Genomic DNA, 54,676 nt, shown 5'->3' with positions numbered 1-54,676 from the left:
GCGGGATCTCCTGTGGGGTCGGGGATGGCCTGCGGACGGGGAAGGGGGCTGCGGGCGCGGCAGGGGTGGGTCACGCCGCCTCGTACTCGGGTTCGGGCCGCCCGCCGGAGGCGGCATCGTCCGGCAGGAACCGTCCGATCAGCGCCTTGTACAGCCCGGCGCCGAGCACACCGCCGATCAGCGGGCCGATGATCGGCACCCAGAAGTAGAGGTCACCGTGCTGGTCCCGCCATGCGGAGCCGTAACCGGTGAGGAACGAGGCGAGGCGCGGCCCGAAGTCGCGCGCCGGGTTGATCGCGTAACCGGCGTCCGTTCCCCAGGCCATGCCGATCGCCACCACCAGCAGGCCGATGATGAACGGCGCCAGGTTGGCGAGCGGCGGCGCGTTGCGCGCGTCCGTGACAGCCTTGATCACGAACAGCAGGATGGCGGTGCCGATCACCTGGTCGCGGAACGCGCCCCACGTCCCGATCGGGAGTTCCCCGTTGCCCGGCAGGGTCGAGAAGACGCCCTGCGTCTTGATGGTGTGGCCGGGGTCGGCCTTGGCCAGGACCTCGCCGTAATTCCACCGAACGATCAGCGCGGCGACGAACGCCCCCACGGTCTGGGCGGCGATGTAGGGCGCCGCCTTGCGCCACGGGAACTCCCTGAAGACGGCGAGGGCGACGGTCACGGCCGGGTTCAGGTGCGCGCCGCTGATCCGCGCGGCGACGTAGACACCGAGCGTCACACCGATGCCCCAGGCCCAGGCGATGCTGTCGTGGTCGCCGATCCCGGCGGCCGCGACCTGCGCGACGACGCCGACACCGAACAGGATGAGGATCAGGGTGCCGGCGAACTCCGCGGCGAGCTCGCCGGCAAGCGTCGGAATCCTCGGTCGTTCCGCCATGTCTGCTCTCCTCGGCACACGGGGGTGGGGCGTGGTGGCCTGGACGGTAGGTCGCGACGGAGCGCCTGACAACAGAGGTCTGCCGACAATGTCGAACACTTTCGCCGCCGTTCGGCGGCGGTTACCCTCCACCTGTGCACAAGATCACCGAATTCGGGCAGCTCACGGGCACGCGACGGTGATGACGACGGCTGCCGACATTGTCGGCGTCCTGCCCGCGGGACCTAGCATCGGATCCATGCCCGGGCCAGTGCAGTCGATCGAACGGGCCGCCGCGATCTTGCGACTGCTGGCCGCGAGCTCGGGGCGGCTCGGGGTGGGGGAGATCGCCGGTTCCCTCGGCCTCGCCCGCGGCACCGCGCACGGCATCCTGCGCACGCTGGAGCGCGTCGGATTCGTCGAGCAGGACGGCGGCACAGGCAAGTACCGGCTCGGCGCCGCGCTGCTGCATCTCGGCACCAGCTATCTGGACGTCAACGAGCTGCGTTCGCGCGCGATCAACTGGGCCGACGCGCTCGCCTCGCGCAGCGGCGAGGCCGTCCGGATCGGGACGCTGCTGGAGGGGCGGGTCCTGGCCGTCCACCATGTGTTCCGGCCGGACGACACGCCCCAGGCGATGGACGTCGGGTCGCTGCTGCCGCTGCACGCGACGGCGCTCGGCAAGGCGCTGCCCGCGCACGACGCCAACGCGGCGGCCTCGGTTCGCGACACCATCCTGGAGTCGTACTGCCGCCGGACGATCACCGAGCCGCGCGACCTGGCCCGCGCCGCGACCCGCGTCCGCGAGAACGGATGGGCCGCCGAGGCGGAGGAGTCGTCCGCTGGCGACCTACTTCTCGGCGCCGCGCATCCGCTGGCTGCTCGACCACACGGCGGGCCTGCGCGGGCGCGCCGAGCGCGGCGAGGTGCTGTTCGGCACGATGGAAAGCTGGCTGATCTGGAACCTCAGCGGCGGTGTGGACGGCGGTGTCCACGTCACCGATGTGACGAACGCCAGCCGCACTCTGCTGATGGACCTGCACACCCTGTCCTGGGACGACGATCTGCTCGCGTTCTTCGGCGTCCCGGAGGTGATGCTGCCGCAGATCAAGTCGTCCACCGAGACGTACGGGACGGCGCGCAAGGTCTTCCCCGGCGTGCTCATCGGCGCGGCCCTCGGCGACCAGCAGGCCGCGCTGTGCGGGCCGACCTGCTTCGCGCCGGGTGAGACCAAGCGCACCTACGGGACCGGCGCGTTCCTGCTGATGAACACCGGGACGACGCCGGTGCGGGCGGGCAACGGGCTGCTCACCACCGTCGGCTACAAGATCGGCGACGAGCCCGCCGTGTACGCGCTGGAGGGCTCGATCGCCATCGGTCGGGCGACGGGGACCCGGCGGATCGGTAGCGCGCGCGGGGCACGCGGGGACGGCGAAACCGGGGCGGTGGCCATCTCCTCGCCTGGCGACCTCGGACGTGCGCGCGCGCACATCCGGCGCGCCGGCACGTGCTGGTCGCGCACCTGGACGCCCAGCGCTTCTGGGACGATCTGCCGGGTTGATGGGCGCCCTCCAGGCCTGCGAGCAGGCCCCTATATCGTACAAAAAATGTCCGGGAGGGCTCGCTTGATCACGGTGACCGGCCACGACGCCACCCGCGTGCTCACACTCGACCGCCCCGAGGTCCGCAACGCGATCGACGTCCCGACGCGCGAGCTCCTCCGGGACGAGCTCCGGCGCGCCGTGGACGACCCTGCCGTGCGCGCCGTCGTACTGACCGGCGCCGGTGGCACCTTCTCCGCGGGTGGGGACGTCCGCTCCATGGAGGGCGCGGGACCGGATGCGGTGCGGGCGCGGCTCGCGCCGCTGCACGAGACCGTCCGTCTGATCGCCACAGGCGGTACCCCCGTGATCGCCGCAATCGAGGGCGTCGCCGCCGGCCTCGGCGTCTCCCTCGCCGCGGTCTGCGACCACGTGGTCGCCGCCGAGGACGCGCGCTTCGTCGCGGCGTTCGGCAAGGTCGGCCTCGTCCCGGACGGCGGACTTCTCTGGACCCTCCCGCGGCGGGTCGGAATGGGCCGCGCCAGGGACATGCTCCTGTTCGGCACACCCGTGCCCGCGTCCCGCGCCTACGAGATCGGGCTCGCCGACTCACTGGCCCCGCCCGGCGCGGCGTTGGCCGCCGCGCTGGAACGCGCCGCCGGTGCCGCAGCGCTCGCCCCGCTCTCCGTCGCCGCCGCCAAGCGCCTGCTCGTAGGTGACGGCCTGGAGCGGCTCATGGAGGCCGAATGCCTGGAGCAGGCCGCCCTGTTCGGCACCGTCGACTTCGCCGAGGGACGCGCCGCGTTCGCCGAGCGCAGACCGCCCCGCTTCGAGGGGCGCTGACAGCACGCCGACCTGGGAGGCGACCGATGGTGAGCAGGCTCCAGCAGACGCACGGCCTGTCGGACGAGCAGAAGGAGATCATCGCGACCGTGCGCACGTTCGTCGACAGGGAGATCATCCCGGTCGCCACGGATCTGGAGCACGCCGACGAGTACCCGCGGACGATCGTGGAGGGCATGCGGGAGATGGGCCTGTTCGGCCTCACGATCGACGAGGAGTACGGCGGCCTCGGCGAGTCGCTGCTGACCTACGCCCTGGTCGTGGAGGAGCTGGCGCGCGGCTGGATGAGCGTCTCGGGCATCGTCAACACCCACTTCATCGTCGCCTGGATGATCGCGCACCACGGCACGGACGAGCAGCGGGCCCACTACCTGCCGGAGATGGCCACCGGCGAGGTCCGCGGCGCGTTCTCGATGACCGAGCCCGACTGTGGCTCGGACGTCTCGGCGATCAGGACCCGAGCCGTCCCCGACGGCGACCACCACGTCATCGACGGCCGGAAGATGTGGGTGACCAACGGCGCCTCCGCCCACCTCGTCGCCGTCCTGACCAAGACCGATCCCCAGGCCGGCCACCGGGGCATGACCGCCTTCCTGGTCGACAAGGCCCCCGGCTTCGGCGAGGTCGCGCCCGGTCTGACCGTTCCGGGCAAGATCGAGAAGATGGGCTACAAGGGCGTCGACACCACCGAGCTGCTCTTCGACGCGTTCCGCGTCCCCTCCGGCCAGATCCTCGGCGGCACGCCCGGCAAGGGCTTCTACCAGATGATGGACGGCGTGGAGGTCGGCCGCGTCAACGTCGCCGCCCGCGGCTGCGGCGTCGCCCGGCGCGCCTACGAGCTGGCACTCGACTACGCGCGGCGGCGTGAGACGTTCGGCCGGCCGATCGCCGAGCACCAGGCCGTCCTGTTCCGTCTCGCCGAGATGGCCACCAAGGTCGAGGCCGCCCACCAGATGACGGTGATGGCGGCGCGGCGTAAGGATTCCGGTGAGCGCAACGACCTGGAGGCCGGCATGGCCAAGTACCTCGCGAGCGAGTACTGCAAGGAGGTCGTGGAGGACGCGTTCCGCATCCACGGCGGCTACGCCTACTCCACCGAGTACGAGATCGAACGTCTTTACCGGGAGGCGCCGATGCTGCTGATCGGGGAGGGCACCGCCGACATCCAGAAAATGATCATCGGCCGCCGCCTGCTGGAGGACTGAACGGGTCCGCCTCCAGCAGGCCGGACGGTCTACGCGCCGTCCAAGCCGGGGGCCAGGCTCGCGACCGTGATGCCCCGCACGCCTCGCTGCGCAGCCGAGCCGGTCACCCTAGGACCCGTGTTCGCGACCCTGGCTCCGACCCACGATCAATGCCGGAGGCGGTGGATATCGTCGTCCGCGATGCCGAACAAAGGGGTTCGATGATGAGGAATCGGGATTTCGCGGGCACGCCGGTGGGTGCGGTAGGGCTGGGTTGCATGGGGATGAGCTGGGCCTATGCCGAGTCCGAACGTGACGATGAGGCGTCGGTCGCGCTGATCCGGGAGGCGCTCGACCTCGGAGTCACGTTCTTGGACACCGCCCAGCCCTACGGGAACGGCCACAACGAGAGTCTGGTCGGCCGCGCGCTCGCCGGGCGGCGGGACGAGGCGGTCCTGGCCACCAAGACCGGCTTAGTGGTGACGGACATGACGACCAGGAGCATCGCCCGGCGGGGCACTCCCGAGCACGTCGTCGCGTCCGCCGAGGACAGCCTGCGCCGCCTCGGCACCGACGTGATCGACCTGTACTACCTGCACCGGGTCGACCCGGATGTGCCGCTGGCCGACACCTGGGGCGCGATGGCGGAGTTGGTCGCCGCGGGCAAGGTCCGCCGCCTGGGGCTGTCGGAGGTAAGCGTCGCGCAGGCCGCCCAGGCGCACGCCGCCCATCCGGTCGCGGCCGTCCAGTCCGAGCTGTCGCTGTGGACGCGGGACGCGATGGGCGCGAGTAGCGCGAGCGCGGCCGGTGAGGGCGTCGGCTCCATCGCGGGCGAGGGGGAGGCGGGCGACGTCGTCGGCTGGTGTGCCGCCAACGGCGCGGCCTTCGTCCCGTTCTCACCGCTCGGCCGCGGCTTCCTCACCGGGACGGTCACCACCTCCGACTTCGAGGTCACCGACTTCCGGGGGTACAACCCGCGCTTCCAGGAGGAGGCGCTGAAGGCCAACCTGCGGATCGTGGACGTCGTCAGGGCGGTCGCGGACAGGCACGGCGCCACCCCGGCACAGGTCGCCATCGCCTGGACGCTCGCGCAGGGCGACCATGTCATCCCGATCCCCGGCACCAAGAAGCGGCGCTACCTGCGCGACAACGCCGGCGCCGCAGACCTGGAGCTGACCGGGACCGACCTCGCGGAGCTGGACGCCGTGCCCGCCGCGGTCGGTGGGCGCTACTGAGACCAGAACCAGACCAGAACCGGCCAGTAGCCCCTCCTAGCGGACCAGGAGGGACTGCTGGGCGGCGATGGCCTCGGCGGCTCCCGCCACGATCCCGCCGATCAGCTGGGCGCAGTCGGGCAGGTCGTCGATGACGCCGACGACCTGCCCGGAGGCCATCACGCCGAGATCGGGACGGCCGTCCACCATCGCCGCCTTCAGCAGCATCGGGGTGTTGGCGGCCATCAGCACCTGTGCCCAGGACAGATCCTTGCCGTGCTTCATCGCCCTCCCGTCGGCGATCATCTCGCGCCACGACATCCCGGACAGGTTCTTGAACCGGGCCCCGTTGCGCAGCGCCCGCATCAGTCCGCCGACCCGGCCCGAGCCCTCCAGGGCGTCGACCAGCCCACTGCGCAGGACCCGGTGCGGCATCCCGTCCACCCGGCGGGTCACGACGGTCTCGCCGGTCTCCAGGTAGACGCGCTTGACCGCGTCCGGCACCGAGCTGTCGGAGGTCAGCAGGAACCGGGTGCCCATCGCCACGCCCGCCGCGCCGTAGGCGAGGGCGGCGGCGAGACCGCGCCCGTCGAAGAAGCCGCCCGCGGCGATCACCGGAACGTCCACCGCGTCCACGACCTGCGGGAGCAGCAGCGTTGTGGCGACGGCACCAGTATGCCCGCCGCCCTCGCCGCCTTGCACGAGCACCGCGTCGGCGCCCCAGCCCACGACCTTCTCCGCGTGCCGCCGCGCGCCCACCGACGGGATCACCACGATCCCCGCGTCCTTCAGTCTGGAGATCAGCTCCCGCCTCGGCGCCAGCGCGAACGAGGCGACCCGGACGTCCTCCCTGATGAGCAGGTCGATGCGGTCGTCCGCGTCACCGGCGTCCGCCCGCAGGTTGACGCCGAACGGCGCGTCCGTGCGCTCCTTCACTGCGTGGACGGCCCGCCCGAGCTGGTCGAGCGTCATCGTCGCCGATGCCAGGAACCCGAGGCCGCCCGCGTTCGCGACGGCCGTGACGAGCCGCGGCCCGGCCACCCAGCCCATGCCCGTCTGGACGACGGGATGCCGGACGCCCGTGAGCCGAGTCAGCGGCGTGTCGAGTACCTGTCCGTCGGTGCTCGTGCCGGTCACGAGGGCACCTCGCGTTCCCGCAGGCCCTTCGGGTCGAGCTCCTCGCGCATGACGCGCAGCTCCACGGCGTCCGGCAGGCGCGTCTCCGGCAGCCGCTCGGGGATGGCGAGCTCGAGTCCGGTCGCCGCCACCACGTCCTCGACGGTCACACCCGGGTGCACCGAACGCAGCCGCATCCGCCGGTCGGGAGTGGCGAAATCGAGCACGGCCAGGTTGGTCACCACGGCGCGGATCTCGTGCGCGCCCCGGTCCCAGCCGACACCGCTGACGAAGTCCACCTTGTCGGTGAAGACCCGCGCCGAGTGCTTCGGTACCCAGTAGCTCGTCGGGTTGAGCAGCGTGTTGCCCGGCCCGCCGCGGGCGCCGAGGAGCTGCCGCTCGGGTCGCTCCCAGGCGCCGATGCAGGAGATGTTGCTGTTGCCGTACCGGTCGATTTGGGACGGGCCCATCACCACGTGCCGTCGTCCGTTCAGCACGAGCCACAGGTGGTCGCGGAACGGGAGCCATCCCTCGATCTCCTCCGCCTGCCGGCCGAGCGGAACCGGCTCGGCGCTCAGCGCCGGACCGCCGTCCGTGGTCAGCAGGCCGGGCTCGAAGGTCGCCCGCGCCAGCCGCGACCCCAGCATCGGCACGAAACCGGCGACCGCCGCCGCGACGATCTCCCCGTCCCCCCGGAACAGTTCCGCGCAGGCGACCGCGCAGATCTCGGCCCTCGTGACGTCGGCGCTCACTTCTCCTCCCGCCATCGTCGGACGGCGTCCTGGTAGGCGGACTCGTCGCCGGACAGGAACCGGTCGCGGAACTCCGCCCACTTCCGCGGGTCGGCGGCCTGGGCGTAGAGCCGCTGGAACGCCTCGTCCCGTCCGTGGTCGGGCGCGCAGTCGGTGAAGTGCGCCCCGTTGGGCGTCTCCACCACGCCCGCGACCTGCGAGCGGCTGATCAGCAGCGACTGCACGGGTCCCTCCTTGGCGAGGTCGGCGGTGGCGACCAGCCGCTCGCACGAGACGTAGGTCCGTCCGGCGGCCTTGGCGAACAGGTCGTCCATGTACGGGTCGGGTCCGAGGTACTGGGCGTTGCCCCTCGCGTCGGCACGGTTCATGTGCACCAGGGCCACGTCCATCGTCAACGCGGGGACGGCGACGAGTTCCCGCCCGTCCTCGTACGGCGATCGGACGGTCCGCAGATCCGGGTTGACCCTCATCACGTCCGAGCCGAGGCCCACGGGCGTGGGCAGGAAGGGGAGCCGGTGCGCCGCCGCGTACAGCCCGAACATGAACATGCCCTCGTCGTACTCGGTCAGCTCGATCGCGCCGGACTGGCGCGCCTGCCGGAAGTGGGGCTCCAGCGGGATCGAGTCCAGTGTCACGAACGCGGTGATGAGACGGCGGACCTTGCCCGCGGCGCACAGCAGCCCCACATCGGGCCCGCCGTAGGAGACCACGGTGAGGTCGGTGACGGCGGTTCGGCAGATCGCGCGGACGAGCGCCATCGGCTTGCGCCGGGACCCCCAGCCGCCGATCCCGACGGTCATGCCGCTCTCCAGCGAGTCCGCGACCTCCTCAGGTGACATGACCTTGCTCACTGCGCCACTCACTGAGCGCCCCCCGCCACGAAGGCGTCGCGGTGCTCGTCGCCCGCGCCGACGAGGTTCAGTTCGAAGGTGAAGCCCTGCTCGAAGCGGTAGCTGCGCTTGACGTCGACCGGGTCGATGCCGTTCAAGGATTCCTTGGCGCGGCGGATCACGTACCGGTCCTTCGCCGCGATTCCGGCGGCGACCTCCAGGGCCTTCGCGCGCAGCCCGTCCGCTGGAACGACCTCCAGCACCGAGCCGTGGTGGTGCAGTTCGGCGGCCGTGACGGTACGGCACGTGTAGACCATCGCCCGCATCAGGTGTTGCGGGACGAGTCTCGCCAGGTGGGTGGCGGCGCCGAGCGCGCCCCGGTCCACCTCGGGGAGGCCGAAGTAGGCGTCCTCGGACGCGACCACGATGTCGGCGTTGCCCGCCAGGCCAACCCCGCCGCCCAGGCAGAAGCCGTGGACGGCCGCGACGACCGGGACATCGCAGTCGTAGACGGCGGCGAAGGCCGCGGAGCAGCCCCGGTTGGCCCCCACCAGCGCGGTGTGGCCGTCCGTGCGTTGCATCTCCTTGAGGTCGACACCCGCGTTGAAGCCTCGACCCTCCGCCCGGAGCACGACCGCCCCGACCCGCGGGTCGCGACCCGCGGCGAAAACCGCGTCGGCCAGTTCGTACCAGCCCGTGACGGTCAGCGCGTTGACCGGCGGCGCGTCCACGACGATCTCGGCGACCCCGTCCAGGGTCGTGGTGGAGACTCCCATGCGCTACCTTTCCACCAAACATTTGTTAGAACAGACCGTAGCAGAGGGTCGCGGAGGAGAGGGGATGGCACCGAGATGGCTCTGACGCTCGACCTGGCGGGCAAGACCGCCGTGGTCACGGGGGGCGTGCGCGGTGTGGGCGGCGGGATCAGCCGAGCCCTTCTGGAAGCGGGGGCGGACGTCGTCGCGGTCGCGCGCCGTGCGCCGGACGCGCTCCCGCGGGCGGGCGGCCGGACGGCCCGGTTCGTCTCGCTGGACGTGCGCGATCCGGACGCCGCACAGGCGTTCGTCGACGGGCTCGACCGTGTCGACGTGCTGGTCAACAACGCGGGCGGTGCCCCGTTCCTGCCGGTCGCCGACGGCGGGCTGCGCACCCACATCAAGATCATCGAGTTGAACCTGACCTCGGCGCTGATCATGGCCCGGGCGGTGCACGCGAGGATGCGGGCGCTGGGGTCCGGTGGCTCGATCATCAACATCGGCAGCGTGAGCGGCGAGCGCCCCTCGCCGGGCACCGCCGCCTACGGTGCCGCCAAGGCGGGACTGCGCAACCTCACGCAGTCCCTGGCCGTCGAGTGGGCGCCGCACGTCCGGGTGAACTCGATCACGCTCGGCATGGTCCGCACCGAGTTGGCGCACCTGCACTACGGCGACGAGGACGGCGTCGCGGCGGTGGAGCGGACCGTCCCGCTGGGCCGTCTCGCCGACCCCTGCGACGTCGGCGGGGCCTGCGCGTTCCTGGCCTCCGACCTGGCGTCCTACGTCACCGGCTCGTCGATGCTGCTGCACGGCGGGGGAGAACGCCCCGCCTTCCTCGACGCCGCCACCGTGAACAAGCCGTGAGCGAAGAAGGAGTCGCGATGATCTGCAAGGACCGCGTGGTCGCCGTCACCGGCGCCGGACGTGGCCTCGGCCGCGCGCACGCGCTGGAGTTCGCCCGCCAGGGCGCCCACGTCGTGGTCAACGATCTCGGCGTGGCGCGCGATGGCAGGCAGGACGTGGCGGAGCCCGGCACGGCCAGGCCCGCGCACGACGTCGTCCGGGAGATCGAGTCGTTCGGCGGTCGGGCGGTGGCCAGCACCGACGACATCGCGACCGACGCCGGGGCCGCCGCGCTGATCGCGGCCGCCGTCGAGGCGTTCGGGCGGCTGGACGTGCTCGTCAACAATGCCGGATTCCTGCGCGACCGGATGCTCGTCAACCTCTCCGAGGACGAGTGGGACGCGGTCATGCGCGTCCATCTGAAGGGCCACTTCCTGCCCCTGAAGCACGCCGGCCTGTACTGGCGCGCCGAGAGCAAGACCGGCCGTCCCGTGGACGCGCGCGTGATCAACACCTCGTCCGGTGCCGGGCTGCTCGGCAGCGTCGGCCAGGGCAACTACTCCGCCGCGAAGGCGGGCATCGCCGGGCTGACGCTGGTCGCCGCCGCCGAACTCGGCCGGTACGGGGTGAACGTCAACGCCATCGCGCCCGCCGCCCGCACCCGGATGACCGAGGAGGTCTTCGCGCAGACGATGGCCGCACCGGCGGAGGGCGGGTTCGACGCCATGGCGCCGGAGAACGTCTCCCCGCTGGTCGCCTGGCTCGGGTCGGTGGCGTCCCGCGGGGTGACCGGCCGCTTCTTCGAGGCCGAGGGTGGCAGGATCTGCGTCATGGATCCCTTCAGGCATGGCCCGGCCGCAGACAAGGGCGCGAGATGGGATCCGTCAGAGGTGGGGGCGGTCGTCACCGACCTGCTGGCGAAGGCACCCGCGCCCGAGCCCGTCTACGGCGCAGGCTGAGGTTCCGTCGGCGGATCCGCGTCCTGCGAGCGCAGGACGGTGCTGGGCGCGACGCCGCGGACGCGCTTGAAGGCGTTGCTGAACGCGAACCCATCGGCGTAGCCGACCCGCCGCGCGACCGAGGCGACGCTCGCGTCCCGCTCGCGCAGCAAGTCGGCGGCCAGGGTCATCCGCCACTCGGTGAGGTAGGCGAGCGGCGGCCGGCCGACCAACTGGGTGAAGCGGCGCGCGAAGACCGCGCGGGACATGCCCGTCTCGGCGGCGAGGGAGGCGACAGTCCACGGCCGGGCGGGCCGCTCGTGCAGCAGCCGCAGCGCGGGCCCGATCCGCGGATCGCTGAGGGCCCGGTAGCCGGCGGGCGCCGTCGCCTCCGGACGCGCGAACCACGCGCGCAGCGCCCGCACCAGCAGCATGTCGAGGAGCCGATCGAGAATGATCTGCTGGCCCGGATTCTCGCGGGCGACCTCGGCCGCCAGCAGTTCCAGCAGTGGCGCGAACTCCTGCTGCCACGGGACGACGACCAGTTCCGGCAGCGCCGAGAGCAGCCGCTCGCTCACGTCGCCGCGCATCGGGTACTCGGCGGTGACGAACAGATCCGACCCGTCCGCGGTGAGGCCGTAGGTGCGCGGGCCGAGCCCGAAGTTGCGCCCGAGGGACGACGGGCCCTCGGTGGTCGCGTAGCAGCGCTCGGAGTCGACGACCACGACCTGCGGAGGGGTGTCCGGGTGATCCCCGGCAGTGAACGGATTCCCGCCCCTGGCCAGGACGATGTCACCCTCCTTGACCAGCACCGGCTCGCCGCCGTCGGGCACGAGCCACGCCGCGCCGCTGAGCATGGTGCCGAGCGCGAGCGGCGCGGGCGCGGTGAACCGCACCGCCCACGGCGGCTCGGCCACGGACCGGCAGAACACGGCGCCCTGGGCTCGCACGCCCGAGAGCAGGTCGTCGAGGAGGTCCATGGTGAGACGATCTCACATGTGTTCGAGACGTGCGCCCATGGATCGTCTCGATCCGGGCTGATGTGCTGACGACATGACCGAAGAAACGATTCTCGTCCTCGGCGCCCGTGGCAAGACCGGACGCAGGGTGGCCGCCCGTCTCAAGGACCGCGGCCTGTCCGTCCGCGCGGGCTCACGCACGACCGGGACCCGGTTCGAGTGGGCCGACCGCGACACCTGGGGCCCGGCCCTGCGGGGCGCGGGCGCCGTGTACATCGTCCCGATGAACGAGTCCGTCGACCAGGACGTCGTGACCGACTTCACCGGTGCTGCCGTGGCGGCGGGCGTGCGGCGGCTCGTCCTGTTGTCGGCGCGCGGAGTGGACGGGCAGCCCTTGCGCGAGCAGGAGTCCGCCGAGCGCGCAGTCCGGGAGGCCGGCGCGCAATGGACGATCCTGCGCCCGGCGTGGTTCAACCAGAATTTCAGCGAGGACTTCCTCCTTCCGCCGTTGATCGAAGGGGAACTGGCGCTGCCGGCGGGGGAGGGCCGGGAGGCGTTCGTGGACGTGGCGGACATCGCCGACGTCGCGGTCGCCGCCCTCACTGGGGACGGGCATGCCGGGCGCACCTACGAGCTGACCGGGCCGGAGCCGCTGTCGTTCCGGGAGGCCGTCCGCCTGATCGCGGCGGCGTCGGGGCGCGAGATCCGCTACACGCCGCTGGAGGCGCCCGAGTTCAAGGGGCTGCTGGAGGCCCAGGAGGTCCCCGATCCGCTGATCGATCTCCTCACCCGGCTTCTGGTGGGTCTGGCGAACGGCACGGGCGACCGCGTGACCGACGATGTGCGGCGCGCGCTCGGGCGGGAGGCGCGCCCGTTCGCCGAGTACGTCAAGGAGGCCGCCGCGGCGGGCGCCTGGACCTCACCTAGCTAGCCGCACGACGCCGGGTCAGGTCGGCGGCGGCCCGCTCGTCGAACGGCATGATCCGCCCGGCCTGCGCGTCCCGCCACATCCGCTCGAACGGGGCGGCGCGGGTGAAGCCCGCGCCGCGTCGAAGTGCGCCGCCCTCCGCGCGCTCGGCGCGGGTCCGGGCGTCGGTGAGCAGGTTCGGCGTCCCGATTTCGCTGGTGACCGACGCCCAGACCAGCCGCCCCTCGGCGGCCTCCCGCAGAAAACGCTCCAGCCGCGGGTCGCCCGTGCGCCGCCACACCGTGCCCCACTGGCCGAGCGGTGAGATGTGCATGGTGGCCGCGAGCGCGGTCGAGCCGTCCGCCGCCGTGAGCCGTTCGAGCACCGGCAGGATCTCCGGCAGTGTGGCGCCCATCCCGCCGAGCTCCGCCGGGACCGACAGCCTCAGCAGCCCCGCCTCGCGCAGGTCGTCGAAGTTCTCGCGGGGAAGGGTGTTGTCCTCATCGTGCCTCGCCGCCCTCTCGGAGAACGGCCTGGCCAGGCCCTCGGCGAGGGCCAGGAATCCGCGCTGGCGTTGGGCGAGCAGCTGTCGCATGTCCCCTCCCGGCTACCGTCCCGGTGATTTTCTCATCCACGAAAATGTCACCGAACCGAACCCAGGTGATCACGCATCGTACGAACAGAGGCGTCGCACCGGGAGACGGAGAGGCAGGTGGTGCAGCGATGGCCTTCGAACCTCCGGAGGAACGGAGGGCGCCCGCCCACGAGGGGACGGCCGCGTTCCTCGTGGCCACGGGCACCGGCGGCACGTCCCGGAGGCCCGGACGCAGGCGCATCGGAGGCCGCCGGAGCCTGATCGCCGCGGCGGCGGGGGCCGCGGGCGTCGGGCTTACGCTCGGGTTCCTGCTCTCACGGGGCCGGGTCCTGCCCGCGCTGCGCGCCGTCGGCTCGTTCCTCGACTTCTACTGTGGCGTGTTCGCGCTGGTGGCGCTGTCGTTGACGGTCATGATCGGGCTGCTGGCCACCGACCGCGCCATGCTGGCGCCCCGCCACCGTGTCCGCGCGCAGGCGGTCCACCGGGCCACCGCGTTCGCGGCCGTGACGATGCTGGCGCTGCATTTGGCCTCCCAGGTCGCCCGGCACCGGATCGGGGTAGCGCAGGCGTTCCTCCCGCATTCCGGGCATCACCTCACGGACTACGGGCTCGGCACCCTCGCGGCCTACCTGCTGATCATCGCCGTCGCCGGTGGGATCGCCCGGGGGCGCTTCGCCGGCGCGCGGCACCCCTGGGCCTGGCGAGCGACGCACCTCACCGCCTACGCGGCGTGGCCTCTGGGCGTCCTCCACGGGCTGACCTCCGGCCGCACCCCCGCGACGTGGGTGACCGTGGGCTACCTGCTCTGCCTGGCCGGAGTGGTCCTCGCCCTGGCCGCGCGGCCGGTGCTGCGACCACGGGAGAGGAGGGCGTCGTGACCACCCTCGCCGTCCGTCAGGTCGGCCCGCCCCGGCTCACCAAGGGCCTGGACGGTGCCGTCCGGCTCGACTGGGACGCTCACCGCGCCCTGCACCCGCACCCGAGCCCGCTCACCGCCGACCAGCTCGTCGCGCTGTGCGAGGAGGGGCGGCTGCACGGCCGGGGCGGCGCCGCCTTCCCCTTCGCCCGCAAGGTGAAGGCCACCGCCGACAGCGCCGTCCGGCGCCGCAAGCGGACCGTCGTGGTCGTCAACGGCACCGAGGGAGAGCCCGGCAGCGCCAAGGACAAGGTCCTGCTCCGCGGCGCCCCGCATCTCGTCCTGGACGGCGCCGCGCTCGCCGCGACCGCACTCGGCTCCCTGGAGATTGTCATCGCCGTCACCGACCCGGCCGCGGCCGTCTCGATGGAGCGCGCCGTGGCCGAGCGGGAGCTGGGGGCGCGCGCCCGCGTCGTGCTGTTGCCCGAGCGATTCGTCACGGGGGAGAGCGGCGCGCTCGTCCGCGGCATCAACGGCAAGCGGCCCGTCCCGCCCGGCCGCAAGGGGCGGGCGTCCACCAGCGGTGTGGACGGCCTGCCCACGCTGCTGTCCAACGCCGAGACGTTCGCGCAGCTCGCCGTGCTCGCCGGCCTCGGGCCGCAGCGCTACCGCGACGTAGGTCCACCGGACGAGCCCGGTACGGTGCTGCTGACCGTCACCGGCGCGGCCCGGTTCCCCGCCGTGGTGGAGACCGCCACCGGTGCGCCACTTGGTCACCTGCTGGACCTGTGCGGAGCGCGCGCGGGCGACGGGGTGTTGGTCGGCGGCTATCACGGCGCGTGGCTGTCGGCCGACGTCGCCACCCGCACGCGGGTGTCGCGTGCCGGTCTGAAGGCCGCGGGCGGCGCGCTCGGCGCCGGCATCGTCATGCCGCTCGGCCGCAGGACGTGCCCGCTCGGGGAGAGCGCGCGGGTCGCCCGGTACCTGGCCGCCGAGTCCGCCGGGCAATGCGGACCCTGCCGGCTGGGCCTGCCCGACATCGCCGGGGCGTTCGCCGCCCTGGTCGACGGGTACGACACCGCCGCCGCCCGCGACACCGTCCGCCGCGCCGCCAGAATGGCCAGCGGGCGTGGTGCCTGTGCGCATCCTGACGGTACGGCCCGGTTCGTCCTGTCCGCGCTGGAGGTCTTCGCGCCCGACATCGCGCGGCACGCGGCGGACGGCGGGTGCGGCCGGCCCGTCCTCGGTGTCCTGCCCGCCGAGACCGAGGCCCGGCTGCGCCTGGAGGTCGACTGGAGCCGCTGCGACGGGCATGGGCTGTGCGCCGACGTGCTGCGCGGAACGGTGCGTATGGACGAGCACAACTATCCGGTCATCCCGCCCGGCCCCGTTCCGGTGCGGCTGGAGGCGGACGCGCGGCGCGCCGTCGCCGTGTGTCCCGGGCTCGCGCTACGCCTCGTCCCGCGTGCGCCCCACGACACGCCCGCGAGCGACAGTTCCCGGCTCAGCGGGGCTGGTACTCCGTCACGTAGCGTCGAACCTTCTCGGCATACGGCAGGAACCGCTCAGGTACCCCACCCGCCTTGACCACGGTCTTGGATGAGCTGCGGTATGTAACGGCGAGGTTCAAGGACGGGTCGCCCGGCACGTCCTTGAGGTCCTTGCCCCAGTAGCACAGGTACCGGCCCATTGCCGGGATCGACAGCTCAGGGGTGATGTCGGCGGGCTTCGGCTCGGGGTTGTTCAAGCCGCCAGGCTGCCAGAAGACCAGCAGTTTCGGCGTCCACCGCGCGATGCCGTACTCATCCTTCACCGGATCCGCCAGGCGTGGGTCGAAGCCGCTCTCGGCCTTGAGCATCGCCGCGATCAACGCGGGGCTCAGTCCGCGCATGTCGCACCAGGTCCCCGCCCGGACGATCAGCTCCCGGTACTGGCGGGGGATGTCGGAGTCGGCTCGCAGCCAGCGCGCCTGCAGGTCGCCCTTGCCCGCGGCGGACCCGTCGTCGCCGAGGCCCGCGAAGGCCCAGAACGCGCCGCCCGCCAGGAGGGCCGCGGTCGCCGCTCCGACGCCGGCGAGGACGGTCCGCCGTCGGAGCCGTCCTGGCGGACGCCCGGCGGGCGCGGGCAGCGGATCGGTGTCGATCTTGCTGGTGGCGCGGGCCAGCGCGTGGCCGAACTCCTCCGCCGACGCCCACCGCCGCTCCCGGTCGGGTTCCAGCGCCCGCAGCACGGCGGCGTCCACGCTGGGCGGGACGGAGGGCCGCAACCGGCTGGGCGCCTCCGCCGGGCTGTGCGGCGGCTCCCCGGTGAGCAGGTGATAGGTGAGCGCGCCGAGCCCGTACACGTCGGCGCGGCGGTCGGGGGCGCCGTCGATCTGTGCCTGCTCCGGCGCCATGTACCCGGGCGACCCCGCGGGCAGCGTCAGGCTCGACAGCCGGTCGCCGGTGCGCGCGATGCCGAGATCGGCGATCATGATGCGCTCACCGTCGCCGCCGGGCGCCGCCCGGAGCAGCACGTTGGACGGTTTCAGATCGCGATGCACGACGTCGAGCCCGTGGAGTTCCCGGACACCGAGGATGATCTCCCGCGCGGTCCGCAACGCCTCGTTCAGCGGCAGCGGCCCCCCGGCGAGCCGGTCCTCCAGCGTGCCGCGGTCGGCGTAGGTCATCACGAAGTAGGGGCGCCCGTCCGGCAACTCGCCGATGTCGAAGACCTGCACGAGCCGGTGGGAGTCGGCGCGCCGCAGCAGCCGCGCCTCCTGGACGAACCGCTCCCGGACGTCGGCGCGGTGCGTCCAGGAGTCACCGAGGATCTTGACCGCGACGGGCGCGTCGAGTTCGGGATCATGCCCTAGCCAGACCGTCGCGAATCCGCCCGAACCGAGGAGTCGGTCGATCCGGTACCTGCCGGCGGCGCTCGGGTTCCCCATGTCACCCCATCATGAAGGATTCACGCCGTCGCAGGCGGTCTCTTGCCGTCACCGATCCGTGATCGCGCCGGCGCGCCGATGGAATGCCGTCCTGTCGCGCGGTGTTGAACCCCAGGCCACCGGAAAATGAATCGCCCCGCGTGAGGCGTTCCGGCTACGGTGCGAAGGTTTGAGGGTGAGCGGGGCCGAGGGGCCTGGAACCCTATCCTTGTCGAGGATTATGAGGACGCCTGTGAGATCGCCGCTCGCCGACCTGCGTGCGCGCCTGCCGCAGCTGATGCTGCGCGACCAACACCGGTTGCGGCGCCGGATCGACGGCACCCAGAAGATGCGCGACGCTGGGCGCCGCAGCAAGGTCACCGAGGAGATCGCCGCCGAGCTCGACGTCGCCGAGCGCCGTGTCGCGCGGCGGCGCGCGGCCGTGCCCGCGATCACCTATCCGGCCGAGCTTCCGGTCGCCCAGAAGAAGGACGACATCCTCGCCGCCGTCCGCGACCATCAGGTCGTGATCGTCGCGGGCGAGACCGGATCCGGCAAGACGACACAGATCCCCAAGATCTGCCTGGAGCTCGGTCGCGGCGTGCTCGGCTCGATCGGGCACACCCAGCCGCGCCGGTTGGCCGCCCGCACCGTCGCCGACCGGATCGCCGAGGAACTGCGCACCGACCTCGGCGACGCCGTCGGGTACAAGGTGCGTTTCACCGACCGCTCCAGCGACGACACGCTCGTCAAGCTGATGACCGACGGAATCCTGCTCGCCGAGATCCAGACCGACCGGCTGCTGCGCCAGTACGACACGCTGATCATCGACGAGGCGCACGAGCGCAGCCTCAACATCGACTTCCTGCTCGGGTACGTCAAGGAGATCCTGCCGCGGCGACCCGACCTCAAGGTGATCATCACCTCGGCGACGATCGATCCCGAGCGCTTCTCCGCGCACTTCGACGACGCGCCGATCGTGGAGGTGTCCGGCCGCACGTATCCGGTCGAGGTCCGCTATCGGCCCGTCCTGGATCCGGACGATCCGTCCGCCGACCCTGACCGCGACCCGATCCAGGCGATCCTGGACGCGGTGGACGAGCTGGGCCGCGAAGCGCCCGGCGACGTTCTGGTGTTCCTCAGCGGCGAGCGCGAGATCCGCGACACCGCCGACGCGCTGGCCAAGCATTTCCAGCGGCAGCGGAACACCACCGAGGTGCTCCCGCTGTACGCGCGGCTGTCGGCGGCCGAGCAGCACCGCGTCTTCCAGCAGCACCGCGGGCGGCGCGTCGTCCTCGCGACGAACGTCGCCGAGACCTCGCTGACCGTCCCCGGTATCAAGTACGTCGTCGACCCCGGCACCGCGCGCATCTCTCGCTACAGCCACCGTCTGAAGGTGCAGCGGCTCCCGATCGAGCCCGTCTCCCAGGCATCGGCGAACCAGCGCAAGGGACGCTGCGGGCGCGTGTCCGAGGGCGTGTGCATCCGGCTGTACTCCGAGGAGGACTTCGAATCCCGCCCGGAGTTCACCGACCCGGAGATCCTGCGCACCAATCTGGCGTCGGTCATCCTGCAGATGACCGCGCTCGGTCTCGGCGACATCGCCGCGTTCCCGTTCGTGGAGCCACCGGACCGCCGCAACGTCAAGGCCGGCGTCGACCTCCTGCACGAGCTCAGCGCGATCGACCCGTCCGAGAAGGACCCGCGCAAACGTCTCACGCCGCTCGGCCGCCGCCTCGCCCAACTCCCCGTCGACCCGCGGCTCGCCCGGATGGTGCTGGAGGCCGACAAGAACGGTTGCGTCCGCGAGGTGCTCGTCATCGCCGCCGCGTTGTCCATCCAGGACCCCCGCGAGCGGCCCGCCGAGCACCAGCAGGCCGCCGACGAGAGGCACCGCCGTTTCGCCGATCCCACCTCCGACTTCCTGGCATACCTGAACCTGTGGAACTACCTGCGCGAGCAGCAGCGGGAGCTGACGGGCAGCGCGTTCCGCCGTATGTGCAAGAACGAGTTCCTGCACTTCCTGCGCGTCCGCGAATGGCAGGACCTGCACGGCCAGCTCAAGCAGGTCGCCAAGTCCCTCGGCGTCACGCTGAACACCGCCGACGCCGCACCCGACCGGGTCCACGTCTCGCTGCTCGCCGGTCTGCTCTCCCATATCGGTCTCGCGGACGCCGAGAAGAAGGACAAGCAGCGACGCGGCCAGGAGTACCTCGGCGCGCGCGGCGCGAAGTTCGCGGTCTTCCCCGGCTCGTCGCTGTTCAAGAAGCCGCCACGCTGGGTGATGTCGGGGGAGTTGGTCGAGACGTCCCGGCTGTGGGGACGCGTCAACGCCAGGATCGAGCCGGAGTGGATCGAGCCGCTCGCCGAGCACCTGGTCAAGCGCAACTACAGCGAGCCGCACTGGTCGAAGAAGCAGGCCGCCGTCATGGCGCACGAGAAGGTCACCCTCTACGGCGTCCCGATCGTCGCCGACCGTCGCGTGAACTACGGTCGCATCGACCCCGCACTGTCCCGCGAGTTGTTCATCCGGCATGCGCTCGTCGAGGGCGACTGGGAGACCCACCACCGGTTCTTCCACGAGAACCGCGCCCTCCTGGACGAGGTGGAGGAACTGGAACACCGTGCCCGGCGCCGCGACATCCTCGTGGACGACGAGACGCTGTTCGACTTCTATGACGAGCGGATCCCCGAGGACATCGTCTCCGGACGGCACTTCGACGCCTGGTGGAAGAAGGCCCGGCAGTCCGAGCCCGATCTGCTCGGGTTCGAGAAGTCGATGCTCATCAACGAGACCGCCGGGGGTGTCAGCGAGGCCGACTATCCGGACGGGTGGCAGCAGGGACCGCTGCGGCTGCGGCTGACCTACCAGTTCGAGCCCGGCACCGACGCCGACGGCGTCACCGTCCACATACCGGTGCAGATCCTCAACCAGGTGCGACCGGACGGGTTCGAATGGCAGGTACCCGGCCTGCGCACCGAGCTGGTCACCGAGCTGATCCGCTCGCTGCCCAAGCAACTGCGCGTCAACTTCGTCCCGGCCCCCGACTACGCGCGCAAGATCCTGGACCGTGTCGCTCCGCGCACCGAGCCCTTGCTGGACGCCCTGGAGCGTGAGCTGACCGCGATGACGAGCGTGCAGATCGCGCGGGAGGCATGGGACCCGTCCCGGCTGCCCGCGCACCTGCGCATCACGTTCCGTGTCGTCGACGACGGTGGCCGCACCCTCGGCGAGGGCACCGGTCTCGACGAACTGAAACGTCGGCTCGCGGGCAAGGTGCGCGGGACGCTGTCCAAGGCGGCGTCCACCATCGAATGCTCCGGGCTCCGCGAATGGACGATCGGAGAGCTCCCCCGTACCTACGAGCGCAACCAGGCGGGCTACGACGTCAAGGCGTTCCCGGCGCTCACCGACGAGGGCGACAGCGTCGCCGTCCGGATGTACGAGACGGAGGCCGAGCAGCGCCGTGCCATGTGGCTCGGGACACGCAGGCTCATCCTCCTGAACGCCCCGTCCCCGGTGAAACTCATTCAGGGCCGGCTCACCAACCAGGGCAAGCTGGCGCTCAGCCACAACCCGCACGGCTCGGTCCCCGCCCTGTTCGACGACTGCCTCACCGCCGCGGCCGACCGGCTCATCGCCGAGGCCGGTGGGCCCGCCTGGGACGAGAGCGGATTCCATGCCCTGTACGATCGCGTCCGCGCCGACCTGCACGACGCCACCGCCGCGATCGTCGCGCAGGTGGAGCGGATCCTCGCCGAGGCCCACGAGATCGATCGGCGGCTGCGCGGGACCACGAGCCTGACTCTCGTCCCGGCGCTGACCGGCATCCGTGGCCACCTCGCGACGCTGGTCAAACCCGGGTTCGTCACCACCACCGGCTGGCAGCGCCTGCCGGACCTGCCCCGCTACCTGCGCGCCCTCCAGGTGAGGCTGGACAAGCTGCCCGAGAACCCGGGCCGTGACCGGATGCTCGCCCACCAGGTCGAGGAGCTGACCGCCGAGTACGAGCGGGCGTTGCAGCGCATCCACCCGTCCCGCCGCGACGACGAGCCCGCGCGGCAGGTCCGCTGGATGCTGGAGGAACTACGGGTCAGCCTGTTCGCCCAGCAGCTCGGGACACGCTACCCCGTGTCGGACAAGCGAATTCGCAAGGCCCTGGCGCAGCTCTGACCGCACCGACCATGATCGTTCGTCGGGTATGACTGGGACATGCAGCTGAGGGAGTACTACCCGCCCGTGGAGCCGCACGACTCCGGATGGCTCGACGTAGGCGACGGCAACGAGATCTACTGGGAGGTCTGCGGGAACCCCGGCGGGAAGCCCGCGGTGTTCCTGCACGGCGGGCCCGGTGGCGGACTGCTCCCGGACAACCGGCGCTTCTTCGACCCGTCCGCCTACCGGATCGTGCTGTTCGACCAGCGCAACTGTGGCCGCAGTCGACCCGGGGCGGACGACCCGAAGGTCTCGCTGGCTCACAACACCACCCTGCATCTGGTCGCCGACATCGAGCGGCTGCGCGAGCACCTGTCCATCGACCGCTGGCTCGTCTTCGGCGGAAGCTGGGGCACGACACTCGGTCTCGCCTACGCACAGGCTCACCCTGGCCGTGTCACTGAGATGGTGTTGCGCGGGGTGTGGCTGCTCCGTCCGGCGGACGAGGCATGGGCGTTCACCCCGGGTGGGGCGGCGCACCTGTTCCCGGCGGAGTGGGCCGAGTTCCGCGACGCGATCCCGACCGGGGAGCGGCACGACCTGGTGGCCGCCTACGGCCGCCGCATTCACGACCCCGATCCGGCGGTGCACGTCCCCGCGTGCCGTGCCTGGATGGGGTGGGAACTGTCGGCCAACACCCTGCTTCCCGTGCAGCCGCCCGATCTGGACGACGCCCTCCTCCTCGCGTTCGCCCGCATCTCCCACCACTACATCGACAACGGCGGCTTCTTGCCGGCGGAGGGGCTGCTCGCGGGAGTGGACCGCATCCGGCACATCCCCGCAGTGATCGTGAACGGGCGCTACGACGTCAAGACGCCGCCGGATCAGGCATGGGACCTGCACCTGGCCTGGCCCGAGGCGGAGCTCACCCTCGTCGAGGACGCGGGGCACGGCGGCTCCGAGCCCGGAACACGCCACCTCCTCATCGAGGCGACCGATCGCTTCCGTGGATAAATTCATGTTCTGGCGGAGAGGCCGGTGACGGACCTCTCATGGCGAACCGCGGAAGTCCTTGCGCGCAGGCCGTTTTCGCATCTGGGGGCGGTCCCGCACGAACGATCCGCTCACTCGGTGACGGCCTGGACATGTCCACTCGTACCCCGCAAGTCACTGCAGTCATGGCGACTAGTGCGTATGGTTCGTTTATGCCGAAGAGCGAAGAGCGCGACAATAGCGGCCCCGAGGAGACGGCCGCGACTCCGGAAGCCGCGGTCTCCGAAGGCGCGAAGCCGCAGGACGAAGCCCACTCGGCGCCCGGGAACGACGCGGGCGCGGAGAGCCCACGCGGCGGCGGCCCGATGCCGGAACGGCCCGCCGAGACGGCCATCGCACGGGTGGGCGACCCTGTCGCGGTGTGGCCGTGCGCCAACTGCGGACGGCCCGTCCCACAGCCCGTGGGAGCCGTGCGTTCCGTCCGCTACTGTCAGGACAACGACGGCGCCTGCGCCCGCGAGGCCCGCGACCGCCGCGAACGCGGCCGGGACGCGCCGGGCCTGACCGGCCAGGTCGCCTCCACCTGGGAGATGGTCGAGCGTCTGGAGAAGGCCGCCGACGTGCTGGCCGACTCGCTGACCTCCGAGCTGAGCGTCGCCGGCGTCGAGCGCCGCGTCGCCGAGGTACGCGCCGAGGCGGCCCGCGAACTCGCCATCGCGCAGAGCGAGCGCGACTCGTCCCAGCGCAAGGCCGAGGAGGCGTGGCACGAGGCGACCTCCGCCCGGGGCCGCGCCGAGACCGCCGAGAAGGCCGCCACGCACGCCCGCGAGGAGGCCAAGCTCGCCACGTCCAAGCGCGACGCGGCCCAGCAGGCGTGGGAGGAGGCGCACCAGGTGGCGCAGCAGTCCATGACCGCCAAGCTCGCCGCCGAGAGCGAGCGCGACCGCATCGCGGCGCGTGAGACCGAGCTGCTCGCCGCGCTGGAGTCGGCGCGCGCCGAGCTCGTCACCCTGCACGCCAGACTCTCCGAGACCGAGGGCGCCGTCGAGTCCCAGCGCGTCGAGGCCGCCGTCGCCAAGCAGGGCGCCGAGGATCTGCGCAACGCCATGCGCGACACCGAGGCGCAGCGGCAGCGCGCGATGCAGGCCGCCAGCAAGGCCGAGGCCGAGCGCGCCACCGCGCTGCGCGCCCAGTCCGAGGCGGAGGCGGAGGTCGTGCGCGCCAACGCCCGGGCGGAAGAGGCCGTGAAGGACCGTGACGTCGCTCAGGCCACGGCCCAGGCCGCCACCGCCGAGCGCGAGGAGCTCAACGCCAAGATCAGCGACCAGTCGGTGCAACTCCGGCAGCTGTCGCAGTCGGTCGCCGAACAGCAGGCCGCATTGACCGCCCTCGCCGAGGAACGTGACGCCGCCCGCGCCGAGGCCGACCGCGCGCGCCGCCAGATCGACCAGTTCACGCACAACACGCTGTCGTCCAACATCCCGCCGGGTGGGCGGATGCCGGGCGGCGGCACACCGGCACCTGCGGCGGGCATCTCGCACAACGCGCCGCCCGCGCCGCCCGCGTCGCCCCCGGGCATCCCGCCGGGCCCGCCCCCGATCGGCACAGGCCCGGCCGCGAACGCGCAGGCGCAGAGCACACGGGCCCCGTTCGCCGCGCCGGTCCCGCTCGCGGCCCCCGCCTCGAACCACCCGATGCAGGGCGCCGTCCCACCCGGCCATGGGCAGTCGCTGAACGGCGCCGACAGGGAAGACCCCTTGTTCACCGGCCCCTGACGGGCCCGCATGCGGCCGGGCCCGCCGGAGGGTCCGGCTCACCCGTACTTGACGACCATGAAGAACACCACCGCCGACCCCGCGACGAGGATCGCGGTGTGCGTGCGCTCCTTCGCGGCCGTCTGGCGCAGATTGCTCACCCGCTTGCGGCCGAGCCGCACGTCGAACACCGCCCGTCGTGCCCGTTCCCAGTGGATGCCGGTGTAGATCGCGAGCACGACCACCCCGAGCAGCAGGAATCCGGTTCCGCTCATCTGTCCCGCCTCCGTATTCGCGGAAGTTCAAAGTGAACAGCGGAACCGGCCGACCGAGCCGCGTCAAACGACACATTTCAGGAACCCATGCGGAACCGGACCATGGGGCGGCGGTGCCGGATCTTCGGTCCGCGCGACCACCTTGGCACGTTCCCGCCGGATCACTACCCGAACTTTTGCGGGTCGATTCCGATCCAGATCTGCTCCGCACGGCCCAGGAGCCGCCCGTCCGCCCCGTACAGGGCCGTCGCCGCGTGCATCTTGCGGTCCTCCCGGCTGCGCGCCAGGCCCATGACCACGCATCGCTCGCCCGCCCGTGGCAGCTCGGCGACCTGCGCCGTCATCGTCCCGAGCACCGCCGGACGGCCGGCCACGTCGAACGACCAGCCGCCGGGGCAGTCCAGCGCCGCCCACACCACCTCCGCCTTCGGCACCTCGTCAGGCACCCACGGTGAGGCGACGGTCGTGTCCGTGACCGGTCCCGGTTCCAGCCGCAGCCCGTCCCCAGGTTCCCGTTCCGGTCCGCACACGAAGCAGCGCGGAAACGGATGGCCCTGCACCGCGCGGTACTTCTCCGCGGCCTCTTCCGCCGCCTCGAACGACACCGCCGGGACGGGCGGCACCACGATCGCCCCCGCCAGCGCCTCCGCGACGAGATCCTCGCCGTCCCAGAGCCGCACCCCATGCCCGCGCTCGTCCTCGATGGTGACCATCAGTTCCACATCCAGCGGCGAGGGCCGCCGCAACGCCACCGTCACCGTGTCGGACGCCGCCCGTCCTGCCAGCAGACCCGCCACGTACCCGCCATTACCCGCCCCATCCGGGCCATGGAACCGCTTCTCAATGATCACTCTGCGTTCCCCCGTGCTCAACCGCCCCAAAACCGGACCGATTTTAGTAGGAGTGGCCTTTTCGGGGAGGTGCCCCCCTCACATCCCGCTGTTGTCTACCTGGGGGGCGACCCCCAGACCCCCGGCTGCGCGGCTCGCCACCTCCTCGCTCCGCTGGCGCTCCGCTGCGGGGGCGCGGCGCGCCGGGCATGCCCGCTGCGCTCGCAGAGCTCGCTCCGCGTGCCTGTCCCGTAACCGCCGACTGAGGTTCAGGCCAGCTGGGGTACGGCTCAGACCGGCGGCGCGGGCGAGCCTGCTGGGTCTGGGGGTTCCCTGGTGTGGGTGGGGTTCGAGCCGCCGGCTTGGGGGCGAGGCGTTGGTCTGGCCTTGACCTGTGGGTGGGGCTCCAGGCTCCCGGGTTACACGGCCCTTGAGGGTTGGGGGCGGCCTGGGCGGGTGGTGAAGAAGACGGAGAGGGAGCCCTTGAGGCGGGCGCGGACGGTCTCCTCGTCCACCGGGCCCTCGTCGGGGACGGGGGTGAGGTCCAGGGCGCGGGCGATCAGCATGTCGATCTTGCGGTCGGCGACCATGACCGAGCAGGTGTCGCACGCGTACCAGGGATAGAGCATGTTGAGCACGGCCACGGCCGTGTCGTCGTCGGACAGGTGTGTGGTGTCCAGCTCGACCTCGAACATGTCGGTGTCCTCGGGGTCGAGCGTCGGGTAGTAGAGCCAGCTCGGGCCAGGCGCGGTGCAGAAGTCGCACGCCTGGTCCTGCGGGGCGGGTTCGCCGACCGCGAGTTCCAGTTCATGGTCCCATGGCTCCACCCGCCGGTTGTGGCGATAGCCCACGCCGTCGAGCGAACCTTCGCGGTTGTGCGTGACGTCGTGCACCTCGCCGCCGCAGCGGGCGCACATGAAGCCGATGTCCTCCATGTCCCTCCCCTGATCGCTGAGGCACCGGAACTCACATTATCCGTCCAGGCGGCTCCGTCGTACCGGGTGCCGCGAACCTTCGGGTACCTTGAAGATCTTTCTTTGAGCCTCGTTGGGAGGTCACGTTGTCCCTCGTCCCCGCCTCGGTCGTCCTCAACGCCGACAAGATCGACCTCGTCCGCGAGCGGCGTCTGCTCCTCGACTCGGTCACGATGACCGTCCTGCGCGGTGAGCACTGGGCGCTGATCGGCCCGAACGGCGCGGGGAAGAGCACCCTCCTCGGCATCCTCGGTGCCTACACGCATCCGACGCGCGGCGCGGCGGAGATCCTCGGGCGCACGCTCGGCCGGGTGGACGTGCAGGAGCTGCGCCGGCTGATCGGCCAGGTGAACCCGCGGCATCCGCTGGAGTCGGCGCGGACGGTCCGCGAGATCGTGCTGACCGGGGTGACGGGCACCATCGAGCTGGTCCCGCGCTGGACGCCGTCGGAGGACGAACTGCGCCGCGCCGACGAGCTGATCGGGCTGATGGGCCTGACGCGCCGCGCGGACGCGCGCTGGCCGCACCTGTCGCAGGGGGAGCGGGGCCGGGCACTCATCGCGCGGGCTCTCATGCCGGACCCGCCGCTGCTGCTGCTCGACGAGCCCGCCACCGGACTGGACGTGGCCGCGCGGGAGCGGCTGCTGGCGTCCATTGACCAGCTGCGTGCCGACCGCCCCGAGCTGACGACCGTGCTGGTGACCCATCACCTGGAGGAGTTGCCCACCAGCACCAGCCACGCCCTGTTGCTGCGGGACGGGCAGGTCCTCGCGTCGGGGGCGGCCGGCGATGTCCTCACCACCGAGCTGGTCAGCGCCTGCTTCGACCACCCCATCACGATCACCCGCGGCAACGGCCGCTGGGCCGCGACGGCGGGCCCGGCCTAGGGCTTCGGCAAGTCAGCCCGTCTGGACCCGGTGCCGGGCCAGGTGGGCGAGGATCGACTGGTTCGCCTCCCAGCCGTCCGGGAACTTGACGGGTACGCCCAGGTGCACCGGTTCCGTGGACGGGTGGGCGTCGAGCAGTTCCGGGATGCCCGCCCGCGCCACCACGATGCACGCGTGCCGGTGCCGCGAGGTCAGGACGCACAGCCGCCCCGACTCCAGGTGGAAGGCCGTGGCGTCACGGCGCCCCGACAGGGGATGCAGGACGACCGTCACGTCGTACTCGCGGCCCTGGAGCCGGTTGGCGGTGTCGACGGTGATGCCCGCGCCGTGCGGGCCGAGCGCCGCGCGGATCGCGGCGACCTGGTCGCGGTGCGCCGCGCCGATGGCGACCCGGTCCGCGGCGACCGGGTGGGAGCCCAGCTCCGAATGGGCGACGGGCCCGCGTTGGAGCAGCCGGACGGCGAGCGCCGCCGTGGCCTGTACCGCCTCGGCGTCGGTGCGGAGGGTGTGCCGGGCGGGCAACTCGTACAGGGCCCAGCCGCTCGCCGCTGCCTCCTCCAAAGCCAGGTCGTAGGTGGTGGCCATGCCGCGCGCCCCGTACTCCAGGCGACGCTGGCCCTCGGTTGTCCCCGCGCGGAAGCCGGTGAAGGGATAGAAGGCGTCCGACACTACGGGCGCGGCCGAGGCGGGCAGCCGCCACGACACGGGCAGCCGGTGGACGGGCAGTTCCGGGTTGTGCGCCAGCAGGACGGAGACGGCGCTGCGCATCGGGTCCCATGACAGGCCCGCCCAGCGTTCCACCTCGACGGTGGAGAACGGGTCGAGCTGCCCGGGGTCGCCCACGAACAGTGCGCGCTCGAACCGCCCGGCGATGCGCAGCAGCATGTCCGAGCGCATCTGGTACGCCTCGTCGACGATCGCCCAGGGCCACGAACCGTCCGCCAGCGTCGCCCACTTCGCGGCGGTCGCGATCACGACGGTGTGCTCGGCGAGGTCGTCCGCCTTCTGCGCGACCCGTACCGCGGAGTGGGCGAGGACGCGCTCGGACGGGACGTACCCCGAGGCCGACAGCCGTCCGAGCAGCACCTCCGGATTCTTGCCAGCGATCCGCTCGATGAGGTCGTCGACCTGCTCGTTCGTCTGCGCCACGATCATGAGCCGCTCGCCCGCCGCGGCCAGGTGCGTGGCGGCCCGGACGACCAGCGTGGACTTGCCCGCGCCCGGCGGGGAGTCGACCACCACGCCGCGGTGCGCGCCGTCCAGATCGGCCAGGACGCCCTCGACGACGCGCGTCGCCGCCTCGGAGGGATCGGGCTCCTCCGCCGTCAGCGCGACCGGATGGCGTTCGGTCATGACCAGTCCTCTTCGGCGTCCTCGTCGGTCGGCACGTACTCGGCGGGCGGGCCGCCGTGCGTCCACGGCGTGTTCTCGCGGTCGGGGAACTTCGCCGCGCCCCACGAGCCGTCCGTGAGGGAGGTGAAGCACACACGCTCGCCGACGTCCGGGACGGTGCCGGGCTCGGCGGTGAGCTTGCGGCCCATCCCGCCGGTCAACTCCAGCAGCACCGCACCGTCACCGGACTCCACGATCCTGCCCTTGAGCGCCGGCCGCGCGGCGTTGCACACGGTCGTTCCCGGGTCCAGCCTGACCGGGTCTTCGGTGCCGACCCGCAGATGCGGACGCAGCCTGGGCCGCTTGCCCGTCTCGTCCAGGCGGTCCGGTTCGCACTCGATGACCACGCCGCCGAACGCCTGGCCGGCCAGCCGGTACTCGGCCATGACCAGCGGGTCGTCGAAGGCCCGCTGGGCGTCGTAGGCGTCCTGGGCGCGTTCGAGTTCGTGCAGCCGCCGCGCCGCCCGGACGGGCGGGTCGCGGCGCGCCTGCGGGTACGCCTCGCCGAACGTCTGGTGGTAGTAGGTGAAGGCGTCCCGGTCGCGCTCCCAGCGGCCCGCGACGCTCGCGGCCTCCGGCAGCCCCCGCAGCAGCCCGACGGCCTGCCACATCAGCTCCCACGTCGGCGCGAGCTGGGCGTGGACGGCGGCGTGCAGCCGCTCCTCCGCCCGCCGATCCCTGCCGGAGCGGTCGTAGGCGGCGATGGCGGGGGCGAGGACCTCGTTGTCGAAGGTCGGGTCGGTGGTGGGACCGGCCGGTGGGCAGGTCACCGGGTCCTCGGCGCGCGCCGCGGCGGCGGGGCCGTCCAGTCCGGCCGGCGGGTCGATCCAGCCGAGCAGCGCGGCGAGGTTGCCGTCCTCCAGCGAGCTCTGCCCGGTCGCCCAGTGCAGCCGCAGCACCTCGGTCATCGCGTGCAGCAGCGACGAGCCCGGATGGTCGTGCCGGTCGGCGAACCAGGTCAGCCACCGGCCGAGAACCGGCACCGCCGGGTCGACCGCGTACGGGCCGTCGGTGCTCCGGAACCGTGTCGACCGCCCGAGCAGCCGCAGGAATCCGACACCTCCCCGGTTGGGGACGAGCAACTGCGGCGCGTTCCCGTACCGGATCCGCTCCTCGCCCTCCTTGCCCGGCGGCAGCTCCTCGACGGCGCCGCGGCTCGTCTCGATGTGGTTCAGGACGAGCTTGGCGAGCGCGGCGGCGAACCTGAAACGCAGGTCGCGGTTGCGAGGTTGCGGCACGACCAGGAGCGACGGCTCCTGCGGCGCACTGCCGAGCATGATGGCCAGCGGCGCCGCCGCCTCACCGGCGAGCTTCATCGGGACGAGCACCAGCGGCGCCTCCGCCACATGGCAGTGCCGCACCGTCGCGAGCGGCTGCGCGACCCCCGCGGTCATCGCCTGGACCTGCGCGAGCGAGGTCAGCACGCTCATGGAGTGATGGCCGTGGTCACGCGGCGCCGCCCCGGGCGTGAGCCAGCGCCTCGTCCCGGAGTCGTGCCGCGGTGCGCAGCTGGGCGGCGGTCTCGGCCAGGTCGTCGGACGGGCTGAGCGAGCCGTCCGCGAGCGCCAGCGCGACGCCGACCGTGTCGACGCCGCCGAGATCGTCACGGACGGACCGGCCGAGCGTGCCCGTCGCCCCGCACGCCCGCGCCTCGTCCCGGCAGAAGAACGCCATCTCGCAACCCGCCATGCACTCGGGTGCGTACCGTGCCTCCACCGCGCGCACCGACTCGGCGAGCGCGTCGCCCGGTTCGAAGCACAGATCCTCAGGCAGCGCCTCCAGGATCGTGTCGACGCGGGTGAGGCGGGCGAGCTGCCGTTCCAGGACGGCGAGCTGTGGCCTGACGTCCAGCGGCGTGGCCGTGGGCCGGTTGGAGAAGTTCTCCGGGCAGACGAGGAACACCTCGTGTGACACCCTGCCGGGGTCGTGGCCGAGTTCCGCCGCCAGCCGGCGCAGGGCCAGCACGTACACCGCGGACTGGCGGGCGGCCGCCGCGACCTGCTCCGGCTCGGCCTGCCCGTCCACGACCGCGAACGACTTGACCTCGATGACGTGCAGGCGGCCCTCGATCTGGAAGGCGATGACGTCCGGCTCCAGGTAGGCGAGCCGCCCGCCGATCTCCAGCCGGAGGAGCGGATGGTCGAACAGCGTGCCCTCGCCGGTCTCCAGCGCGCGGGCGAGCAGCCGCCGGGTCCGGGTATGCCGCAGCTCCCGCCCCTCGTTGCCCGCGACGACCTCCAGATCGTCGTAGGCGGCCTCTGCCACGGTCAGCCCGAGCCGGTCGCGCAGCAGCGTCAGCAACTCGGCGCAACCGTCGGCCTTCACCTGCGCCTCGAACGCGTTCCCGCGAGTGATCGCGAACTGCGACTGGCCGAACGGCGAGGGGAATCCCAGGTGCCGCGCCACCGCGTCCTTGTCGACGCCCGCCGCGTCCATCACCCCGCGGCGGGCGCAACCGGGGTTGGCGGTCAGCGCTGCGATCGTGCGGGCGTCGTGGTTGCGCGGGGGAGCGCCGCCGCGCAGCCGGTCCAGGTCCGGCGCGGTCTCGATCATCGGTCTCGTTCTCCATGTGTGGCACGTCGGCTGCCGGATTCGTGCGTGCCGGATGCTCGCGCACCGGATGCGTGCAGGGCCCGCAGCCGGCTGCCGAACAGCCGTTCGGCGTCGTCGAGCCGGGCGCGGGCGCGTGCGGCGGCCGACTCGCGACGCCGCCGGTCGGGTTCCTCGTGCACCGCCAGCTCCGCCCGGGCGGCCTCCGCCAGATCGGCCGGATCGACTGTACCGACCGTACCGGTGACCGCACCGGGAATGTTGGAGGCGAACCGCCACAGCAGCCGTTGCACGTCGGGGGGCGGCGCGCCCCGTCCGGCGTGCTCGGCGAGGCGGACCGCGGAGGTGAGGAAGTCAGTGCGCGGACTCAGCGGCCCGACGATCCGCTGCTCCAGTGGCCAGGTGCTCACCGTGAGCAGGCCGCGGGCGGGCGCGAGCAGGTCGGCGGTCAGCGCCGCGCACAGGTAGAAGGGGCGCGCGTACGGCGCGGTGCGGAACGAGCGCTCCTCGTCGCGGCGCAGGCTCGTCAGCCGGCTTCCGGCGATCTCGCCGGGGAAGAACGCCGCGTACACCGACCCGATCAGCTTCGGCGCGGCCGGCGCGCCGAGCAGCGTCAGCGCCTGGTGCACCTGTTCCCGGACGGGCAGCAACCCACGTTCCGGCCGTTCCTCCCGTTCACTTCCGTCATGCCCCCCTTGGCCACCGCCACCATTGGTGCCGGGCCCGGCCTCAGCGGCGTCTCCGTCTCCGTCACCGAGGACGGCGTCGTCCCACAGCCGCTCGGCGTCGCGGAGGTCGGCGCGCAGGCCGCGAGCGGACCGCCGGTCGCCGGTCGCCATCGCGCGACGGACGGCGGCGCGCAGTTCGGCGATGCGCGCCTCCAACGCGTCGGGGGTGGAGGCGCCGGGGGACCGGGACATGCGGGTGACAGTACAGCAGCTTCCAGACAGTTCCAGCGTTTTCCAGTTTCCTGGCGAGGCGTCCGGAATCAGCGCGGCTTGTGCCACACCACGGAGTAGCGCCACAGCGCGTGCCGCCGGAACGTGGCGCCGGGCAGCAGCCGCAGCGACTCCTCGCGCACCTCGCCCCAGGTCATCTCGGGGACGACGATCGGTGCCCCGGGACCGGGATGGGTCGCGCGCCGCCGGTTGCGCAGGTGGTGGTAGTAGTGCGCCGGCAGGCCGGCCGCCGATATCGCGAGGTCCCGGCGGCCGGCGTTGGTGGCCAGGCTCATGACGACCAGCCCGCCGCCTGGACGGACGGCGTCGCGCATCGCGGTCATCGCCTTGGTGAAGTCCATGTGATGGATCGCGGCGACGCTGCACACGAAGTCATAGTGCTCCACGGGCAGGTCGTACTCCAGCAACCCGGCCTCCACGAAGTCGGCGTTGCCGACACCCTCGCTCAGTGCCCGCGCCTTGGCGATCATCTCCGCCGAGCGGTCGAGGCCCGTGACGTGGACGGCGCGGGGCGCGAGACGGCGCACGAGCAGCCCATCCCCGCAACCGACGTCGAGGGCCGCGCCGCATCCGCGCGGGACGTTGCGGAGCACGACGCCGTGGTAATGCGTGTTGTGGTTCCAGTAGTCGTCGCTCGTCCGGTCGTCGGCCGCCTGGTCCTTGGTCATCGTCACCTGCCGGGTCAGGAACGTGGATCACGCCGCAGGGGATGTCCCTCCGGGACCTCGACGATAACGATCTTCACGCCGTCCGGGTCCCGGACCCACATTTCGATGAGCCCCCACGGCTCCTCGCGCGGTCCCCGGCCGATCGGGGCGCCGGCCGCCACGAGGCGGTCGTGCTCGGCCCGGACGTCCCTGACCTGGAGCCAGATCATCGGTGAGATGGCGGCCGGCGCGCCGGTCTCTACGGTGCCGTGCCCCGACACCTCCAGGAACCCCGGACCAAGAAAGAACACGATGCCGGGCGTGTCCTTGGGGCCGAACTCGCGGTACACCGCGAGCCCCAGAACGTCGCGGTAGAACGCCTGGCTGCGCCCCGGGTCGGCCGGGCGGAGCAGGATGCGGCTGCTCAGTACGTCCATGACCCCATCCTCGCCCCGCGACGGCCGGCGGTGCGCACCGCCACACTCGGACTCAGCCCGGGAAACTGGCGTGGTAGGTGGCGGCCATGTCCTCGTCGCCGTGGCCCTGCTCCAGCGCGCGGCGGAACCGCTGGCCCGCGGCGTCGTTCATGTCGACGCGGACCATGCCGCTCTCGGCCGCCTCGTGGATCAGCCGGGTGTCCTTCTCGGCGTTGCGGACGGCGAAGCTCGTCCCGAAGTCCCCGGCGAGGATCGCCTTCATCTTGGCCTGCAGGTACGGGCTGTCCATCGGGCCGCCCGTGACGACCTCGCCGAACAGCGCGGGGTCGAGCCCGAGGCCCCTGGCGAGCGCGAGGGACTCGGCGACGATCGAGGTCATCGAGATGCCGAAGCTCACCGCGGCGAGCTTGAGCCGGGTGGCGGCGCCGGCCGCGCCGTCGGCGTCCAGCCACAGGGTCTTCTGGCCGACCGCGCCGAACACCGGCTCCAGCGCGGCGCGGACGTCCTCGGGGCCGGCGGCCAGGATCACCAGTGTGCCCTGCTCTGCGGGCTGCTTGGTGCCCTGGACGGGCGCGTCCACGAACGTCAGGCGCTGCTCGGCGGCGAAGTCGGCGAGCAACCGGAGCGAGACGACGCCGACCGTGCTCATCTGCGCCCAGATCTGCCCCGGGCGCAGCGCGCCCGTCGCCTCGGTCAGCACGGACAGGACGGTCTGGCCGTCGCTCAGCATCGTGATGACGACCTCGGCGCCCTCGACGGCCTCGGCGGGCGTGCCGGCGACCGTGGCGCCGTCGGCGGCGAGCGGCTCGGCGCGTGACCGGGTGCGGTTCCAGACCGTGACCCGGTGCCCGTTCTTGAGCAGGTTGCGGGCCATCGCCGCACCCATGATCCCGGTGCCCAGCAGCGCGACATCGCTCATGTTCCGAACTCCTCTTTATTGACTGAACGTTACAGTTTCAATGGTCGTGCCGTGCCGTCCACCGGTCACGACCCGTCCCTACCCCGGATCGGGGAGGGCTCCCAGGGCGGTCTCGACCACCGCGGCCAGCCGGCGCCGGTCCGCACCCGCCTTGCCCTGGACGCGCAGCCCCTGGATGGTCGTCGTCACGAAGTCGGCGAGCGCGGTCACGTCCGCGTCCTGAGGGAGCTCGCCGCGGCTGCGTCCCCGGCGGAGCACCGTCTCGACCAGCTCCGCGACCCGGTCGAAGGAGTCGCCGACGATCCGTCCGGTACTCGCGTCGGACGGAAGCCGCTCCACGGCCGCGTTCGTCATCAGGCACCCCCGGCGCCCCGGATCTTGGATCGTGTCGTCGACCAGGGAGAGCAACAGGGTGCGGAGCACGTCGCGGACGGGGCCGTCGGTGTCCAGCTGCCCCGCCATCCACGCCAGCGACGTGCTGGAGTAGCGGCGGAGCGCCTGCTCGTAGAGGCCGTCCTTGCTCCCGAACGCCGCGTAGAGCGAGCCGCGGCCGATCCCCGTCGCGTCCACGAGATCCTGGACCGACGTCGCCTGGTATCCGCGGCTCCGGAAGACCTCGACCGCGGCTGCGATCGCCGCCTCCGTGTCGAACTCCCTCGTGCGCCCCATCCCACCGACGCTAGGCGATTCTGTAACGTTCGGTCAAATGGGCGTGCGACCGCGGTCAGCCGAAAGCGGGGCTGTCGCCGGGTGCGTCCGCGAACGCCGCGGAGTAGGGCGCGGCGAACACCTCCAGGGTGCGCTCCAATTGCGCGGACCACCACGCGACCAGCGTCGCCGACCCGCGTTCGCCCGTGCCCTCCTCGCCGAGGTAGCGGTGCCGCAGCGCGGCGACATCGCAGAGCCGCTCCCACCACTCCCGGTGGACGGCCGCCTGGATCTGCCCGGCGTCCAGCGGGAACGCCGCGCGGTGGCCCCGCACGAACGCCTGGACACGGTCGAGGTCGAGGCCCCGCTCGTCGTCGCACGCGAACAGCCGCGCCGCCGCCCGGACGACCTCGCCCGCCACCGGCCCGGTGTGCAGCCCGTCCCAGCCGAGGACCGCGGTGACGTTGCCGGAGCCGCCATAGCGCAGGCTCTCCGCCTGGAACGAGCCGTGCAGGTGGCCGACCGTGCTGACCTCCATCTCCGGCGGCTGATGGTCGGCGAACTCGGTGAGCAGGGTGTGCCGCTCCCGCAGCCGTCGCCCGGTCAGCGCGTCGAAGTCGGTGCCCCCGCCGTCGTCGGGGACGGCCTCCAGCATCGCGCCGACCGCGTCCGCGGCGTCGCTGGCGCGCGGCGTCGGCACCAGCAGGCTCTGCTGCACCGGCGGCGTCAGCCGGTCGAGTTCCGCGTGCAGCCGCCCGAGCAGCCCACCGAGCGCCTCGCACTGGCCGAACGTCAGCTCCAGCCCGCCGCGCACGCGCCCGGTGACCCAGGGGTAGAGCGCGAAGACCCGCCCCGCCGCCGTGACGAGCGTCCGCCCACCGCGCGCGGGGATCGGCGCGAGGACCGGCAGGCCCGCCGCGTCGAGCGCGGCGGTGACGGTGTGCTGGAACCGCAGGCGCCGCCGGTCGGGCTCCGCGTACTCCCGCAGGAAGAACGAGCCCTGCGCGGTGTCGATCCGCCTGCTCCGGCTCCCCGGCCCGGGGGACACGGCGTCCGGCGCGCCGATCTCCCATCGTCCCAGCAGCCGTGGCGGCGGCTCGGTGTCAGCACTCAGTGACGTCGGCACCTCAGCACCTCGGTGGCGTCGGACGAACATCGGTCGAACGAATGTTCCCACACCGACGCTACACGGGCGGGCACCCGTCGCGAAAGGGAACCGCGTGCCCACACCCGATCGAGGCCGTGCCGTCCATCCCCAGACGGTCAATACGCTGGGCGGGTGAGCGACGCGGCGGAGGTGGCGCGCCAATGCGCCGAGACGATGTACCGGCGGGACCGGGTGGCGCAGGACCTGGCGATGCGGATCGCCGAGATCGCACCGGGCCGGGCCCGGCTGCGGATGACGGTCGGCGACACGATGGTGAACGGCTTCGGCATCGCCCACGGGGGCTACTTGTTCCTTCTCGCCGACTCGGCGTTCGCCTACGCCTGCAACACCCACGACTCCGTGACGGTCGCGGCATCCGCCGACGTGGTGTTCGTCGCCCCGGCGCGCAGCGGTGACGTCCTGGAGGCGACCGCGGTGGAGCGCACCCGCTACGGCCGCAGCGGTGTCTATGACGTGACCGTGCGCCGCCTTTCGGACGGCGCGGTCATCGCGGAGTTCCGCGGTGGCAGCCGGACTCGCGACGAGCGGGTCTTGAGCGACGATTCCAGCTGACCCCCGCCGGGGACGGACGACGCCGCGTGCTCAGAGTTCCTTCAGGATGGCCGTGAGGTGGCGGGCGGTGTCGTCGGGGCGCGCGGCGGTGATGCAAAGGTTGTTCATCGCGCGCATATAGGTGTCGACGTCGGTCGGCTTGTCGAGGTAGAGCGCGCTGGTGAGCTGCTCCAGGTAGACGACATCGGACAGTGCCGGCTCGGCGAAGCGCAGGATGGTGAAGGGACCGCCCGCCGCCGCGTGACCGCCCGCACCGAACGGGACGATCTGCAGCGTGACGTTCGGGAGCTCCGACATCACGATGAGGTGCCGGATCTGCTGCCGCATCACCTCGCGGCCGCCGAGCGGGCGGCGCACGACCGCCTCGTCCAGGACGGCCCACAGCGTCGGCGCGCCGGGGGAGATGAACCGTTCCTGCCGGGTCGTGCGGACCTGGACGCGCCGCTCGACCTCCTCGTCGGAGGCATCGGAGAAGCCGAGGCGCACGACCGCGCGCGCGTACGCCTCGGTCTGCAGCAGCCCTGGGACGAACTGCAGCTCGTAGGTGCGCAACAGCGACGCCGCCTCTTCCAAGCCGAGGTAGACCTCGAACCAGCTCGGCAGGACGTCGCCGTACCGGTGCCACCAGCCGGGGGTGTTGGCCTCCTTGGCCAGCTCCAGCATCGTGGCGCGGTCGGCGGTGTCGGTGACGCCATAGAGGGTGAGCAGGTCGGCGACGTCGCGTTCCTTGAAGCCGACCCGGCCCAGCTCCATACGGCTGATCTTGGAGTGCGAGCCGCGGATCTCGTACCCGGCCTGCTCGGTGGAGATGCCGCGCGCCTCGCGGAGCCGCCGCAACTGCGCACCGAGGAGGATGCGCAACACCGTCGGACCACCGCGCCGGGGGTAGTCGATCAACCGCCCGGCCGGTTCGCCTTCGGCCGGAGGGGTTGGTGCAGCTGAATCCTGGGGCAAGGGGTCACCAGCCAGTCGACGGGTCTGCTCACGGGCGGCACGGCACCGCCCTATGTTAGAGGATGGAACCACGTTTTTGGGAGGTATGAAAAACGCGTCTCCGGCCTGACTGCCCGTTCATGGCAGAAGGGTCGCCGGTGTACGGACGTTCTCCGATCGCCGCGCCGTAAGGGTACCCCGGCCCCGGAAGTGCGACGGTCGCGCTCAGTGTCGCCCGCGTGGCCCAATGATCATTTGGACCGTGACGAATGGTCGTGACCAGTGCGGTCGGTGGCGGTGCGGGTGCGGAACGTGGCATGAGGCAGCGTGCCGGCCCCGTCCCGGGATGCTTTTTCACAGTTCTGCCAGGATCTCTGGCACAGGAATTTCTCGGCGTTCTTCGGTGCCGCCGATGACCAATGTGACCGGTTTTCCGGTGCACTCGCATATGGCGCCGTAATGACGGATGTGTTGCCCCTCGGGGAACATTCGCGTCCGGTTCGTCCGGGCGTGACGAAGCTCTCCTTCCCGTCGTCCCAGCTTCCGCGTCTGGTGACGAAGATCTCGTCCACGGCGCAGGCGTCGCGTGCCCGCGCGGCCTGGACCGCGATCAGCAGCACCACCAGGTCGAACATGTCCTCACCCGCACTGTGGCAGCCCCGCCCACACTCGGAGCCAGGGCAGGGACCTCCGATCGCGGATCGGACTCCGGGCTGACGTCCACCAGTCGGAGGCGACCACGGCAGGTCCGCGGTTACCGTCGTGACGTGGACGATTCCGAGCTGCGCTCCCTGCTCGTCCTGCGGCTCGGCCGCCGCAGGTTGATCACCCTGGATGTCGGGGCGGCGGTCCTCTACACCCTGCTGGTGGTGGTGCTCGCGGGAGGCGACGACGTCCCCGCCCCGCTCGCGTGCCTCGTCGCGGCGGCGACCGGCCTGCCGCTCGCCGTCCGGCGGCTGTGGCCGGTCCCGGTGTTCGCGACCGTCCTCGGCATGTCCTTGCTGTCCCTGGCCCTCGGCCTGCCCTGGGCCTCTTTCGTCGCCGCTGCGTACGCCCTCTACATGGTCGCGCTCACCCAGCGCCGCCGCCGCTGGATCCCGACGCCCGTGATCGGCGTCCTCAGCGCGCTGGCCATCACCGGCGGCGCGACGGTCGGCCCCGAAGGCTGGCAGACCGAGCGCACGAGCGCGCTGGTCGTGGGCCTCGCCGTCCTCGGCGCGTCCTGGTCCCTCGGCCGCGCCGTCCGCGAGCGCCGCGCGCACGCCGGCCGCTCCGCCCGCCAGTTCGCCGACCGCGCGGTCACCGACGAGCGGTTGCGCATCGCCCGCGAACTCCACGACATCGTCGCGCACAGCATGAGTCTGATCGCCGTCAAGGCCGGCGTCGCCGTCCACGTCGCCGAGGCCAGGCCGCAGGAGGCCCTGGACGCTCTCCGCGTCATCGAGACGACCAGCCGCGGCACCCTCACCGAGATGCGCCACCTCCTGGGCGTTCTGCGTGCCGGATCCGTCCCCGAGGCCGCGCTGGCCCCCTCGCCCGACCTCACCGCGCTGGCCGGTCTGGCCGAGCGGGCCGCCATGGCGGGTGTCCGGGTCGACCTCGACGTCCGGTCCGGGGAACTCCCCGGGAGCGTCGCCCTCTCGACGTACCGGATCGTCCAGGAGGCCGTCACCAACGTCGTCAAGCACGCCGCCCCGGCCCGGTGTCACGTCCGCGTCGAGGCGAGCGGCGGGCGGATGCGCATCGACGTCACCGACGACGGGCCGGGCGTCCGCGTCCTGCCCGGTGGCGGTACGGCGGGAGAGGGACACGGGCTCGTCGGCATGCGCGAGCGGGTCATGATGTACGGCGGCGACTTCGCCGCGGGGCCCCGGCCCGAGGGCGGTTTCGCCGTGTGCGCCTCCTTCGCCTACGATCCGGCGTGACCGTGAGGAGTTCCTTGGACGAGATCCGCGTCCTCGTCGCCGACGACCAGGCGCTGCTGCGCGGCAGCTTTCGCGTCCTGGTCGACACCGCTCCCGGCCTCCGGACCGTGGGCGAGGCCGGCACCGGCGCCGAGGCCGTCGACCTGGCCGCCCGGGAACGCCCCGACGTCGTCCTCATGGACGTTCGGATGCCGGAGATGGATGGTATCGAGGCGACCCGCCGCATCTGCTCCGAGCTGTCGGACGTCCGTGTCCTGATCCTCACGACCTTCGACCTGGACTCCTACGTCTACTCCGCGTTGCGGGCGGGGGCCAGCGGGTTCCTGCTGAAGGACACCCCGCCCGCCGACCTGCTGTCGGCCGTCAGGGTGGTCGCCGCGGGCGACTCGCTCCTCGCGCCCACCGTGACCCGCCGTCTGATCGCCGAGTTCATCCGGCGTCCGGCCCCCGTCCAGCCGCCGCCCCCGGGACTGGACGGTGTCACCGAACGTGAGCGCGAAGTCCTCGCGCTCATCGCACGCGGCCTGTCCAACAACGAACTGGCCGAGTACCTGCACCTCAGTCCTGCCACTGTGAAGACCCACATCGGACACCTGCTCGCCAAGCTCCGCGCCCGCGACCGTGCCCAGCTGGTCATCGCCGCCTACGAGACCGGCCTGGTCCAACCCCGCTGAGCCGGCCCCGGGCAGCCTGCTCCTAGACGAGGGCGGGCGCCAGTTGCTCGAACTGGTCGGCCGCCGAGGCCAGATCCGGCGCGAACACCGTGGTGATGACGTGGTCGGCGCCGGCGTCGAGGTGCTCCTGGACCCGCCCCGAGATGGCGGCCATGTCGCCCCAGGCGAAACAGGCGTCGATGACCTCGTCGGAGGTGCCGTCCGCCAGCGCCGCGTCGTCGTAACCCAGGTCCTTGAGCGCTCGGAGGTAAGGCGATCCCGGCAAGGTCAGCGTCGGGGTCTGCCGGGCGACGGCGCGCGCCGTCGCGGGATCGCTCTCGGGGATGACGGCCTGGACGATGATCAGCAGCTTGTCCGGGCCGAGCAGCTTCCGCGCGCGGCGAGTGTGCTCGGGGGGCATCATCGCGGGCAGCGCACCGTCCGCGCCGTCACGCGCCAGCCCCTGCATCTTCGGCCCCAGCGCGGCGACCACCCGCGGGAACGGGACCGACGGCACCGGCGCGGACTCGACGGCCGCGTCCATCCCGTCCAAGTACTCGCGCATCTTGCGCAGCGGGCTGGTCCACTGCTGGCCGCTCTGCTCGACCAGGAAGCCCATGCTGACGCCGACCCCGAGCGCCAGGCGGCCGGGATAGGCGTCGGCCAGCACGGACGCGGCGCCCTGCATCGTGGCGGGATGGCGTGCCCACACGTTCGCGATTCCCGACCCCAGGACGATCCGGTCGGTGGCGGCGAGCATCACGCCCAGCTGCGTGAAGACCTCGCGCCCGCCGACACCCTCGTTCACCCAGATCGACCCGTAGCCGGCCTTCTCGACCCGCGCCGCCGCGTTGCGCCACTCCTCGGCCGGTGCGAGGGGCGTCATCAGCCCGACCCCGACCCGTCCGAGCCGGCGCCGTGCCTCGTTCACCGCGGTGTTCGCCATCATGTCTCCCTCGTCCGCCGTACAATCGGAACCGTTAGCCCGTTTAGGACGGTACCGGAACGCATGCCCCGGTTGTCAACGTCCGCTCCGAAGGAGGCCGCCGGTGACCGCCGAACCGCCCGTCCCTCGCCGCGCCGACGCGCTCCGGAACCGTGAGCGGATCCTGCAGGCGGCACTCGACGCCTTCTCCACCGACGGCAGGCTCGTCCCGCTCGACGAGATCGCACGCAGGGCCGGCGTCGGGGCCGGGACCGTCTACCGCAACTTCCCGACCAAGGAGGCCCTGTTCACAGCCGTCGTCGCCAACCGCGTCGTGCGGATCGTGGACGAGGCGAAAGCGCTTGCCGACACCGGGGACCCGGTGGAAGCGTTCTATGGTTTCGTGACATGGGTGGTCGAGCGGGCGATGGTCAACCACGCGCTGTGCGAGGCCCTGGCGCTGGACGACGGTATCGGTGCCTTCGACTACCGCTGCGTGGACGAGGACTTCACGGCCGCTCTCGCCGTGCTGCTGCGAAGGGCCCAGGAAGCGGGTGGTGTACGGGACGACGTGGACGTCACCGACATCCGGACCCTGCTGGTCGGATGCATGATCATGGAACGGCGGCACCGCTCGACGGGACCGCCTGGCCGCATGACGACCCTCGCCTGTGACGCGCTTCGCCCGTCTCCGGGTCCAGTGCTCCCGGCTCAGTCCCGTAACGTAACGGATCTGGTGTCACGTAACGAAACCAGAGGATGTGAGGTCTGCGGAACGCCACTGGCGGCCGCCCGGACGGGCCGTCCCGCCCGCTACTGCGGTGCCACCTGCCGTCAGAAGGCCCACCGTCGCCGCCACACCACATCCTGAACCCTTGGAAAATCCGATTGATCCCCCCTCATCCGCGCGGCACGCTGGGCTTATCCCCACCCAGGAGCCCGCTTGAAAACGCCCACACGCGAGATCCGCGCAGCCCACGACCGCGACTCGATCACTGTCTACCAGGCCTACGGACCTGAGATCGGTGGGCCCGCGGCGGAGCACGGCACGTTCCTGCCACCTTTCTCCCGGCACCGCATGACCTGGATCAAACCGTCCTTCCTGTGGCTGATGGCGCGCAGCAACTGGGCACGGAAACCTGGGCAGGAATCGATACTCGCGGTCCGGATCAGCCGTGCGGGCTGGGAGGAGGCACTCGGCCTCGCCGTCCCCACAGACCCGGACCGGCGCGTCTTCCGCAGTTCCGACGAATGGCGCGAGCGGTTCGCGAAGGCCGTCGTCCACGTCCAGTGGGACCCGGAACGTTCGCTACGAGGCCAGAAGATGGAGGCGCGGAGCATCCAGATCGGACTGAGCCGGCACATCGTCGACCACTACGTCGACGACTGGATCATCGGGATCGACGACCGCACACCACTTGTCCGCACAATGCATCGGCTGGTCCAGGCCGGTCAGGTCGGCAAGGCCAGGGCACTTCTTCCCCCAGAACGTCCATATCCGTTGTCAGCCGACCTGGCCCACCGCCTCGGCGCGGACTCTGCCGCCGGACCGGAGAGATCACGCTGATCGCCCCCGGCGGTACGTCTCAAGCCTCTCGGCGAGTTCCTCCCCCATGGACTGCGCCACCACGATGAGTTCGCCCCGATCATCGATCGCCTCAACCACAACGTCGGCGTATTCCTGGAGCCCTGCATCGCCGTCCCCGGCCGGAAGATCCACGGCCACCACTGCATGACCGTACCTGCGCAGTTCCGGAACGAGCCGATGCCAGTACCAAGCTCGTCCACCGGCTCTATAGGCACGTAGCTCGCCATGTTTCCGGCCCCCGCCCCTGTGAGATCGCTCCGCCACCACAGCCCGGCGCTGGCCAGCAACTCGCGCACTGGTGGCAGCAACATGGGCCCCCAGAGCCTCCGGGAGCCTAGGGTCCTCGTTACCCTCCACGAAGCAAGGCCGCCCCCGCCCCGGGGACCTCTGAACGACCAGCCCTCGGCCCTCGCCCCAGTCTCCCATCGTGGAGAGGAACTCCTCACGAAACCCGCGCGTCCCACTGTTCTCGAACATGTGTTCGGGCTAGGGTGTCGTTCCGTGCGTATCGATGAACCCGTCTCCGCAGAGACCACCTCCACGGGCCGCCCATCGCAGATCTCCGGCGCTCACGGTCACTACCGGGTGCGCCGGGTCCTGGAGGAATGGCAAGCACCCGGCCAGGCACGGTTCTACCGTCTCCAGGTCAACACCCCCGAGGGATCCGCGATCGCTGAAGTCATCGCCTCTCCCGCTGGCCCCTGGACCCTCCGGCAGGTTTGGTCCTGACCGCACCGGCACGAACCTGGTGGTCGTCCGCCAATCGCAGAACGACTCGTCCGGAGAACCCACCCCGCTCTGTTGCCTTAGCTGCTCGGCGCGCCTCCAACTCGTCCGGCGTGAGCCGGTGGGCTGCCGCCAACGCATGGACGACCTCCAGCAGATCGGCGAGTTCATCGGGGTCGCCGCTCGCGACATACTCGCCCGCCTCCTCGTACAGCTTGGCGCGCAGCAATGCCTCGTACTCGTCCGGACCGGCGACGCGGCACTCGGCCTGCCGTCCTGTGCTCTCAATGACCTCGGGTATCCGGTCACGGACGAGCTTTTCAGTGAGCCCCCTGCCTACCTTGGTGCGATGCACCGCTCCGCCACGTCGCCGATCCAGAGACTCGATCCATTTCACGGCGACCGCGGCCGTCTGAACCAGTTCGGTGCGAAGCCTGCCGGGTTCCGTCTCGGCGAGCGCTTCGAAGAACTCCTCGGTGAGCACATGGCGCCACGTCAGTCGCCCCTGCTTCGCCGCTGCGCTGCACTCCCGCTTAGCCTTCTCCGCGAGCTCGATGAACTCCGGTCCGCTCCCGTCGGGAAATTCCTGACAACCCCACATCCGGTCCTGAGCGTCACGCTCAGCCGCGATGTCCGTCAAAACTCTCGCCAGCTCAGGCGCGACTTCCTCGTCCTTCATAAGCAGACGCTAACCGGATGGACCCCAGGTTTTCGCGGGCGTGGTCATAGAAGCGCGAGCCGGACCGCTAGGAGGGGCAAACGGCCCAAGTCGCGTCCCCATGCGGGTCGGCACCGAGGACCCGGTCAGCCTGGACCCGGGAGCGAGCATAGGCAACGCCCCACGGGCGGCGCTCAAGGTGAGGATCGTGGAGTCCGGCGACGGTGCGTGCTGCTGGATCTGACCGGCGGGACGGACCACAACCTCACCGCCGAGCCCGGCACCGTAGGCGCGGGTCGCGACTCGCGACTCGTGTGAGGTGCATCCGTCTGAACGGCTCTACCTCAAAGTGCGCCCCAGAATCGACTACACGTCCCATGCCCACGACAGCGAATCTTGGCCAGTGGCTTCAATCCCGTCGAACCCTCTCATCCCATCCACCAGCCCCATGTCGCCGCTCGCCGCCCGAACCCTTTAGCCGTTCCCACCCCCGTGCCGGTTGCGGCGCCGGGGTGGACGGCCGGCGCCGTTGCGGTGGGCCGTGACCCGCTGGCCGGCGCCGCATGGCTGGTCGGCCATCAGGTCGGATGCAAGTCGTCGGGTTCGCAGCTCAGCAGTTCGTGCAGGATAGGCGGGAGCTCATCCCAGAGCCATTCGTTCAAGCTGCCAGGGAAGTCTTCTGGTGCATTGATGCTCAGTCGGCCGGACGCGATCTCACCTAGCCGAACCGGGAGGGGGCCGTCGTCCCAGAGCGGCCCATGGCTGCCCCAGAAGGCGGAGAAGTCGTTGCTCGTGAGAAGGAGTTCCTCGGGCAGGACGTGTTTGCCCGGATGTCGGCCCAGGGGGAGGAGCCGTTGAGCGGTCGTGCGTAGGACGTTGAGGGCCGCCAGGTCGTGTGAGCAGGCCACGTTCGTGATTGCGAGGTCTGGCAGGCCGAAGCGACGCAGGCCACGGGTGCTGAGGTCGACGCAGGCGCAGCCGTCGATGTCGTCCGCATCGGCGGGACATCGGCCGGCGTTCCGAGAAGGCGGCAGGGAGGTGCCTATCCAGTCATCGGCGAGCACGAATGTCTCGGAATGGCCGAAGGGGTTGCCTGGGAGCACACGGGCAGTACTCATGTCCACGGGTACACCGCAGAGCGATTCAGCGAGCGCCTCGGTCGCGACGCGGGCCAGGTGCAGGCCCTGAGGGAGATCGGTGGCAGGGAGGACGGAAACCACGCTGATGTGCCATGGGGCCTGCCGTGCCTTCCGGACGTCATCTTCCTCGGTGGACGTCAGTTCGCCCATGTCCCACTGCGACTCGTCCGCTCGGTGCTCGGATATGGCGAGACGAGGGGTGCCCAGTCGTTCCGTCACCGGGGTCGTGAACAGCGCCGGCAGGCACTGGCGGATCGCGCTGGGGATGTCGTCGGGTACCCGATCCGTTGTGACCACGAAGCCGGTGGTGATCTTCTCGGGCACCGTGATGGTGATGGACATGGCAACTCCCTGAGCCGTCGGCGGACTGGTGTGTTGGTCCAGCCTTGGGGAGGCGCCCGTCTGACGGAAGTGGAACAGGATTCTGTGGATAACTAGGTACAGAAATGCGCTGGATGTCTCATATGACGGAATCTAGAAGGCGCAGGGTAGGGACTTAATTCCGTTGATGAAACTGGAGCGCTGGCGGGAGGCAGTCGCTGTTGCGTGAATATTCGGAAGGCGCCCATAGAGCTCGCGGAGTAGCTCTGTAATCTCGCGCCTGGCCAGGTGGGCCCCGAGACAGAAGTGTGGGCCAGGAGCTCCGAACCCGATGTGTGGGTTGGGGGAGCGTGTGATGCTGAACGTATGCGGATCTTTGAACATGGCCTCGTCGCGGTTGGCGGAGTTGTAGTACAGCACGACTCTTTCTCCGGACCGGTAGACATGCCCTTGGAGCTCGTAGTCGCGAGTCAGAGTGCGGCGCATCCACGTCACCGGGGACGCGTAGCGGACAACCTCCTCGACCGCGCCGGGAAGTCGCCGGTTCATGTCCGAAAGAAGTAATGTCCGCTGATCGGGGTTCGCGCTGAGGAGCACGAGGGCGTGTGACAGAGCGTTTCGAGTGGTCTCGTTGCCCGCCACGACCAGGAGCGTGAAGAATCGCCCCAATTCGACATCGGTGAGAGCCTCACCATCCACGTTCGCGTTCGTCAGCGCGGTCACCAGATCGTCCGCGGGCTGTTCGCGACGCAGTCGTCCCAGGTCAGCCATGAGTGCGTGAAGGTAGGAGAACTTCTCGCGCATCGTTGTCGTGCGGTCCTTGCCGTCTGGGCCGACATAGTCGGGATCGCCGATCGCCAGGATCGCGTTGGTGGCGTCGATGACGTCGCCATAGGCGGAGTCGGGGATGCCCATCATGGAACAGATGATCTGGAGTGGCATCGGAGTGGCGACATGCTTGACGAAATCGCAGGGGCCCCGGTCAGCCAGCTCGTCCACGAGTCGGCGGGCCAGCACGGTCACATCACCGGTAAAGCGCTGGATCATGCGCGGGGTGAATGAGCGGGAGACGATTCGGCGGAGCCTGGCATGCCGTGGATCATCCAGACTGATCATGGACCCGCGATATTCGATGACTTCCGGCGCCGGGTCGATGACGCTGACGGCGGTGGGTTGCGAGCTGAACACCTCGGGATGCCGGCTGGCCTCGCTGACCTGTTCATGCCGCGTGAGCGCGTAGAAACCGGGACCTTCGGATAGCGGGCAGTACACTCGCCCCTCCACCGCCCGAAGTGCGGCGAACAACTCGTCGCGCTCTCTTTGTGGTCTTTCCCAGAAGTCTAAGTTCGTCAGGCGTGTCTCGACGATGGAGGGCACTGATCAGGCCGCCTTCCGTGAGGAATCGACCACAGGTTAACCCGGCTGTTTAGGAGATGCGATCAGTGACGGCGGGCGGTGAGAACGTACGGCTCTGTTCTGCCCGGCTGACGAGGGCGCACCGGACGGGCCCTCAGCCCGCCCGGTGCGCGCGCAGGCGTCGCTCGCACGGAACGGCCCTCGCACGCGTCGTCGCAGTTCACGCCGCGACCGGACCGTGTCGTCAGCGGGCGGAAAGATCCACGTAGTGCCGCTCGCTCGGCCCCACGTACACCTGACGCGGACGTCCGATCTTAGTGGCCGTGTCGTTCATCATCTCGCGCCACTGGGCGATCCAGCCGGGCAGCCGGCCGAGCGCGAACAGCACCGTGAAGGCGTTGGTCGGGAAGCCCATCGCCTTGTAGATGACACCGGTGTAGAAGTCGACGTTCGGGTAGAGCTTGCGCTCGACGAAGTAGTCGTCGCTCAGGGCGACCTCCTCCAGGCGCATCGCGAGGTCAAGCAGCGGGTCGGATTTTCCGAGGGCTTCCAGGACCTTGCCGGTGGCCTTCTTCACAACGGCCGCACGCGGGTCGTAGTTGCGGTACACGCGGTGCCCGAAGCCCATCAGCTTGACGCCCGGCTCCTTGTTCTTCACGCGCTGGACGAACGAGTCGACGTTGTCGCCGTTCTCGTGAATCCTCTCCAGCATTTCCAGCACGGCCTGGTTCGCGCCTCCGTGGAGCGGTCCGAACAGGGCATCGACACCCGCGGAGACCGAGGAGAACAGGTTCGCCTGGCTGGAGCCCACCAGCCGTACGGTCGACGTGGAGCAGTTCTGCTCGTGGTCGGCGTGCAGGACGAACAGCATGTCCAGCACCCGTACGATCTCGGGGTCGATCTCGTACGGCTGCGTGGGCAGGCCAAAGGTCATGCGAAGGAAGTTCTCCACGTACCCATGGGAGTTGTCCGGGTAGAGCAGCGGTTGCCCGATGGAGGTCTTGTACGCGTACGCAGCGATCGTGGGCAGCTTGGCGATGAGCCGGATGCTGGACTGATCGACCTGGTCGGGATCGAAGGGATCGAGGCTGTCCTGGTAGAACGTCGACAGCGCGCTGACCGCGGACGACAGGACCGCCATCGGATGCGCGCGGCGTGGGAAGGCGGAGAAGAACGCGCGGAACTTCTCGTCCAGCAGCGTGTGGTTGCGGATGCTGTCGGTGAACTCCGAGAGCAGGTCGGCGGTCGGCAGCTCGCCGTAGATCAGCAGGTAGGCGACCTCGAGGAAGGACGACTTCTCCGCCAGCTCCTCGATCGGATAGCCCCGGTAGCGCAAGATGCCCGCTTCGCCGTCGATATACGTGATCGACGACGTGGTGGAGGCGGTGTTGGTGAACCCGGGGTCAAGGGTGACGTGACCGGTCTCCTTCAGGAGACTGCCCACACCCAACCCAGAGGGCCCCTCAGTCGCGTCCGTCACCTCGAGGGGCATGCGACCGCCCGCGTGGCTGAGCTCGAAATCCGACATACTCGCTCGCTCCCAACTCCGTCCACACCTGCGCAGACGCTCCGCTCTTCATCGTATCCACGTGATCACACGGGCCAATCCGGGCCCGGCTCGTTGACGGCGGGCCCGCCATGGTGTTCCGGTGGGTGCATGAGCGACCACATCGCCACCGAACTCGCCGCGCGCGTCCGAGACGAGATCGCGGCCGCGCCGACCGGGAACAGGTTCCTCGACCTGCTGGAAACAGGCCGCTTGCCCCGAGAACGCCTGGTCTGGCTGGCCGGAGAGGAGTATCGGATCGTCAGTAGCGACCGGCGTAGTTTCGCCCTGTTGGCCGCGCGGTATCCGGATTCACCCGCCGGCGACCTGTTCCTGGACCTCGCGCAAGGCGAGGCGCAAGCGCTCAAGCTGCTGGACGGATTCGTCGTCGCGCTCGGTGAAAGTGAGAAGAATCTCAACGCGTACGAGCCCCATCCGTTCGCTCAGACGTACCCCGCCTACCTTGCACAGCGCGCCGTCTTCGGGACCGCCGCCGAGGTCGCTCTCGCCATGCTCGCCAACCTTGAGGAGTGGGGCGCCTACTGCTCCCGCACGGCCAAGGCCCTCGGCGTTCACTATGGCCTCGACGAGGACGCGGTGGCGTTCTTTACGTTCTTCGCCGAGTCGCCTCCCGGCTTCGAAGAGCGGGCCTTGGCGGTCGTCAGCGCCGGCCTGGCGGCGGGCGACGACCCACAAGAGATCGCTCGCGCAGCGCGCCTCCTGCACGCTTACGAGAACGCCTTCTGGGATGCGCTCGCAGAGGGATTGCCCTAGAAGGTAAAGCTAAGCGCTACCCGCGCCGCTCCTCGGAGGCGGCGATCTGCCTCACCCGCACACTGTCGTTACCTTTTGTATTCACTCGCGCACGTTTGGTAGCTCGGCCGTGATTTCGATCAGTGTTCTCTCCTGGACGCCTTGATGAGCTCGGCGAAGTCCGCAGGTAGCCACTCCTCCCCATAGTGCGCGTCCAGAAGCGTGGACAGGGCGATGAGGACCTGATCCGGCGACGGGCGCTCCGCTGCCTCCTTGACGAGACACCGCGTCACGAGCCCACGCATGGGATCCGGCAATCGGCTGAGGTCAGGGTCGCGATGGACGATGCGACCGCGGACCTTGTGGCCGGTACCGAACGGTGCCGCGCCGGTCGCAGCGAAAACGAGGTCCGGCGCCCAGCCTGCACGCCGCCTGCTCAGGCAGTGGCCCCTTCTCCCGCACTACAGCGGAAAGGCTCACGCCACGGATGAACTGTGTCGCGAGCCACGGCTGATCGGCGTCCGGATCCGCGTCGACGACGGGCGCTGTGTAGAAACCACTGACCGACTGAGCCGACCTCACTTCATGGCGAAACCGGGCACGCCACTTGGGATCGCCTAGTAGTTCCTGTCGTATCACCTTCACAGCCACGAGCCGCCTGCTCGGTGACGTTGCGAGGAAGACCTCGCCATCCCTCCTGAGCCCAGCCGTGTGACCACACGATAGGGGCCGATCATCTGTGGGGGACCAGGGTGCATGGGCGCGAGATCCGATCATGGTGGGCGAGCTTCATCGTGCCACGAACCGGCTTGCACATCCGAACGGGGAGGATCACGTCCAGGGGAGTGCGTTTCGCTCGGCCCAGTAGCGTTCGGGCGGAAGACTCAAGGTGGCCAGTGCATCCAGGTCCTCTTCAACAAGGGACACCTTCATCGCCTCCAGGTTCGACTCCAACTGCGCTGGACTCGCCGCCCCGATGAGGACGGTATCCGCCCACGGTTGACTCAAGGCGCCCGCCAGTGCCAACGCGTCTGGTCGTGTCTGGTGCTTGGACGCGGCGCGTCGCACGTGCGCGGGAGGAAGGACGGCGAGTCTCCCGTTGGCCAAGACCTCTTTGAGCAGGACGTGCAGCCCCGCCTCGTGTGCCTCCTTCAGTGCCACCGCGGCCGACGTTTCGAGGAGGTTCCATGTTGCTTGGACAGTGCTGAAGAGCGGTTCTCCAGACACCTCAAGCGCCATCGCACGCCGTATCGTCTCGGCCTGCCTTGGGCCGGAGGTCGAGAAGCCGACGCGCACACCGTTCCGACCGGTCTCCAGGAGTGCAGCCTGCAGCCGAATGTCCTGGAACAGTGGACTCTCCTCAGTCAGCGAATGCACCTGGTACACGGCCAGGTGACCGTCGAGTAGTGCGGTCGTCTCGTCGTACTGCTCGCGATAGCGCCGGAGACTGTGCTCCTTGACCTCGTGGACCGCCGCGTCCATCTTCCAATCGCCGACGTAGGTATAACCCCACTTGCTGGAGACGTTCACGTCGTGCAGGCCTCGCGCGGAGAGCCATCCACTCAGGAACTCCTCTGCTCGACCGTAGGATCGCGCTGCGTCCACCCAGCGGATGCCTGCCGCGTACGCAACGTCCAGGACATCCCAGGTTGCGCGGCGTAGTTCGGCCACGCTGCGGTCTTCGGGGAGCGCCTCGGCTCTCCCCACATTGATGTATGCCGGCCGTCCCACTGCCGCCAGACCGATGCCGAACCGCCGTATCACATCCATCCTCTCAGAGTGTCACGACCAGTAGGTCTTCGATCCAGGGACGCACGCCCGATATGTCCACAGAATTTGGCAATCAATTGATTTCGTGCGAAGTGACGCCGACCGAAAAGTTATCCACAGAATCACATTCCACTATTTCTGTTGGGCGACCCGAGAGATGGTGGTCCTGCCAATGTTCATCGAGACAGGAGGGTCATGATGGCTGCTCAGATCATTCGTGGTGACTTCGGTCCTCACCAGTTCGCGGGTCACCTTGGACTGTCCCGCTGGCAGCTACGGGTCGGGCGGGAGCACGGACTCGTGCCGGCTCCCGACGTCGACGGCGAACGATGGTCTGCCCGGCTCGCTGAGGAGAACAGGGGAAACGGCGCCACGGTCATCGCGATGTTCGGGGACGATCCGCCGATAGGCTCCGCCCGGGCGGCGGCCCGGTTGGCCTCACGAATCGGGCTCGACGTCGAGCGCAGGGACGTCGAGGTACTGGTCGCCCAAGGCGATCTCAAGGTGATCAGCCGCTTCCGTGGGTACCCGGTTTACCTCATGCGTGACCTGGACCGGCTCGACCCGGAGTCGATACGCAGGGTCGTCTCCGCCAGAAAGGGGCCTTTGCTCGACAGCGTCGACGCGACCGGGGCCGCAATGATCCTCGCTTGGCCGAGGAGGTCGTTCGACCTGATCGCAATTGAGCGAGCCCTGCCGACGGATCAGCTTGGCCGCTACGCCCTCGACGACATCCAGGCCTTGGCCACGGACGAGAACCTGGCGCGCCGAGTCCTCGAAGAGAAACGCCGACTGGCGCTGGCCAAGACTCGAAGGTCAGAGACCAGAATCGAGGACGCGCTCCGTAGTTGGCTCCTACAGTGCACGGCCTATGTGGACCGTACCGTCGACCAGCCGCCGGATCCCGCAACCATCGGCCGAGAGATTCGCGCATTGGTCACTGCCAGGGCTGAAACGGCCAGATATGAGCGCGGTGAGGAATAGAAGCCTGGCGCGTCGCGGACCACTTCACCGCCACAGGGATCGCTGCTTGCTCCACTTCCTGGTCCTGATGACTGCCCGGCAGGCGTCGAAGCCCGCCTCAGCCTCGATGGTTGACTCGACACCGACCTGGGTTGACGAGCTTGGGCCTGTCGAGCCATCACGAGTTGCTGGGCCACGATGCAGGTTGGACCGATCACCGCCAGAGGTTGAAGGAAGAGCACGCCAGCTGATCGATGACCGTCTGGAGATCACCGGCGCGAGATGGCGTCTGGCTGGGGCCGAGGTCATTCTCAAGCCAAGGGCCATCACCACCAACGGCGATCCAAGTGCCTACTGGACCTATCACCTCGACCGCGAACACCCACGCCTCCAGCGCCGGCCAGCAGGACGCCTACTCTTCGCTAGGTGAGCGCCAGGCCATGGTCACTATCGGTGTCGCCGGTGAAGGTTCAGGTCCGCCAGCAAGCAGTCCGCGCTCCCACGAGGGGCCTGCACGAACTGATTCGGCAATGCCTCACGTGTTCACGGCCAGGCTGAGTCGAAGCTCTGGCGTCGGCGACTCGAAGGCGGCTTCAACAGCACGGGACAGCGGCCGACTCGTTCTCGTCACGACGCGCCGGCAGCCAGTCGACGATCAGTAACCGCGAGAACCATGCAGTCGTTGTGATCGGCGATAGCGTTCAGGACGACACTGCGTAGCAAGCGGCGATCGCGGAGGCGCGGTCGCGCAGGGAGGTGCGCAACCACTGCGGGGCCAAGGCTTCCGCGTTCGTGGCGAGTTGCCACAGCGCCCACTCAGCGTGTCTGGAGTCTTGGAAGTCCACCTCCAGGCGCGACCAGCCGTCTGGGTCGGCTTCTTCGGTGCGAACCGCCAGTGCGGTGTCTACCAGGTCTTGTCGCCGTGCCGGGTGCACTCGTACCAGCACGGTGACCTGGTCGCCGCCGGTCCGGAACTGAGTGCTGCGTTCCTGCCACGCCCGGTCCAGATCGACCCGTTCTGGCCGCTGTGCGGGTTCGGTGAGTTCCTCCGCGGCCAGGACGCGGGACAGCCGGTAGGTGCGGTCCGCGCCGGACCTGGTGGCCAGCAAGTAGCCCTGGTCCCGCACGGTGACCAGGCCAATCGGGTCCACGGTGCGCCATTTGGGGGTCTGGCCCACAGCCGCGTAGTGGATGCGCAGCTTGCGTCCGGCGAACACCGCGCGCCGGACCTCGGCCACTACGGTCTCGGGCACCTCCTCCGCGAGCAGCCGGCGCGAGAGCAGGTCGGTCTCGGGGTCGATGAGAAGGCGCCGCGCCGCATCGCTCGCGGTGTCCCGATAGCTCTCGGGCAGCGCGTCAACCACCTTGAGCATCGCCGAAGCGAGCGCCGAGCCGAGGCCGAATGCCTGCGCGCCCCTCCGCGATCCGGCGATCAGCAGGGCAAGGGCCTCGTCGTGGTTCAGTCCGGTGAGCTCGGTCCGGAAACCGGGCAACAGCGCGAAACCGCCGTGCCGCCCACGTTCGGCGTAGACCGGGACACCGGCCGCCGACAGCGCCTCGATGTCGCGCAACACGGTGCGGGTGGATACCTCGAGCTTGCGGGCCAGCGCGGCCGCAGACAGCCGACCGTGCCGGCGCAGTAGCAGCACCAGCGAGACCAAGCGGTCGGCGCGCATACGAAGACTCTACGCGGATACACGACACAAGATGTCGTGTATTGCGGGGAGGCTTCTCAGCATGGCGAAAGAGACGGTGGCCACTGAGCCGATGGGCGTAGGTAACCTCGACGAACCGAAGGGAGCTGATGCGGCAATGCAGCGAACGGCGGTCAACCCTTGGGCGTGGTCGGTGGAGATGGGCTACAACCAGGGTGAGATCGTCTCCGGGCACACCCGGACCCTGTACTGCGCGGGACAGACTGCCATGAGCGGCGACGGCCAGCCCCAGCATCCCGGTGACATGGCGGCGCAGTTGGCGCTGAGCATCGACAACCTGGAGGCGGTGCTCAGCGAGGCCGGTATGTCTCTCGCAAGCCTCGTCCGCCTCAACATCTACACCACCGACGTCGATCAGCTCTTCGAACAGTACGCCGTACTGGCGTCGCGGTTGCGCGCCGCCGGGGTGGCACCGTCCACGACGATGCTCGGGGTGGCGCGGCTGGCGCTCCCCGACCTGATGGTCGAGCTGGAGGGGACCGCCGTTGCATGATGCGACTCGCCGCGTCCGGCAGGCCTGCCGGAAGAACCGAACGACAGGTGGGCAGGTGGGTGATCTCCGGTGCTCAGGATGGTGACAGTCGGCGTCTACGGCTTCGGCGGCGAGTCCTTCCTGCGACGGCTGCGGCAGGCGGACGTCCGGCTGCTGCTCGACGTACGCCAGCGCCGCGGTGTCCGAGGAGCCGAGTACGCCTGGGCCAATGCACGCCAGTTGCAGGCGTCCCTAGCCCGTGCTCGGATCGCCTACGAGCATCACCGCGAGCTCGCCCCAACCACCGAGTTGCGCCGAATTCAGTATGCGGAGGATGACCGCCAAGGGGTCGGCAAGCGCTCGCGCCGCGAACTCGCTGCCGAGTACACCCGCCTGTACACCACCGAGATCCTCGACCGCGTCGACCTCACGCCGATTGAGGTTCCCCCCGTTGCACGGACACCAGGGTGAGGTCACTCGTGGGTGTCTGAGGGCAGGTTGAGCCCTTCGAACGTGACGGGGCTGTGCATTCCGATACTGGAATGGCGTCTATGAGGATTGTACCAGCATTCGACCCATTCAAAGACCGCGCCGGCCAACTCTTCCCTGGTCTTCCATGTCCGGGTGTCGAGCAACTCCAGTTGCATCGTTCCCCAGAACGACTCCATCATGGAATTGTCGTAGCAGTCACCGACCGTGCCCATCGATCCGAGCAGCCCGGCATCTCGCAGACGTTTCCCGAAGGCCCAGGATGTGTATTGCGTTCCGTGGTCGGAATGCAGAATGGTTGAGTGCGGTGGCGGGGTGCGCCGGGTGACGGCCATGGCGAGTGCGTTGATGACCAGATCGGTGTCCTGGCGGGTGTCGATCGACCAGCCGATGATCCGCCTGGAATAGGCATCCATCACGGCAGCGCAATACAGTTTCCCTTCTGTCGTGGGGTGCTCGGTTATGTCGGTGAGCCACAACCGGTCGGGACCGGC

The 54,676-nt window shown here is 70.5% G+C and carries 53 protein-coding genes and 1 pseudogene; 22 read left to right on the top strand and 32 right to left on the bottom strand.

Annotation, left to right across the window (positions count from 1 at the left end; translation table 11 throughout):
• Positions 1–70: 70 nt before the first annotated feature.
• The gene (locus tag AMA02S_RS38595) at positions 71–889 is read right to left on the bottom strand and encodes an MIP/aquaporin family protein (RefSeq protein WP_067469689.1); all 819 of its coding nucleotides are present in this window, start codon (positions 887–889) and stop codon (positions 71–73) included.
• Between AMA02S_RS38595 and AMA02S_RS45225 the strand changes: the two are divergent.
• The 4 genes and pseudogenes from AMA02S_RS45225 to AMA02S_RS38580 form a co-directional block, all read left to right on the top strand.
• Positions 816–1,655: pseudogene (locus tag AMA02S_RS45225) on the top strand (IclR family transcriptional regulator); the annotation flags it as partial. The gene AMA02S_RS38595 and the pseudogene AMA02S_RS45225 sit on opposite strands and share 74 nt — an antisense overlap.
• A gap of 55 nt (positions 1,656–1,710) precedes the next feature.
• Positions 1,711–3,252 carry an enoyl-CoA hydratase-related protein gene (locus AMA02S_RS45325; RefSeq protein ID WP_439951626.1) on the top strand — a complete coding sequence of 514 codons (1,542 nt, stop codon included), beginning with the start codon at positions 1,711–1,713 and terminating at the stop codon, positions 3,250–3,252.
• 26 nt (positions 3,253–3,278) lie between these two features.
• Positions 3,279–4,457: an acyl-CoA dehydrogenase family protein gene (locus AMA02S_RS38585; RefSeq protein ID WP_218005271.1), complete on the top strand. Its 1,179-nt coding sequence runs from the start codon at positions 3,279–3,281 to the stop codon at positions 4,455–4,457.
• Positions 4,458–4,660: 203 nt separating this feature from the next.
• Positions 4,661–5,671 (top strand): aldo/keto reductase, encoded by a 1,011-nt coding sequence (locus AMA02S_RS38580; RefSeq protein ID WP_067469716.1) that lies wholly within the window; start codon positions 4,661–4,663, stop codon positions 5,669–5,671.
• Positions 5,672–5,707: 36 nt separating this feature from the next.
• On the opposite strand, the gene AMA02S_RS38575 is transcribed toward AMA02S_RS38580, so the two are convergent.
• The 4 genes from AMA02S_RS38575 to AMA02S_RS38560 are packed head-to-tail and all read right to left on the bottom strand — an operon-like array spanning position 5,708 to position 9,124.
• Positions 5,708–6,787, bottom strand: a complete 1,080-nt coding sequence (locus tag AMA02S_RS38575) for an NAD(P)H-dependent flavin oxidoreductase (protein ID WP_067469686.1) — start codon at positions 6,785–6,787, stop codon at positions 5,708–5,710.
• Positions 6,784–7,533 (bottom strand): CoA-transferase subunit beta, encoded by a 750-nt coding sequence (locus AMA02S_RS38570; RefSeq protein WP_067469683.1) that lies wholly within the window; start codon positions 7,531–7,533, stop codon positions 6,784–6,786. The genes AMA02S_RS38575 and AMA02S_RS38570 overlap by 4 nt, the downstream gene beginning before the upstream one ends.
• On the bottom strand, positions 7,515–8,357 hold the full coding sequence (locus tag AMA02S_RS38565; RefSeq protein ID WP_084266043.1) for a CoA transferase subunit A: 843 nt from the start codon (positions 8,355–8,357) through the stop codon (positions 7,515–7,517). The genes AMA02S_RS38570 and AMA02S_RS38565 overlap by 19 nt, the downstream gene beginning before the upstream one ends.
• Before the next feature lie 20 nt (positions 8,358–8,377).
• On the bottom strand, positions 8,378–9,124 hold the full coding sequence (locus tag AMA02S_RS38560) for an enoyl-CoA hydratase family protein (protein WP_067469674.1): 747 nt from the start codon (positions 9,122–9,124) through the stop codon (positions 8,378–8,380).
• A 75-nt stretch (positions 9,125–9,199) separates the two neighbouring features.
• Here AMA02S_RS38560 and AMA02S_RS38555 point away from each other — a divergent pair, with 75 nt between their 5' ends.
• Both AMA02S_RS38555 and AMA02S_RS38550 read left to right on the top strand, forming a co-directional pair.
• The gene (locus tag AMA02S_RS38555; protein WP_067469672.1) at positions 9,200–9,967 is read left to right on the top strand and encodes an SDR family oxidoreductase; all 768 of its coding nucleotides are present in this window, start codon (positions 9,200–9,202) and stop codon (positions 9,965–9,967) included.
• A 17-nt stretch (positions 9,968–9,984) separates the two neighbouring features.
• On the top strand, positions 9,985–10,905 hold the full coding sequence (locus AMA02S_RS38550) for an SDR family oxidoreductase (RefSeq protein WP_067469669.1): 921 nt from the start codon (positions 9,985–9,987) through the stop codon (positions 10,903–10,905).
• Here the strand turns inward: AMA02S_RS38550 and AMA02S_RS38545 are convergent.
• Positions 10,890–11,864, bottom strand: a complete 975-nt coding sequence (locus tag AMA02S_RS38545) for an AraC family transcriptional regulator (protein ID WP_067469666.1) — start codon at positions 11,862–11,864, stop codon at positions 10,890–10,892. The two genes, AMA02S_RS38550 and AMA02S_RS38545, sit on opposite strands and share 16 nt — an antisense overlap.
• A gap of 73 nt (positions 11,865–11,937) precedes the next feature.
• Here AMA02S_RS38545 and AMA02S_RS38540 point away from each other — a divergent pair, with 73 nt between their 5' ends.
• A complete protein-coding gene (locus tag AMA02S_RS38540; protein ID WP_067469663.1) occupies positions 11,938–12,774 on the top strand; it encodes an NAD(P)H-binding protein in 837 nt (278 codons plus the stop codon).
• On the opposite strand, the gene AMA02S_RS38535 is transcribed toward AMA02S_RS38540, so the two are convergent.
• On the bottom strand, positions 12,767–13,345 hold the full coding sequence (locus AMA02S_RS38535) for an acyl-CoA dehydrogenase family protein (RefSeq protein WP_067469660.1): 579 nt from the start codon (positions 13,343–13,345) through the stop codon (positions 12,767–12,769). The two genes, AMA02S_RS38540 and AMA02S_RS38535, sit on opposite strands and share 8 nt — an antisense overlap.
• Positions 13,346–13,473: 128 nt before the next feature.
• Between AMA02S_RS38535 and AMA02S_RS44530 the strand changes: the two genes are divergently transcribed.
• Both AMA02S_RS44530 and AMA02S_RS44525 read left to right on the top strand, forming a co-directional pair.
• Positions 13,474–14,223, top strand: coding sequence for a ferric reductase-like transmembrane domain-containing protein (locus AMA02S_RS44530; RefSeq protein ID WP_067469657.1), 750 nt, complete (start codon positions 13,474–13,476; stop codon positions 14,221–14,223).
• A complete protein-coding gene (locus AMA02S_RS44525) occupies positions 14,220–15,788 on the top strand; it encodes an NADH-quinone oxidoreductase subunit NuoF family protein (protein WP_067469654.1) in 1,569 nt (522 codons plus the stop codon). Before AMA02S_RS44530 ends, AMA02S_RS44525 begins: the two co-directional genes overlap by 4 nt.
• Here the strand turns inward: AMA02S_RS44525 and AMA02S_RS43355 are convergent.
• Positions 15,706–17,130, bottom strand: a complete 1,425-nt coding sequence (locus tag AMA02S_RS43355) for a serine/threonine-protein kinase (RefSeq protein WP_067469651.1) — start codon at positions 17,128–17,130, stop codon at positions 15,706–15,708. The genes AMA02S_RS44525 and AMA02S_RS43355 overlap by 83 nt on opposite strands.
• A gap of 232 nt (positions 17,131–17,362) precedes the next feature.
• On the opposite strand from AMA02S_RS43355, the gene hrpA reads away from it, so the two are divergent.
• The 3 genes from hrpA (at position 17,363) to AMA02S_RS38505 (ending at position 24,033) form a co-directional block, all read left to right on the top strand.
• Positions 17,363–21,283, top strand: a complete 3,921-nt coding sequence (gene hrpA / locus AMA02S_RS38515; protein ID WP_218005270.1) for an ATP-dependent RNA helicase HrpA — start codon at positions 17,363–17,365, stop codon at positions 21,281–21,283.
• A gap of 45 nt (positions 21,284–21,328) precedes the next feature.
• Positions 21,329–22,279, top strand: coding sequence for a prolyl aminopeptidase (pip, locus tag AMA02S_RS38510; protein ID WP_218005272.1), 951 nt, complete (start codon positions 21,329–21,331; stop codon positions 22,277–22,279).
• Positions 22,280–22,470: 191 nt separating this feature from the next.
• Positions 22,471–24,033: a coiled-coil domain-containing protein gene (locus AMA02S_RS38505; protein WP_084266039.1), complete on the top strand. Its 1,563-nt coding sequence runs from the start codon at positions 22,471–22,473 to the stop codon at positions 24,031–24,033.
• Positions 24,034–24,071: 38 nt separating this feature from the next.
• Here AMA02S_RS38505 and AMA02S_RS38500 read toward each other — a convergent pair whose 3' ends face one another.
• The 3 genes from AMA02S_RS38500 to AMA02S_RS38490 form a co-directional block, all read right to left on the bottom strand.
• Positions 24,072–24,287 (bottom strand): hypothetical protein, encoded by a 216-nt coding sequence (locus tag AMA02S_RS38500; RefSeq protein ID WP_067469642.1) that lies wholly within the window; start codon positions 24,285–24,287, stop codon positions 24,072–24,074.
• Positions 24,288–24,451: 164 nt separating this feature from the next.
• Positions 24,452–25,138: a hypothetical protein gene (locus AMA02S_RS38495; protein ID WP_084266038.1), complete on the bottom strand. Its 687-nt coding sequence runs from the start codon at positions 25,136–25,138 to the stop codon at positions 24,452–24,454.
• A gap of 398 nt (positions 25,139–25,536) precedes the next feature.
• Entirely contained in the window at positions 25,537–26,052 is a 516-nt protein-coding gene (locus tag AMA02S_RS38490) for a hypothetical protein (RefSeq protein ID WP_067469635.1), read from the bottom strand.
• Positions 26,053–26,177: 125 nt separating this feature from the next.
• Here AMA02S_RS38490 and AMA02S_RS38485 point away from each other — a divergent pair, with 125 nt between their 5' ends.
• The gene (locus AMA02S_RS38485; protein WP_067469632.1) at positions 26,178–26,978 is read left to right on the top strand and encodes an ABC transporter ATP-binding protein; all 801 of its coding nucleotides are present in this window, start codon (positions 26,178–26,180) and stop codon (positions 26,976–26,978) included.
• Between the two features lie 12 nt (positions 26,979–26,990).
• Here the strand turns inward: AMA02S_RS38485 and AMA02S_RS38480 are convergent, their stop codons facing one another.
• From AMA02S_RS38480 to AMA02S_RS38440, 9 genes are all read right to left on the bottom strand, one after another.
• Positions 26,991–28,331, bottom strand: a complete 1,341-nt coding sequence (locus tag AMA02S_RS38480) for an AAA family ATPase (protein WP_067469630.1) — start codon at positions 28,329–28,331, stop codon at positions 26,991–26,993.
• On the bottom strand, positions 28,328–29,800 hold the full coding sequence (locus AMA02S_RS38475) for a hypothetical protein (RefSeq protein WP_067469628.1): 1,473 nt from the start codon (positions 29,798–29,800) through the stop codon (positions 28,328–28,330). The genes AMA02S_RS38480 and AMA02S_RS38475 overlap by 4 nt, the downstream gene beginning before the upstream one ends.
• A gap of 16 nt (positions 29,801–29,816) precedes the next feature.
• Positions 29,817–30,923 carry a hypothetical protein gene (locus AMA02S_RS38470; protein WP_067469625.1) on the bottom strand — a complete coding sequence of 369 codons (1,107 nt, stop codon included), beginning with the start codon at positions 30,921–30,923 and terminating at the stop codon, positions 29,817–29,819.
• Entirely contained in the window at positions 30,920–31,840 is a 921-nt protein-coding gene (locus AMA02S_RS38465; RefSeq protein ID WP_067469622.1) for a hypothetical protein, read from the bottom strand. The genes AMA02S_RS38470 and AMA02S_RS38465 overlap by 4 nt, the downstream gene beginning before the upstream one ends.
• A gap of 68 nt (positions 31,841–31,908) precedes the next feature.
• The gene (locus AMA02S_RS38460) at positions 31,909–32,547 is read right to left on the bottom strand and encodes a class I SAM-dependent methyltransferase (protein WP_067469710.1); all 639 of its coding nucleotides are present in this window, start codon (positions 32,545–32,547) and stop codon (positions 31,909–31,911) included.
• 14 nt (positions 32,548–32,561) lie between these two features.
• Positions 32,562–32,963, bottom strand: coding sequence for a VOC family protein (locus AMA02S_RS38455; protein WP_067469619.1), 402 nt, complete (start codon positions 32,961–32,963; stop codon positions 32,562–32,564).
• A gap of 52 nt (positions 32,964–33,015) precedes the next feature.
• Positions 33,016–33,882: an NAD(P)-dependent oxidoreductase gene (locus tag AMA02S_RS38450; protein ID WP_067469616.1), complete on the bottom strand. Its 867-nt coding sequence runs from the start codon at positions 33,880–33,882 to the stop codon at positions 33,016–33,018.
• A gap of 78 nt (positions 33,883–33,960) precedes the next feature.
• A complete protein-coding gene (locus tag AMA02S_RS38445) occupies positions 33,961–34,551 on the bottom strand; it encodes a TetR/AcrR family transcriptional regulator (RefSeq protein ID WP_067469613.1) in 591 nt (196 codons plus the stop codon).
• Between the two features lie 55 nt (positions 34,552–34,606).
• Positions 34,607–35,656, bottom strand: a complete 1,050-nt coding sequence (locus AMA02S_RS38440) for a phosphotransferase enzyme family protein (RefSeq protein ID WP_245668023.1) — start codon at positions 35,654–35,656, stop codon at positions 34,607–34,609.
• 195 nt (positions 35,657–35,851) lie between these two features.
• Here AMA02S_RS38440 and paaI point away from each other — a divergent pair, with 195 nt between their 5' ends.
• Entirely contained in the window at positions 35,852–36,250 is a 399-nt protein-coding gene (gene paaI / locus AMA02S_RS38435; protein ID WP_067469701.1) for a hydroxyphenylacetyl-CoA thioesterase PaaI, read from the top strand.
• Between the two features lie 30 nt (positions 36,251–36,280).
• On the opposite strand, the gene AMA02S_RS38430 is transcribed toward paaI, so the two are convergent.
• Both AMA02S_RS38430 and AMA02S_RS42580 read right to left on the bottom strand, forming a co-directional pair.
• Positions 36,281–37,147, bottom strand: a complete 867-nt coding sequence (locus AMA02S_RS38430; protein ID WP_084266037.1) for a Sco1979 family transcriptional regulator — start codon at positions 37,145–37,147, stop codon at positions 36,281–36,283.
• Between the two features lie 287 nt (positions 37,148–37,434).
• Complete coding sequence (locus AMA02S_RS42580; RefSeq protein WP_157431128.1) at positions 37,435–37,818, bottom strand: hypothetical protein; 384 nt, start codon at positions 37,816–37,818, stop codon at positions 37,435–37,437.
• A gap of 132 nt (positions 37,819–37,950) precedes the next feature.
• Between AMA02S_RS42580 and AMA02S_RS38425 the strand changes: the two genes are divergently transcribed.
• On the top strand, positions 37,951–39,108 hold the full coding sequence (locus AMA02S_RS38425) for a sensor histidine kinase (protein ID WP_218005269.1): 1,158 nt from the start codon (positions 37,951–37,953) through the stop codon (positions 39,106–39,108).
• Positions 39,109–39,122: 14 nt separating this feature from the next.
• Complete coding sequence (locus AMA02S_RS38420; RefSeq protein WP_067469604.1) at positions 39,123–39,782, top strand: response regulator; 660 nt, start codon at positions 39,123–39,125, stop codon at positions 39,780–39,782.
• Between the two features lie 22 nt (positions 39,783–39,804).
• On the opposite strand, the gene AMA02S_RS38415 is transcribed toward AMA02S_RS38420, so the two are convergent.
• A complete protein-coding gene (locus AMA02S_RS38415; RefSeq protein WP_218005268.1) occupies positions 39,805–40,710 on the bottom strand; it encodes a TIGR03620 family F420-dependent LLM class oxidoreductase in 906 nt (301 codons plus the stop codon).
• A 100-nt stretch (positions 40,711–40,810) separates the two neighbouring features.
• Between AMA02S_RS38415 and AMA02S_RS38410 the strand changes: the two genes are divergently transcribed.
• Both AMA02S_RS38410 and AMA02S_RS38405 read left to right on the top strand, forming a co-directional pair.
• Positions 40,811–41,557: a TetR/AcrR family transcriptional regulator gene (locus AMA02S_RS38410; RefSeq protein WP_067469601.1), complete on the top strand. Its 747-nt coding sequence runs from the start codon at positions 40,811–40,813 to the stop codon at positions 41,555–41,557.
• A gap of 72 nt (positions 41,558–41,629) precedes the next feature.
• Positions 41,630–42,253, top strand: a complete 624-nt coding sequence (locus AMA02S_RS38405) for a DUF4291 domain-containing protein (protein ID WP_067469598.1) — start codon at positions 41,630–41,632, stop codon at positions 42,251–42,253.
• On the opposite strand, the gene AMA02S_RS43310 is transcribed toward AMA02S_RS38405, so the two are convergent.
• The 5 genes from AMA02S_RS43310 to AMA02S_RS38385 form a co-directional block, all read right to left on the bottom strand.
• A complete protein-coding gene (locus AMA02S_RS43310; RefSeq protein WP_174551018.1) occupies positions 42,245–42,415 on the bottom strand; it encodes a hypothetical protein in 171 nt (56 codons plus the stop codon). The two genes, AMA02S_RS38405 and AMA02S_RS43310, sit on opposite strands and share 9 nt — an antisense overlap.
• A 538-nt stretch (positions 42,416–42,953) precedes the next feature.
• The gene (locus AMA02S_RS43715; RefSeq protein ID WP_067469595.1) at positions 42,954–43,679 is read right to left on the bottom strand and encodes a nucleoside triphosphate pyrophosphohydrolase; all 726 of its coding nucleotides are present in this window, start codon (positions 43,677–43,679) and stop codon (positions 42,954–42,956) included.
• Between the two features lie 557 nt (positions 43,680–44,236).
• Positions 44,237–45,139, bottom strand: coding sequence for a hypothetical protein (locus AMA02S_RS38395; RefSeq protein ID WP_067469592.1), 903 nt, complete (start codon positions 45,137–45,139; stop codon positions 44,237–44,239).
• 132 nt (positions 45,140–45,271) lie between these two features.
• On the bottom strand, positions 45,272–46,495 hold the full coding sequence (locus AMA02S_RS38390) for a cytochrome P450 (RefSeq protein ID WP_067469589.1): 1,224 nt from the start codon (positions 46,493–46,495) through the stop codon (positions 45,272–45,274).
• A gap of 223 nt (positions 46,496–46,718) precedes the next feature.
• Complete coding sequence (locus tag AMA02S_RS38385) at positions 46,719–48,002, bottom strand: citrate synthase (protein WP_067469586.1); 1,284 nt, start codon at positions 48,000–48,002, stop codon at positions 46,719–46,721.
• Positions 48,003–48,131: 129 nt separating this feature from the next.
• On the opposite strand from AMA02S_RS38385, the gene AMA02S_RS38380 reads away from it, so the two are divergent.
• Positions 48,132–48,794, top strand: coding sequence for a thiaminase II/PqqC family protein (locus AMA02S_RS38380; RefSeq protein ID WP_067469583.1), 663 nt, complete (start codon positions 48,132–48,134; stop codon positions 48,792–48,794).
• Positions 48,795–48,913: 119 nt separating this feature from the next.
• Here AMA02S_RS38380 and AMA02S_RS42575 read toward each other — a convergent pair whose 3' ends face one another.
• Positions 48,914–49,078 carry a hypothetical protein gene (locus AMA02S_RS42575; RefSeq protein WP_157431127.1) on the bottom strand — a complete coding sequence of 55 codons (165 nt, stop codon included), beginning with the start codon at positions 49,076–49,078 and terminating at the stop codon, positions 48,914–48,916.
• A 526-nt stretch (positions 49,079–49,604) separates the two neighbouring features.
• Entirely contained in the window at positions 49,605–50,543 is a 939-nt protein-coding gene (locus AMA02S_RS38375) for an aldo/keto reductase (RefSeq protein WP_067469580.1), read from the bottom strand.
• A gap of 300 nt (positions 50,544–50,843) precedes the next feature.
• On the opposite strand from AMA02S_RS38375, the gene AMA02S_RS38370 reads away from it, so the two are divergent.
• On the top strand, positions 50,844–51,527 hold the full coding sequence (locus tag AMA02S_RS38370; protein ID WP_157431126.1) for a hypothetical protein: 684 nt from the start codon (positions 50,844–50,846) through the stop codon (positions 51,525–51,527).
• Positions 51,528–52,207: 680 nt separating this feature from the next.
• On the opposite strand, the gene AMA02S_RS38365 is transcribed toward AMA02S_RS38370, so the two are convergent.
• The gene (locus AMA02S_RS38365) at positions 52,208–53,182 is read right to left on the bottom strand and encodes a helix-turn-helix transcriptional regulator (RefSeq protein ID WP_067469574.1); all 975 of its coding nucleotides are present in this window, start codon (positions 53,180–53,182) and stop codon (positions 52,208–52,210) included.
• A gap of 136 nt (positions 53,183–53,318) precedes the next feature.
• Between AMA02S_RS38365 and AMA02S_RS38360 the strand changes: the two genes are divergently transcribed.
• Positions 53,319–53,714 (top strand): RidA family protein, encoded by a 396-nt coding sequence (locus tag AMA02S_RS38360; RefSeq protein WP_067469692.1) that lies wholly within the window; start codon positions 53,319–53,321, stop codon positions 53,712–53,714.
• A 78-nt stretch (positions 53,715–53,792) separates the two neighbouring features.
• Positions 53,793–54,164, top strand: a complete 372-nt coding sequence (locus AMA02S_RS38355; protein ID WP_218005267.1) for a DUF488 family protein — start codon at positions 53,793–53,795, stop codon at positions 54,162–54,164.
• Between the two features lie 2 nt (positions 54,165–54,166).
• Here AMA02S_RS38355 and AMA02S_RS38350 read toward each other — a convergent pair.
• Positions 54,167–54,676: IS3 family transposase (locus AMA02S_RS38350; RefSeq protein ID WP_157431125.1), on the bottom strand; the 510-nt coding region annotated here is incomplete at its 5' end.

The organism is Actinomadura macra NBRC 14102, assembly GCF_001552215.1.
GTDB lineage: Bacteria > Actinomycetota > Actinomycetes > Streptosporangiales > Streptosporangiaceae > Spirillospora > Spirillospora macra.
This window is presented reverse-complemented; position numbering and strand designations above follow the sequence as displayed.

Excerpts from the sequence above, each read along its gene's own strand:
- AMA02S_RS38595 (WP_067469689.1), bottom strand. The coding sequence starts at position 889 with ATGGCGGAACGACCGAGGATTCCGACGCTTGCCGGCGAGCTCGCCGCG.
- AMA02S_RS38585 (WP_218005271.1), top strand. The coding sequence starts at position 3,279 with ATGGTGAGCAGGCTCCAGCAGACGCACGGCCTGTCGGACGAGCAGAAG.
- AMA02S_RS38580 (WP_067469716.1), top strand. The coding sequence starts at position 4,661 with ATGAGGAATCGGGATTTCGCGGGCACGCCGGTGGGTGCGGTAGGGCTG.
- AMA02S_RS38570 (WP_067469683.1), bottom strand. The coding sequence starts at position 7,533 with ATGGCGGGAGGAGAAGTGAGCGCCGACGTCACGAGGGCCGAGATCTGC.
- AMA02S_RS38565 (WP_084266043.1), bottom strand. The coding sequence starts at position 8,357 with ATGTCACCTGAGGAGGTCGCGGACTCGCTGGAGAGCGGCATGACCGTC.
- AMA02S_RS38560 (WP_067469674.1), bottom strand. The coding sequence starts at position 9,124 with ATGGGAGTCTCCACCACGACCCTGGACGGGGTCGCCGAGATCGTCGTG.
- AMA02S_RS38555 (WP_067469672.1), top strand. The coding sequence starts at position 9,200 with ATGGCTCTGACGCTCGACCTGGCGGGCAAGACCGCCGTGGTCACGGGG.
- AMA02S_RS38550 (WP_067469669.1), top strand. The coding sequence starts at position 9,985 with ATGATCTGCAAGGACCGCGTGGTCGCCGTCACCGGCGCCGGACGTGGC.
- AMA02S_RS38545 (WP_067469666.1), bottom strand. The coding sequence starts at position 11,864 with ATGGACCTCCTCGACGACCTGCTCTCGGGCGTGCGAGCCCAGGGCGCC.
- AMA02S_RS38540 (WP_067469663.1), top strand. The coding sequence starts at position 11,938 with ATGACCGAAGAAACGATTCTCGTCCTCGGCGCCCGTGGCAAGACCGGA.
- AMA02S_RS38535 (WP_067469660.1), bottom strand. The coding sequence starts at position 13,345 with ATGCGACAGCTGCTCGCCCAACGCCAGCGCGGATTCCTGGCCCTCGCC.
- AMA02S_RS44530 (WP_067469657.1), top strand. The coding sequence starts at position 13,474 with ATGGCCTTCGAACCTCCGGAGGAACGGAGGGCGCCCGCCCACGAGGGG.
- AMA02S_RS43355 (WP_067469651.1), bottom strand. The coding sequence starts at position 17,130 with ATGGGGAACCCGAGCGCCGCCGGCAGGTACCGGATCGACCGACTCCTC.
- AMA02S_RS38505 (WP_084266039.1), top strand. The coding sequence starts at position 22,471 with ATGCCGAAGAGCGAAGAGCGCGACAATAGCGGCCCCGAGGAGACGGCC.
- AMA02S_RS38500 (WP_067469642.1), bottom strand. The coding sequence starts at position 24,287 with ATGAGCGGAACCGGATTCCTGCTGCTCGGGGTGGTCGTGCTCGCGATC.
- AMA02S_RS38490 (WP_067469635.1), bottom strand. The coding sequence starts at position 26,052 with ATGGAGGACATCGGCTTCATGTGCGCCCGCTGCGGCGGCGAGGTGCAC.
- AMA02S_RS38480 (WP_067469630.1), bottom strand. The coding sequence starts at position 28,331 with ATGACCGAACGCCATCCGGTCGCGCTGACGGCGGAGGAGCCCGATCCC.
- AMA02S_RS38475 (WP_067469628.1), bottom strand. The coding sequence starts at position 29,800 with ATGAGCGTGCTGACCTCGCTCGCGCAGGTCCAGGCGATGACCGCGGGG.
- AMA02S_RS38470 (WP_067469625.1), bottom strand. The coding sequence starts at position 30,923 with ATGATCGAGACCGCGCCGGACCTGGACCGGCTGCGCGGCGGCGCTCCC.
- AMA02S_RS38465 (WP_067469622.1), bottom strand. The coding sequence starts at position 31,840 with ATGTCCCGGTCCCCCGGCGCCTCCACCCCCGACGCGTTGGAGGCGCGC.
- AMA02S_RS38460 (WP_067469710.1), bottom strand. The coding sequence starts at position 32,547 with ATGACCAAGGACCAGGCGGCCGACGACCGGACGAGCGACGACTACTGG.
- AMA02S_RS38455 (WP_067469619.1), bottom strand. The coding sequence starts at position 32,963 with ATGGACGTACTGAGCAGCCGCATCCTGCTCCGCCCGGCCGACCCGGGG.
- AMA02S_RS38450 (WP_067469616.1), bottom strand. The coding sequence starts at position 33,882 with ATGAGCGATGTCGCGCTGCTGGGCACCGGGATCATGGGTGCGGCGATG.
- AMA02S_RS38445 (WP_067469613.1), bottom strand. The coding sequence starts at position 34,551 with ATGGGGCGCACGAGGGAGTTCGACACGGAGGCGGCGATCGCAGCCGCG.
- paaI (WP_067469701.1), top strand. The coding sequence starts at position 35,852 with ATGTACCGGCGGGACCGGGTGGCGCAGGACCTGGCGATGCGGATCGCC.
- AMA02S_RS42580 (WP_157431128.1), bottom strand. The coding sequence starts at position 37,818 with ATGTTCGACCTGGTGGTGCTGCTGATCGCGGTCCAGGCCGCGCGGGCA.
- AMA02S_RS38415 (WP_218005268.1), bottom strand. The coding sequence starts at position 40,710 with ATGATGGCGAACACCGCGGTGAACGAGGCACGGCGCCGGCTCGGACGG.
- AMA02S_RS43715 (WP_067469595.1), bottom strand. The coding sequence starts at position 43,679 with ATGAAGGACGAGGAAGTCGCGCCTGAGCTGGCGAGAGTTTTGACGGAC.
- AMA02S_RS38395 (WP_067469592.1), bottom strand. The coding sequence starts at position 45,139 with ATGTCCATCACCATCACGGTGCCCGAGAAGATCACCACCGGCTTCGTG.
- AMA02S_RS38385 (WP_067469586.1), bottom strand. The coding sequence starts at position 48,002 with ATGTCGGATTTCGAGCTCAGCCACGCGGGCGGTCGCATGCCCCTCGAG.
- AMA02S_RS38380 (WP_067469583.1), top strand. The coding sequence starts at position 48,132 with ATGAGCGACCACATCGCCACCGAACTCGCCGCGCGCGTCCGAGACGAG.
- AMA02S_RS42575 (WP_157431127.1), bottom strand. The coding sequence starts at position 49,078 with ATGCGTGGGCTCGTGACGCGGTGTCTCGTCAAGGAGGCAGCGGAGCGC.
- AMA02S_RS38375 (WP_067469580.1), bottom strand. The coding sequence starts at position 50,543 with ATGGATGTGATACGGCGGTTCGGCATCGGTCTGGCGGCAGTGGGACGG.
- AMA02S_RS38365 (WP_067469574.1), bottom strand. The coding sequence starts at position 53,182 with ATGCGCGCCGACCGCTTGGTCTCGCTGGTGCTGCTACTGCGCCGGCAC.
- AMA02S_RS38360 (WP_067469692.1), top strand. The coding sequence starts at position 53,319 with ATGCAGCGAACGGCGGTCAACCCTTGGGCGTGGTCGGTGGAGATGGGC.
- AMA02S_RS38355 (WP_218005267.1), top strand. The coding sequence starts at position 53,793 with ATGGTGACAGTCGGCGTCTACGGCTTCGGCGGCGAGTCCTTCCTGCGA.